The sequence below is a fragment of the Roseisolibacter agri genome, assembly GCF_030159095.1.
GTDB lineage: Bacteria > Gemmatimonadota > Gemmatimonadetes > Gemmatimonadales > Gemmatimonadaceae > Roseisolibacter > Roseisolibacter agri.
Genome location: NZ_BRXS01000005.1, coordinates 570,788 through 628,458, shown reverse-complemented (window position 1 = coordinate 628,458; position 57,671 = coordinate 570,788). Strand labels below are relative to the sequence as shown.

Annotated in this window: 46 protein-coding genes (2 of these 46 running past the window's edge); 29 read left to right on the top strand and 17 right to left on the bottom strand. The window is 73.6% G+C overall.

Going from position 1 to position 57,671, the window contains the following annotated elements:
- A protein-coding gene (locus tag rosag_RS18220) for an OmpP1/FadL family transporter (protein WP_284351600.1) crosses the window boundary here: on the bottom strand, positions 1–457 show its beginning. Its footprint begins 1,052 nt before the window's first position; only the first 457 of its 1,509 coding nucleotides appear in the window; the start codon lies at positions 455–457; its stop codon lies beyond the left edge, outside the window.
- A gap of 310 nt (positions 458–767) precedes the next feature.
- On the opposite strand from rosag_RS18220, the gene rosag_RS18215 reads away from it, so the two are divergent.
- The 3 genes from rosag_RS18215 to rosag_RS18205 all read left to right on the top strand — a co-directional run bounded on the left by rosag_RS18215 (position 768) and on the right by rosag_RS18205 (position 4,532).
- Positions 768–2,453, top strand: coding sequence for an amidohydrolase (locus rosag_RS18215; protein WP_284351599.1), 1,686 nt, complete (start codon positions 768–770; stop codon positions 2,451–2,453).
- An 8-nt stretch (positions 2,454–2,461) separates the two neighbouring features.
- Positions 2,462–3,388 carry an EamA family transporter gene (locus rosag_RS18210; RefSeq protein ID WP_284351598.1) on the top strand — a complete coding sequence of 309 codons (927 nt, stop codon included), beginning with the start codon at positions 2,462–2,464 and terminating at the stop codon, positions 3,386–3,388.
- A 304-nt stretch (positions 3,389–3,692) separates the two neighbouring features.
- Positions 3,693–4,532 carry an ABC transporter substrate-binding protein gene (locus rosag_RS18205; protein ID WP_284351597.1) on the top strand — a complete coding sequence of 280 codons (840 nt, stop codon included), beginning with the start codon at positions 3,693–3,695 and terminating at the stop codon, positions 4,530–4,532.
- Between the two features lie 34 nt (positions 4,533–4,566).
- Here the strand turns inward: rosag_RS18205 and rosag_RS18200 are convergent, their stop codons facing one another.
- Complete coding sequence (locus rosag_RS18200; RefSeq protein ID WP_284351596.1) at positions 4,567–4,932, bottom strand: sulfite exporter TauE/SafE family protein; 366 nt, start codon at positions 4,930–4,932, stop codon at positions 4,567–4,569.
- Positions 4,933–5,051: 119 nt separating this feature from the next.
- Between rosag_RS18200 and rosag_RS18195 the strand changes: the two genes are divergently transcribed.
- Entirely contained in the window at positions 5,052–6,119 is a 1,068-nt protein-coding gene (locus rosag_RS18195; protein WP_284351595.1) for a M42 family metallopeptidase, read from the top strand.
- 168 nt (positions 6,120–6,287) lie between these two features.
- On the opposite strand, the gene rosag_RS18190 is transcribed toward rosag_RS18195, so the two are convergent.
- A complete protein-coding gene (locus rosag_RS18190; RefSeq protein ID WP_284351594.1) occupies positions 6,288–7,697 on the bottom strand; it encodes a HEAT repeat domain-containing protein in 1,410 nt (469 codons plus the stop codon).
- 179 nt (positions 7,698–7,876) lie between these two features.
- Here rosag_RS18190 and rosag_RS18185 point away from each other — a divergent pair, with 179 nt between their 5' ends.
- The 4 genes from rosag_RS18185 (at position 7,877) to rosag_RS18170 (ending at position 12,653) form a co-directional block, all read left to right on the top strand.
- Positions 7,877–9,337 (top strand): M20/M25/M40 family metallo-hydrolase, encoded by a 1,461-nt coding sequence (locus rosag_RS18185; protein ID WP_284351593.1) that lies wholly within the window; start codon positions 7,877–7,879, stop codon positions 9,335–9,337.
- On the top strand, positions 9,334–10,290 hold the full coding sequence (locus tag rosag_RS18180) for a CPBP family intramembrane glutamic endopeptidase (RefSeq protein WP_284351592.1): 957 nt from the start codon (positions 9,334–9,336) through the stop codon (positions 10,288–10,290). The genes rosag_RS18185 and rosag_RS18180 overlap by 4 nt, the downstream gene beginning before the upstream one ends.
- Before the next feature lie 52 nt (positions 10,291–10,342).
- On the top strand, positions 10,343–11,650 hold the full coding sequence (locus tag rosag_RS18175; RefSeq protein WP_284351591.1) for a metal-dependent hydrolase family protein: 1,308 nt from the start codon (positions 10,343–10,345) through the stop codon (positions 11,648–11,650).
- A gap of 100 nt (positions 11,651–11,750) precedes the next feature.
- Positions 11,751–12,653 carry a histone deacetylase family protein gene (locus tag rosag_RS18170; RefSeq protein WP_284351590.1) on the top strand — a complete coding sequence of 301 codons (903 nt, stop codon included), beginning with the start codon at positions 11,751–11,753 and terminating at the stop codon, positions 12,651–12,653.
- Positions 12,654–12,680: 27 nt separating this feature from the next.
- On the opposite strand, the gene rosag_RS18165 is transcribed toward rosag_RS18170, so the two are convergent.
- The 3 genes from rosag_RS18165 to rosag_RS18155 form a co-directional block, all read right to left on the bottom strand.
- Complete coding sequence (locus tag rosag_RS18165; RefSeq protein WP_284351589.1) at positions 12,681–15,329, bottom strand: TonB-dependent receptor; 2,649 nt, start codon at positions 15,327–15,329, stop codon at positions 12,681–12,683.
- Positions 15,330–15,352: 23 nt separating this feature from the next.
- Positions 15,353–16,372 (bottom strand): FecR family protein, encoded by a 1,020-nt coding sequence (locus rosag_RS18160; RefSeq protein WP_284351588.1) that lies wholly within the window; start codon positions 16,370–16,372, stop codon positions 15,353–15,355.
- Positions 16,373–16,438: 66 nt separating this feature from the next.
- Positions 16,439–17,029, bottom strand: a complete 591-nt coding sequence (locus tag rosag_RS18155; protein WP_284351587.1) for an RNA polymerase sigma-70 factor — start codon at positions 17,027–17,029, stop codon at positions 16,439–16,441.
- Positions 17,030–17,212: 183 nt separating this feature from the next.
- On the opposite strand from rosag_RS18155, the gene rosag_RS18150 reads away from it, so the two are divergent.
- The 13 genes from rosag_RS18150 to rosag_RS18090 all read left to right on the top strand — a co-directional run bounded on the left by rosag_RS18150 (position 17,213) and on the right by rosag_RS18090 (position 29,439).
- Positions 17,213–17,476: a hypothetical protein gene (locus rosag_RS18150; protein WP_284351586.1), complete on the top strand. Its 264-nt coding sequence runs from the start codon at positions 17,213–17,215 to the stop codon at positions 17,474–17,476.
- A gap of 58 nt (positions 17,477–17,534) precedes the next feature.
- Entirely contained in the window at positions 17,535–18,464 is a 930-nt protein-coding gene (locus rosag_RS18145; RefSeq protein ID WP_284351585.1) for an alpha/beta fold hydrolase, read from the top strand.
- 452 nt (positions 18,465–18,916) lie between these two features.
- The gene (gene polX / locus rosag_RS18140) at positions 18,917–20,671 is read left to right on the top strand and encodes a DNA polymerase/3'-5' exonuclease PolX (protein ID WP_284351584.1); all 1,755 of its coding nucleotides are present in this window, start codon (positions 18,917–18,919) and stop codon (positions 20,669–20,671) included.
- 34 nt (positions 20,672–20,705) lie between these two features.
- The gene (nth, locus tag rosag_RS18135; protein ID WP_345784853.1) at positions 20,706–21,350 is read left to right on the top strand and encodes an endonuclease III; all 645 of its coding nucleotides are present in this window, start codon (positions 20,706–20,708) and stop codon (positions 21,348–21,350) included.
- 14 nt (positions 21,351–21,364) lie between these two features.
- Positions 21,365–22,222 carry a glycosyltransferase family 2 protein gene (locus rosag_RS18130; RefSeq protein WP_284351582.1) on the top strand — a complete coding sequence of 286 codons (858 nt, stop codon included), beginning with the start codon at positions 21,365–21,367 and terminating at the stop codon, positions 22,220–22,222.
- A gap of 7 nt (positions 22,223–22,229) precedes the next feature.
- Positions 22,230–23,051 carry a glycosyltransferase family 2 protein gene (locus rosag_RS18125; RefSeq protein WP_284351581.1) on the top strand — a complete coding sequence of 274 codons (822 nt, stop codon included), beginning with the start codon at positions 22,230–22,232 and terminating at the stop codon, positions 23,049–23,051.
- A 25-nt stretch (positions 23,052–23,076) separates the two neighbouring features.
- Positions 23,077–23,538 carry a peptidylprolyl isomerase gene (locus rosag_RS18120; RefSeq protein WP_284351580.1) on the top strand — a complete coding sequence of 154 codons (462 nt, stop codon included), beginning with the start codon at positions 23,077–23,079 and terminating at the stop codon, positions 23,536–23,538.
- Between the two features lie 37 nt (positions 23,539–23,575).
- Positions 23,576–23,749, top strand: a complete 174-nt coding sequence (locus rosag_RS18115) for a hypothetical protein (RefSeq protein ID WP_284351579.1) — start codon at positions 23,576–23,578, stop codon at positions 23,747–23,749.
- Between the two features lie 223 nt (positions 23,750–23,972).
- A complete protein-coding gene (locus tag rosag_RS18110; RefSeq protein WP_284351578.1) occupies positions 23,973–24,635 on the top strand; it encodes a TetR/AcrR family transcriptional regulator in 663 nt (220 codons plus the stop codon).
- Positions 24,632–26,008 (top strand): TolC family protein, encoded by a 1,377-nt coding sequence (locus tag rosag_RS18105; RefSeq protein WP_284351577.1) that lies wholly within the window; start codon positions 24,632–24,634, stop codon positions 26,006–26,008. Before rosag_RS18110 ends, rosag_RS18105 begins: the two co-directional genes overlap by 4 nt.
- Positions 26,009–26,100: 92 nt before the next feature.
- Entirely contained in the window at positions 26,101–27,243 is a 1,143-nt protein-coding gene (locus rosag_RS18100) for an HlyD family secretion protein (protein WP_284351576.1), read from the top strand.
- A gap of 25 nt (positions 27,244–27,268) precedes the next feature.
- The gene (locus rosag_RS18095) at positions 27,269–28,867 is read left to right on the top strand and encodes a DHA2 family efflux MFS transporter permease subunit (RefSeq protein ID WP_284351575.1); all 1,599 of its coding nucleotides are present in this window, start codon (positions 27,269–27,271) and stop codon (positions 28,865–28,867) included.
- A 119-nt stretch (positions 28,868–28,986) separates the two neighbouring features.
- Entirely contained in the window at positions 28,987–29,439 is a 453-nt protein-coding gene (locus tag rosag_RS18090) for a hypothetical protein (RefSeq protein ID WP_284351574.1), read from the top strand.
- A gap of 90 nt (positions 29,440–29,529) precedes the next feature.
- On the opposite strand, the gene rosag_RS18085 is transcribed toward rosag_RS18090, so the two are convergent.
- A complete protein-coding gene (locus tag rosag_RS18085; protein ID WP_284351573.1) occupies positions 29,530–31,113 on the bottom strand; it encodes a RagB/SusD family nutrient uptake outer membrane protein in 1,584 nt (527 codons plus the stop codon).
- A 4-nt stretch (positions 31,114–31,117) separates the two neighbouring features.
- The gene (locus rosag_RS18080; RefSeq protein WP_284351572.1) at positions 31,118–34,246 is read right to left on the bottom strand and encodes a SusC/RagA family TonB-linked outer membrane protein; all 3,129 of its coding nucleotides are present in this window, start codon (positions 34,244–34,246) and stop codon (positions 31,118–31,120) included.
- Positions 34,247–34,681: 435 nt separating this feature from the next.
- Here rosag_RS18080 and rosag_RS18075 point away from each other — a divergent pair, with 435 nt between their 5' ends.
- From rosag_RS18075 to rosag_RS18055, 5 genes are all read left to right on the top strand, one after another.
- Positions 34,682–35,254: an HD domain-containing protein gene (locus tag rosag_RS18075; protein WP_284351571.1), complete on the top strand. Its 573-nt coding sequence runs from the start codon at positions 34,682–34,684 to the stop codon at positions 35,252–35,254.
- A 195-nt stretch (positions 35,255–35,449) separates the two neighbouring features.
- A complete protein-coding gene (locus rosag_RS18070; RefSeq protein ID WP_284351570.1) occupies positions 35,450–36,061 on the top strand; it encodes an RNA polymerase sigma factor in 612 nt (203 codons plus the stop codon).
- Positions 36,061–36,669, top strand: a complete 609-nt coding sequence (locus tag rosag_RS18065) for a hypothetical protein (RefSeq protein WP_284351569.1) — start codon at positions 36,061–36,063, stop codon at positions 36,667–36,669. Before rosag_RS18070 ends, rosag_RS18065 begins: the two co-directional genes overlap by 1 nt.
- 13 nt (positions 36,670–36,682) lie before the next feature.
- On the top strand, positions 36,683–37,063 hold the full coding sequence (locus rosag_RS18060; RefSeq protein WP_284351568.1) for a Spy/CpxP family protein refolding chaperone: 381 nt from the start codon (positions 36,683–36,685) through the stop codon (positions 37,061–37,063).
- A gap of 152 nt (positions 37,064–37,215) precedes the next feature.
- Positions 37,216–39,264, top strand: coding sequence for a potassium transporter Kup (locus rosag_RS18055; protein ID WP_425607516.1), 2,049 nt, complete (start codon positions 37,216–37,218; stop codon positions 39,262–39,264).
- Between the two features lie 370 nt (positions 39,265–39,634).
- Here the strand turns inward: rosag_RS18055 and rosag_RS18050 are convergent, their stop codons facing one another.
- The gene (locus rosag_RS18050; RefSeq protein WP_284351566.1) at positions 39,635–41,902 is read right to left on the bottom strand and encodes a TonB-dependent receptor; all 2,268 of its coding nucleotides are present in this window, start codon (positions 41,900–41,902) and stop codon (positions 39,635–39,637) included.
- A gap of 171 nt (positions 41,903–42,073) precedes the next feature.
- A complete protein-coding gene (locus rosag_RS18045; RefSeq protein ID WP_284351565.1) occupies positions 42,074–42,481 on the bottom strand; it encodes a hypothetical protein in 408 nt (135 codons plus the stop codon).
- Between the two features lie 209 nt (positions 42,482–42,690).
- On the opposite strand from rosag_RS18045, the gene rosag_RS18040 reads away from it, so the two are divergent.
- On the top strand, positions 42,691–45,627 hold the full coding sequence (locus tag rosag_RS18040; RefSeq protein ID WP_284351564.1) for a M14 family metallopeptidase: 2,937 nt from the start codon (positions 42,691–42,693) through the stop codon (positions 45,625–45,627).
- Positions 45,628–45,810: 183 nt separating this feature from the next.
- Here rosag_RS18040 and rfbB read toward each other — a convergent pair whose 3' ends face one another.
- The 6 genes from rfbB to coxB all read right to left on the bottom strand — a co-directional run bounded on the left by rfbB (position 45,811) and on the right by coxB (position 52,422).
- Complete coding sequence (gene rfbB / locus rosag_RS18035) at positions 45,811–46,872, bottom strand: dTDP-glucose 4,6-dehydratase (protein ID WP_284351563.1); 1,062 nt, start codon at positions 46,870–46,872, stop codon at positions 45,811–45,813.
- A gap of 27 nt (positions 46,873–46,899) precedes the next feature.
- Positions 46,900–47,778: a cytochrome c oxidase assembly protein gene (locus rosag_RS18030; RefSeq protein WP_284351562.1), complete on the bottom strand. Its 879-nt coding sequence runs from the start codon at positions 47,776–47,778 to the stop codon at positions 46,900–46,902.
- Positions 47,779–47,891: 113 nt separating this feature from the next.
- Positions 47,892–48,266, bottom strand: coding sequence for a cytochrome C oxidase subunit IV family protein (locus tag rosag_RS18025; protein WP_284351561.1), 375 nt, complete (start codon positions 48,264–48,266; stop codon positions 47,892–47,894).
- Positions 48,267–48,279: 13 nt separating this feature from the next.
- The gene (locus tag rosag_RS18020) at positions 48,280–48,960 is read right to left on the bottom strand and encodes a cytochrome c oxidase subunit 3 (protein ID WP_284351560.1); all 681 of its coding nucleotides are present in this window, start codon (positions 48,958–48,960) and stop codon (positions 48,280–48,282) included.
- A 1-nt stretch (position 48,961) separates the two neighbouring features.
- The gene (ctaD, locus tag rosag_RS18015; protein ID WP_284351559.1) at positions 48,962–50,971 is read right to left on the bottom strand and encodes a cytochrome c oxidase subunit I; all 2,010 of its coding nucleotides are present in this window, start codon (positions 50,969–50,971) and stop codon (positions 48,962–48,964) included.
- Between the two features lie 17 nt (positions 50,972–50,988).
- Positions 50,989–52,422 (bottom strand): cytochrome c oxidase subunit II, encoded by a 1,434-nt coding sequence (gene coxB / locus rosag_RS18010; protein ID WP_284351558.1) that lies wholly within the window; start codon positions 52,420–52,422, stop codon positions 50,989–50,991.
- Between the two features lie 451 nt (positions 52,423–52,873).
- Here coxB and rosag_RS18005 point away from each other — a divergent pair, with 451 nt between their 5' ends.
- Complete coding sequence (locus rosag_RS18005; RefSeq protein ID WP_284351557.1) at positions 52,874–54,154, top strand: ABC transporter substrate-binding protein; 1,281 nt, start codon at positions 52,874–52,876, stop codon at positions 54,152–54,154.
- Positions 54,151–56,100, top strand: coding sequence for a methyl-accepting chemotaxis protein (locus rosag_RS18000; RefSeq protein WP_284351556.1), 1,950 nt, complete (start codon positions 54,151–54,153; stop codon positions 56,098–56,100). Before rosag_RS18005 ends, rosag_RS18000 begins: the two co-directional genes overlap by 4 nt.
- Before the next feature lie 233 nt (positions 56,101–56,333).
- Here the strand turns inward: rosag_RS18000 and rosag_RS17995 are convergent, their stop codons facing one another.
- Positions 56,334–57,671: the 3' portion of an aspartate ammonia-lyase gene (locus tag rosag_RS17995; protein WP_284351555.1), read on the bottom strand. The gene runs 528 nt beyond the window's last position; the window shows 1,338 of its 1,866 coding nt (coding positions 529–1,866); its start codon lies beyond the right edge, outside the window — the gene reads right to left on this strand; the stop codon is at positions 56,334–56,336.

Sequence of the window (57,671 nt, the reverse complement as noted above, 5' to 3'; positions counted from 1 at the left end):
CGAAGCGCCCGCTGAAGTCGTCCGCCCACTGCGACGTGAGGCCGTAGGGCACGTACGCCGCGACGCCGAGCGCGAGCCGGCTGCTCGTCGGGCCGCTGCCCTTCCACGTGGCGCCGAGGAACGGCGGGAACTCGACCGGGACGTCGCCCTCCTCGCGACGCGCGGTGACGTCGTGCGTGAAGCTGCCCTTCACCTGGATGGCGGTCACGCCGCCGTAGAGCGAGAGCCCGCGCGGGACGCTGGCCGTGGCGCCGGGGTTCCAGTACAGCACCGAGGCGTCCTCGCAGGGCGCGCCGGTGACGGCGAAGCCGCGCGCGATCGCGCAGCTGCCGATCTCGTTCAGGCCGAACCCCTGCGCATGTGCGGGGGACGCCGCCGCCGACAGCACGGTCGCGAGCACCAGCGCGGGAGCACCGCCGGCTCGCACCGCCCGGCGGGCGTGCGCACGAAACTGCATCGTGTCGATCTCCTTGTTCTGCGGAAGAGGAGACCGGGCCCGTCCACGACGTGGCGAGCCCGGTCGAGGCGCGCGGCGTCGGACCATGTCGCGAGGCGCAAACGCCGCGTCGCACGTGCCGGACGCTCACATGATGCCGTCGTCAGGGCAAGGCCCGTGCAGCGACGGCGCGCGCGCACACGGAATCGGCGTGATTTCCACGCGCGCGCATGACACGCACCTCATCATCGTGACGCGGACGCATGCCGCCGCGCGCGGCCGCGGCGTATTTTCGTGCAGCCCCTCCTCCATTCCCTCCCCCACCGCACCCGTGCTCAGACTTCTCTCCCGGCTCGCGCCGCTCCTTCTCGCGGCCACCGCGCGCGCGCAGGCGCCCGCCGCCGCGGCCGCCGCGCCCGCGGACCTGGTCGTCACCAACGCGCGCATCTACACGGTGGACGGCAGCCGGCCGCTCGCCGCGGCGATGGCGATCCGCGGCGGGCGCGTGCAGTTCGTCGGCGACGCGCGCGGCGCGCTCGCGCTCAAGGGGAACGCGACGCGCGTGCTCGATCTCGGCGGCCGCGCGGTGATCCCGGGCATGGTGGATGCGCACGGCCACCTGTCGGGGCTCGGCCTCGGGCTCCGCAACGTGGACCTCGTGGGCACGACGTCGTACGACAGCGTGATCGCCCGCGTGGCGGCGCGCGCGCGCACGACGCCCAAGGGACAGTGGATCGTCGGGCGCGGCTGGGACCAGAACGACTGGGGCGACACGCGCTTCCCGACGCACGAGGCGCTCTCGCGCGCGGTGCCCGACCACCCGGTGTACCTGGAGCGCGTCGACGGCCACGCGGGGCTCGTGAACGCCGCCGGCATGCGCGCCGCGAACATCACGCGCGAGACGAAGGACCCGGAGGGCGGGCGCCTGGAGCGCACGAGCGACGGCACGCCGACGGGCGTGTTCGTCGACCGTGCCCAGGGCCTCGTCGAGCGCGCGATCCCCAACGCCACGCGCGAGCAGTTGCGCGACGCGCTGCGCGCCGCCACGCGCGAGCTGCACCGCTACGGCCTGGTGGGCGTGCACAGCGCCGGCGAGAGCCGCTCGACGATCGAGCTGATGGAGGAGATGGCGCAGAAGGGGGAGCTGGACCTGCGCGCGAACGTCATGATCTCCGACGACAGCGCCGCGCTCGTGCACTACTTCGCGCGCGGGCCGCGCCGCGCGCTGCACGACGGCCGCCTCTGGGTGAGCAGCGTGAAGCTCTACGCCGACGGCGCGCTCGGCTCGCGCGGCGCGGCGCTGCTGGAGCCGTACGCGGACGATCCGAACAACAACGGCCTGCTCGTCTCCGCGCCGGCGCACATCCAGGAGGTCGCCGTGCGCGCGCTGCGCGCGGGCTTCCAGGTCAACACACACGCCATCGGCGACCGCGGCAACCGCCTGGTGCTCGACGCGTACGAGACGGCGCTGCGGCAGGTGCCCGTGGCCGACCACCGGTTCCGCGTCGAGCACGCGCAGATCCTCCACCACGAGGACGTGCCGCGCTTCGCGGCGCTGGGCGTGATCCCGAGCATGCAGGCCAGCCACCAGACGAGCGACATGTACTGGGCCGGCAACCGCCTCGGCACCGGCCGGCTGCTCGGCGCCTACGCGTGGCGCGCGCTCCTCGACGCGGGCTCGATCGTGCCGAACGGCAGCGACTTCCCGGTCGAGCTGGTGAACCCGCTCATCTCGTTCCACGCGTCGGTGTCGCGGCAGGACGCGCGCAACTGGCCGATCGGCGGCTGGTACCCGGAGCAGCGCATGACGCGCGACGAGGCGCTGAAGTCGATGACGCTGTGGCCCGCGTTCGCGGCGTTCCAGGAGCAGGAGCTCGGGTCGCTGGCGCCGGGCAAGCGCGCCGACTTCGTGGTGCTCGACCGCGACATCATGCGCGTGCCGGCCGAGGAGATCCTGGGGACGCGCGTGCTGGCGACGTACTTCGGCGGCAAGGCCGTGTACGAGGCGACGCCCTGACGAACGCCGTGCACGCCGCCCGCGTGGATGCGCGTGTGGACGCGCGCGGGCTGGCGGCCGCCGTGACGACGGCGCTCACCTGGGGCCTGGTGGGCACGATGGTGCGACTGCTCCCCGCGCTCACGCCGATCGAGGTGGTGGCCGGCCGGCTCGCGTTCGCGCTCGCGGCGGCGGTGCCCGCGCTGGCGGTGCCGCACGCGCGTGCGCAGGTGCGCGATGCCGCGCGGCGCGGGCCGGCGTGGGCGCTCGCGGCGCTCATGGGCGGCTACTACCTGCTGGCCGTGATCGCCTTCCGGCTGGCGCCCGTCGCCGACGTCGCGCTGCTGCTGGCGACCGCGCCACTGTGCGCGCTGGGCCTGCGCCGCCTGGGCGGCGCGGCCGTCACCGCGGCGGAGCGCGACGGCGCGCTGCTGGCCCTCGCGGGCGTCGCGCTGACGCTCGTGCCGTCGCTGCAGACCGCGCTCGCCGGCGCGGGCGACGCGGCGCGCCTGCGGCTCCTCGGCGACGCGCTGGCGCTCGCCGCGGCGACGGCGTCGGCGGCGTACGCGATGCGCTTCCGCGCCGCGCAGGCCGCGCGCACCGCGCCCACGCCGCTCGGCGTCGCGCTGCTGACCTTCGCGCTCGGGACCGCGGCGCTGGCCGCGCGCGCGCTCGTCGCCGGCGCGCCGCTCGTGCCGGTGTCGCGCCTCGACGTCCGCGCGCTCGGCGTGCTCGCGGCGCTCGGCGTCGTGTCGACGCTCGTGCCGACGCTGGCGTTCGCGACGGCCGCGCGGCGGCTGCCGCCGGTGCTCACGAGCGCGACGCAGCTGCTGGTGCCGGTGGTCTCCGCGCTCGCCGCCGCCGCAACGCTCGGCGAGCGGCCGTCCGCGTGGCTGCTGCCGGGCGGCGCGCTCGTCGCGATCGGGCTGCTGCGGCTGGTGCGCGGCACGCGTTGAGAAGCATCGGCGTCCCTTTGCCTTTGGGGGGATTCGGATCATCCGGATCATGCGGATACTTCGGATCGGTCCGTGTGCGCGCGACGTCCCGTGCGCCACACGGAGCGATCCGTCTGATCCGACGCATCCGGAGTATCCGTATCCTCTCCAAGAGGCCAACAGGTCCGGCGCAACGGTGCAGGCCACGCAGCGCGCAACACTCTTGTTAGCTTCGCCGCATGCGCGTCGTCTCCCTCCTCCCCGCCGCCACCGAGATCGTCGCCGCCCTGGGCGCCGCCGACCGCCTGGTCGGCATCACGCACGAGTGCGACTTCCCGCCGACGCGGTGGCGGGCCGCCCGTGCGTCACGCGCGCCGCGATCCCCGCGCACACCGACGGCGCGTCGGCCGGCGCGATCGACGCCGCGGTGCGCGCGCTGGCCGCGACGGGCGCGCCGCTCTTCGCGCTGGACGAAGCCGCCATCGTCGCCCTGCGCCCCGACCTCCTGCTGACGCAGGCGCTGTGCGACGTCTGCGCGGTGTCGGAGGGCGACGTGCGGGCGCTGGCCGCGCGCATGGGCGACGCCACCGGCGCCGCGCCGCGCATCGCGACCCTCGGCGGCACCACGCTGGAGGGCGTCCTGGGCGACGTGCGCGCCGTCGCGGCGGCGCTGGGCCTGGACGCGGTGGGCGAGGCGCTGATCGAGGCCGCATGGGCGCGCGTGCGCCACGTGCACGAGACGCTCAAGGCGGCGCGGGCGCCGCGCCCGCGCGTGGCGGTCGTCGAGTGGACCGATCCCGTCTTCCTCGCGGGCCACTGGGGCCCGGACCTCGTGCGGCGCGCGGGCGGCATCGACGTGCTGGGCACCGTGGGCGCGCACTCGACGACCGTCGCGATCGACGCGCTGGCCGCCGCCGATCCGGACGTCGTGCTTGTCGCGCCGTGCGGCTACGACCTCGCGCACGCGGCGGCCGAGGGCCGCGCGCTGCTGGCGGACGCGCGCTGGGCGTGGCTGCGCGGGCGCGCGGTGTGGGCGCTCGACGCCAACGCCTTCCTCAGCCGCCCCGCGCCGCGCCTCGTGGACGGCGTGGAGCTGGTCGCGCGGCTGCTGCACCCCGCGCTCTTCGGCGCGCCCGACCCGGCGCGCGCGACCCGCCTGGCCTGAGCCGGCCGGCCGTCCGCGGCCGCTCAGCGGCCGCTCAGCGCGGCTTCGCGGTCATCCAGAGCCGGACGGCGACGAGCACCAGGAAGACCGCGAAGGCGCGCTTCGCGTGCACCGGCGACAGCAGCTGGTTGAGCTTCGCCCCGCCGTAGGCGCCGAAGAAGAGCCCCGCGGCGAGCAGCAGCGACGACCGCACGTCGAGGTTCCCGTTGCGGTAGTACTCCCACGCCCCCAGCGCGCCGACCGGCAGCAGGAGGGCGCCGAGCGAGGTGCCGGTGGCGGCGGCGGGCGTCATCCGCGCGAAGAAGAGGAGCGCCGGCACGATCACGACGCCCCCTCCGATGCCGAACAGTCCCGACAGGACGCCGGCCGCCAGCCCGATGCCGAAGAGGAGGAGGAGCATGGCCGGAAGTCTCCGGCGCCGTGACGCCACGGGCAAGCGGTCGTCGGAGAGACGCGCCTCCTGATGGCGCCGAAGTCATCAGGGTTGACAGCCGTCCTCCCCTCCGCGTTCGTCCCCGGATGCTCTCCGAGACCTCCTACGCCTTCCTGAAGCGTCTGCTCGAGACCCCCGGCCCCTCCGGCTTCGAGCGGGCGCCCGCGCGCGTCTGGCGCGACGAGGCCCGCGGCTTCGCCGAGGTGCACGGCGACGTCATGGGCAACAGCTTCGCCGTCGTGAACCCCGGCGGCTCCCCCACCATCCTGCTGGCGGGCCACATCGACGAGATCGGCCTGATCGTCACCTGGATCGACGACTCGGGCTACGTCTACTTCGCCCCGATCGGCGGCTGGGACCCGCAGGTGCTGGTCGGCCAGCGCGTCCGGCTGCAGGGCCGCGACGGCGAGGTGCTGGGCGTGGTCGGCAAGAAGCCGATCCACCTCATGAAGCCCGACGAGCGCGAGAAGGCGTCGAAGATCACGGACCTCTGGATCGACATCGGAGCCACGAGCAAGGCCGAGGCGCAGGCGCGCGTGCACGTCGGCGACGCGGGCGTGATCGACGCCCGGATGATCGAGATGCCGAACGGCCGCATCGTCTCGCGCGCGATCGACGACCGCGTGGGCGCGTTCATCGTGCTCGAGGCGGCGCGGCGCTATGCGGAGAAGCCGGGCGCGGCGCGCGTGGTCGCGGTGGCGACGACGCAGGAGGAGATCGCGTGGCGCGGCGGCGGGGCGATCGTGGGCGCGGTGCACGTCTCGCCGGCGATGTCGGTGGTGGTGGACGTGACCTTCGCCAGCGACCACCCCGGCATCGAGAAGAAGGAGCACGGCGAGGCGTCGCTCGGCGGCGGCCCGGTGCTGACGCGCGGCTCGATCGTGTCGCCGGTCGCGTTCGGCCTGCTGCGCGACGCGGCGGAGACGCTGAAGCTCCCGTACACGGTGCACGCGGCCGGCCGCGAGTCGTTCACGGACGCGGACGCGATCCACAACGCGCGCGAGGGGATCGCGACGGCGCTGCTGTCGATCCCGAACCGCTACATGCACTCGCCGAACGAGATGGTCGCGCTGGAGGACCTGGAGCGGGCGGCGGACGTGATCGCGGAAGCGTGCCGGCGTGTAGACTCCAATACGGACTTCACCGATCGTTGAACTGCGGAGGACGGAACGGCGGACGACGGTACGGCGGAGGACGGAACAGCGTGAAACGGTGAGGCGGACCTTCCAGGCTTGAAGCTTCAAGCCACGAGGGTCCGCCTTTTCGTTTCACGCCCTATCGTCCTCCGCCCTATCGTCCTCCGCCGTTCCGTCCTCCGCCGTTCAGACGGCGACGAGCCGCTGCGCCGCCTCCCGCACCGCCGGATCGTCATCCTCCAGCACCGACCGCAGCGTCCCGTTCGCGCCCGGGCCGCGCGCCACCACCAGCGCCTCCAGGGCGGCGATGCGGAAGCTCGCGGGGCGCGGGCGCATGCCGGCCGGCAGCGCGGCGCGCACCAGCTTCTCCACCGCGTCGGGCGTGCCGAGTCGCCCCAGCCCCGCCAGGAGGCCGAGCTGCACGTCGTCGTCCTCCTCGGCGTCCAGCGCGAGCGAGAGCGGCGTGGCGACGCGCGCGTCGCGATTGCGGGCGAACGCCTCCACCGCGTGCAGCCGCACGCGCGGCGAGCGGTCGTGCAGCATCTGCTGCAGCGCGAGGCGCGCGGTGCGCGTGTCGAGCTTCGCCAGCGCGCCCGTCGCCGCCTCGCGCACGCGCTCGTCCGGATGGTCGAGCAGCCGCGCCAGCGCCGCGTCGGCGCGCTCGGCCTCCATCTCGCCCAGCAGGCAGGCCGCGTTGCGCACGATGTACCACTGCGAGTGCCCGAGCGCGCCGATCAGGATCGGGATCCCCGCGCGGAGCTGCACGATCGCGTCGAAGTAGACGCGCCGCTCCTCCATCGCGTCGGCCGCCATCAGGAACGCGATCAGCGTCGCGCCGCCCGTCGGGCCGCAGCGGTCGATCGCCTCCAGGTGCGCGCGGTACGTGGCCGGGTCGCCGACGGTCGTCGGCAGCAGGCGCGTCACCAGTCGCAGCACCGCCGGCGTCGAGAGCGCGTCGATCACGCGCCCGATGCTCGCGCGCACGACGTCGGCCTCGGCCTCGCGCTCCGCGCGCACCAGCCCCACCAGCACCGCCGTGAGCGGGAGCGCCTCGCCCGCCGCCTCGTGGGCGTCGGCGAGCGACTTCAGCACCTCGAGCGCCTGGTGGGCCTCGTGCACCGCCACCGGCGTCACCGCGCCGCGCAGGCGGAAGAGCTGCCGGGTGATCGGCGCCTGCTGCGCGGCGGGCACGGCCAGGCCCGAGCCCTCCGCCTCGGCCTCCGCGACGCGCGAGATCGTCACGCGCCAGAGCCGCAGCGACCCGACGCGCCGCTCGAACGCGGCCTCGTCGGGCGCGGGCGCCTCGGCCAGCAGGCGCGCGCACTGCAGCAGCTCGACCGCGGTCGCGTGCTGGCGCACCTCCAGCCGCCGGATCCCGTGGGCCTCCATCCGCTCGCGCAGCGGGTCCGCGCCATCGCGGGCCGCCATGCCGTCGATGAGGAGGCGATCGCCCTCCCGCTGCCAGAGCACCGTGCCCTCGCGCGCCGCCGCCGCCAGGCGCCGCAGCGTCGCGCGCACGTCGTCGGGCCGGCTGCCGGGGGTGCGCAGCTGCCGGACGAGCCGGGTCAGGTGGTCGGTGGCGTCCTGCTTTCGCATGCTCTCCAGTGTCGGCCGCTTTCATGACGACTTTAGCACGATCCGTCACACTTGCCGCGCCCTGCCCCGCGGACCGGAGCCGCGCGCCGGCCCGGCGTTAACATTCGAGCGCGCGGCGGCCGGCGGCCCGGCTCGCGGCGCCGACTCCCGCACCCCGTGCCGCCCCGTCCCGCCCCGCCATGTCGCCCGTCGCTGCCCGCCCGCTCGCCCTCGCCGTGCTGCTCGCCGCGCCGCTCGCGGCCCTCCCCACGGCGCTGGCGGCGCAGGCGCGGCCCGTGTCCGCCTCGGCGGCCCAGGAGCGGCTGCGCCGCGACATCGCCTACCTGGCGTCGGACCGGCTCGAGGGGCGGTTCACCGGCTCCCCCGGCAACGACTCCGCGGCCGCGTACATCGCGCGCCGTTTCGCCGCGCTCAAGCTGACGCGCGTCGTCGAGAGCGAGGCGTGCGCCGGCCAGCGCGTCACGCTCCGCATCGACGGCGCGCGGCCCGTGCCCGCGCGCCTCGCCGTCGACGGCCGCGTGCAGGCCGAGAGCGCGGGCGAGGTCGCGTCCGGCGTGGCGCCGGCGTGCGCGTCGTACCTGCAGCGCTTCGAGGCGCGGCCGGCGGCGCTCGCGCACGCGGGACGCGCCGGCGGGCTGGCGACCCAGAACGTCGTCGCCACGATCCCCGGCACCGACCCCGCGCTGCGCGGCCAGGTCGTCGTGCTCGGCGCGCACTACGACCACCTCGGGCGCGAGAAGATGTTCTCCACCGACCCGAAGGCGGAGGACGCGATCCGCAACGGCGCCGACGACAACGCGTCCGGCACCGCCGCGGTGATGGAGCTCGCGCGCCGCTTCGCCGCGAAGCCGGGACGGCGCACCGTCCTGGTCGTCGCCTTCAGCGGCGAGGAGCTCGGGCTCCTCGGCTCGCAGTGGTTCGTCGAGCACTCGCCCGTGCCCGTCGACAGCATCGCCGCGATGCTGAACTTCGACATGGTCGGCCGGCTCACGAACGACAGGCTGCTGGTGTACGGCACCGCCACCGCGACCGAGCTGCCCGCGCTGCTCGACTCCGCCAACGCCGCGGGGCCGCGGCTGCAGGTGAAGGGGATCGGCGACGGCTTCGGGCCGTCGGACCACAGCTCCTTCTATACGAAGAACGTCCCGGTGCTGCACTTCTTCACCGACCAGCACGCGGACTACCACGCCGCCACGGACGACGCCGCGCGCATCAACGTGCCGGGCACCGCGCGCGTCGTGGACCTCGCGGACGCGATCGCCCGCAACCTCGCCGACCGGCCCGCGCGCCTCACCTTCCAGCGCGCGCCCACGACGCAGCGCATGGCCGGCCCGCAGAGCAGCCAGGGCCCGCGCCCGTACCTGGGCTCGATCCCCGACATGTCGAGCGACGGCGTGCAGGGGCTGCGCCTGCAGGGGATCACGCCCGGCAGCCCGGCGGACAAGGCGGGGCTCAAGTCCGGCGACGTGGTGGTCGAGATGGACAGCATGCCCATCACGGACCTCTACACCTACACGGACGCGCTGTACGCCCACAAGCCGGGCGACGTCGTGCGCGTCGTCGTGCTGCGCGCCACCACGCCCGGCGCCCCGCCGGAGCGCGTGACCGCCAGCGTCACGCTCGGCCAGCGCGGCCAGTGACGGCGCCGCGGCCGAGCGACGACACGCGCGCGGGCGGGCTCCTGGACGCCGCGCTGCTCCCCGACGTGCCGGCGGCGGGCGCCCCGCTCACCGGTGCCACGCGCCGGCGTCCGGATGGCGCGTCGCTCTGGCTGCGCCGCATCGGCGCGCTGCTGTTCTGGGCGTGCGCGCAGGTCGTCTTCCTCATCCCGCAGCTCCACATCCCGCCGGCCGTCGGCGTCCTGCTGAACGGGGCGATCGCGGCGGGCTTCGTGTGGTGGTTCGTGGCGCGCCGCGCGGCACGCGCCGACCGGCGCCGCCTCGCGACCTTCCGCATCCGGCCCGTCGCGCCCGAGGCCGCGCGCTGGATCGTGCCCGCCGCCGCGGCGATGGTCGCCGTCGTGATGGCGGCGCTCGTCGTGCTGCCGCGCTTCATTCGCATCCCGCCCGACAAGACGACCTTCCTCGACGCCTACCTCGACCAGCCGCTCGGCCCCGCGGCGGTGTTCGTGATGGTCGCGGTGATCGCGCCGCTGCTGGAGGAGTTCGTCTTCCGCGGCTGGATGCAGCGCTCGCTCGAGCGGCGCACGGCGGCGTGGACGGCGATCGCCCTCACCGCGGCGACGTTCGGCGTCGTGCACGGCGACCTGTTCGGCCTCCCGCTGCGCATCGCGTTCGGCGTGGCCTCGGGCTACCTCGCGTGGCGCACCCGCTCGATCTGGCCGAGCGTCGTGCTGCACGGCGCGTACAACGGCTCGCTGGTGATGCTGAGCGGCGCGCTGCCACAGATCGACGAGCACACGCTCGACCGCTGGGCCCACACCGACGCGGTCTTCTTCCCGGCGCTGGTGGCGCTCGCGCTCGCGTCGCTGACGCTCGCCTGGGCCGTGCGCGGGATGGGCGACGCCGCCGCGCGCGTGCGCGCCCGCCGCGCCCTCGACGCGGGTCGCACGCGCCGGCATCTTCCCGGCTGACGGGCGCCCGCGCACGGCGGGCGCCGCGCGCCCACTCGTGCCGCCGCCCGCCATGCTCCGCCGTCCGCTCGCCGCCACGCTCCTCCTCGCCGCGGCGCCACTCGCCGCCCAGACGCCGGCCGCGCCGGCCCCCGCTGCGACCGTGCTCCGCGCCGCGCGGCTGTTCGACGGCACCGGATCGACGCTCGTGCGCAACGGCGTCGTCGTCGTGCGCGGCGACCGCATCGTCGCCGCCGGCGCGGCGGACCGCGTGACCGTGCCCGCGGACGCGCGCGTGATCGACCTCGGCGACGCGACCCTGCTGCCCGGGCTGATCGACGCGCACGTGCACCTCACCGGCGAGATCGACGGCAACTTCGACCGCGCGGTGAAGGACCTGCCGGCGATGGAGGCGCTGTTCGGCGCCGCCAACGCGCAGAAGACGCTGATGGCGGGCTTCACGACGGTGCGCGACGTCGGCGCGGGCGACTTCACGAACGTCGCGCTCGACCGCGCGACCTCGCTCGGCATCATCCCGGGGCCGCGCATCATCGCCGCGGGCCACTCGATCGGCATCACCGGCGGCCATTGCGACGTCACGGGCTACGCGCCCGGCATCCTCGAGCAGGGCCCCGAGGACGGCGTCGCCGACGGGCCGGACGCCGCGCTGCGCGCGACGCGCTACCAGATCAAGCACGGCGCGAAGGTCATCAAGATCTGCGCGACGGCCGGCGTGCTGTCGTTCGAGGAGTCGGTGGGCGCGCAGCAGCTCACCGAGGCCGAGATGCGCGCGATCGTCGAGGAGGCGGGGCGGCACGGGCTCAAGGTCGCCGCGCACGCGCACGGCACCGAGGGGATCAAGGCCGCCATCCGCGCCGGGGTCGCGTCCATCGAGCACGGCTCGATCCTCGACGACGAGGCGGTGCGCATGATGAAGGAGCGCGGCACGTACCTCGTGCCGACGCTGCACCTGAGCGAGGCTATCGCGCTCGACAAGCTGCCCGCGCCCATCCGCGCGAAGGCCGAGTCGGTGCTGCCGAACATGCGCACGAGCTTCGAGCGCGCGGTGCGCGCCGGCGTGAAGATCGCCTTCGGCACCGACGCCGCCGTCATCCCGCACGGCACCAACGGCCGCGAGTTCGGGACGATGGTGAAGTTCGGCATGACGCCGGCGGACGCGCTGCGCGCCGCCACCTCCGGCGCCGCCGACCTGCTGGGCCGCCGCGACCTCGGCGCGCTCGCGGCCGGGAAGCTGGCCGACGTCGTGGCGGTGCCTGGCGATCCGCTGCAGGACGTCCGCGTGATGGAGCGCGTGTCGTTCGTGATGAAGAACGGCGTGGTCTATCGGGCGCCCGCCGGTACGCAGACGGTCAGTCGGTGACGCCGCACGTCGGCGCTCCGCGCTCGGCGCTCGCTCCGCCGCCGCGAACGGGCCGAGCGCCGAGCGCGGAGCGCCGAACGGCCCGGGGAGCCGCGTAGTCGTGCCGCTCCATCTCTGGAGCTCGGCCGCCTACGCGATCCCCCTCCCCGACGGCCACCGCTTCCCGATGGCCAAGTACGCGCTGCTGCGCGACGCGGTGCTCGCGGAGGGGCTGGTGCCGCGGGAGCGGCTGCACGATCCGCCGCGCGTCCCGCTCGACGACCTGCGGCTCGTGCACACCGCGGAGTACGTCGCGCAGGTGACGACCGGCACGCTCCCCTACATCGAGCAGCGGCGCATCGGGCTGCCGTGGAGCGAGGCGTTCGTCGAGCGCGCCTACCGCGTGGTGCGTGGCACCTGCGAGGCCACGGAGGCGGCGCTGCAGCACGGCGTCGCGATGAACCTGGCCGGCGGCACGCACCACGCCTTCCCGCACCGCGGCGAGGGCTTCTGCACGTTCAACGACGTCGCGGTCGCGATCCGGCGGCTGCAGCGCGACGGGCACGTGCGCCGCGCGGCGGTGGTGGACCTGGACGTGCACCAGGGGAACGGCACGCACGCCTGCTTCGCCGACGACCCGGACGTGTTCACGTTCAGCATGCACGGCGCGCGCAACTTCCCGTTCCACAAGGTGCCGGGCACGCTGGACGTGGAGCTGCCCGATGGGACCGGAGACGCCGCGTACCTCGCGCAGCTGGCCGAGCACCTGCCGCGCGTGCTGCACGCCGCGCGGCCGGACCTCGTGGTCTACCTGGCCGGCGCCGATCCGCACGTGGGCGACCGGCTGGGCCGCCTGGCGCTGTCGTTCGAGGGGCTGCGGCGCCGCGACTGGATGGTGCTGGAGAGCTGCCGCGAGGTGGGCCTGCCGGTGTGCGTGACGATCGCCGGCGGCTACGGGAGGAACGTGCACGACACGGTCGCGGTGCACCTGAACACGGTGCGGCTCCTCGCGCAGTTCGCGTGACGCGCGTTCGACGCGTCTGACGCCCGCTCAGAACTCCCACGCGATGCCGGCCGTCGGCAGGCGCGGGATCATGTTGTCGGACACGCGGTACAGGCGCACCTGCCGGCGCTGCCCGTCGACGTCCGCGTTCGTGTAGTAGGCGCCCACGTTCCGCGTGTTCAGGACGTTGAACACCTCGGCGAACACCGACACCCGCCCCCGCCGCGTGTCGAACCAGCGCGTCCAGCGCGCGTCCACGCGGCGGTAGTCGGGCAGCCGCTCGGAGGCCAGCGCGCCCGCGCGGCGCGTCATGAGCAGCCAGAACACCTGCGGGTCGTTCTGCACCGTGTCCACGTCGGCCAGCTGCGGCGTGAACGGCCGGCCCGTGTGCCACATGCTCGCCACGCTCAGCCGCCAGCGGTTCGACGGCGGATGATACGACCAGTCCAGCCGCGCGCCGTGGCGCTGGTCGGTGAGGCGCGGCACGTCGCGCCCGTCCACGCGATCGGTCGCCGACGCCAGCGTGTAGCCCGCCGTCCAGTCCAGCCGCCCGCGCCCGTCGCCGGCCAGCTGCAGCTCGACGCCCCGCGCGCGTCCGGCCTCGGCGGCGACGAGCACGCGGTCCCACAGCAGCTCGGGCACCAGCTCGCCCACCGAGCCGCCCACGTTGGCGAAGCGCGGCCGGCGCGGCGCGACGCGCTGGTCGTACAGCTCCGCGCGCGCGGTGATGCCGCGCGGCAGCAGCTGCGTGAGCCCCAGCACGCGCTGCGTCGACCGCTCGGCCCGCGACGGCGCGGTCTCGCCGTCCTGCACCTGGATGCCGGCCAGCGGCTGCGACTGCGAGTAGCGCCCCCACGCGGCCCGGAGCGCGGTGCCCGCGCGCGGCTGCCACGACACGTTGAGCCGCGGACTCGTGATCGCGTCGCCGGCCACCGAGGCGCGGTCGTGGCGCAGCCCGACCTCGACCGCCAGCGCGTCGACGGGACGCACGCGCTGCGCGAGGTAGACGCCCACGCGCGTGCCGGAGAGGGCGCGCTGCGCGGCCACCGTGTCGCGCCGCGTCGCGATCCGTCCCGGCGCGGCGACCGACTCGCGCAGCAGCCACCGCGCGTAGTCGTAGCTCGCCGACTCGCGCCGCGCGTCGACGCCCCACTTGAGCAGCGCGCGCGGGGACACGTCCAGCTTCCAGTCCTGCCGCACGCCCAGCACGTCGAGCACGCGGCGGTCGTCGATCGCGGCGCTCGGCCCGCGCCTGCCGAACGCGTCGAGCTCCAGCGCGTCGGCGTCGCGCCGCCACGTCAGCCGCCCGACCGACGCCACCGTGCGCTGGCGCAGCCGCGCGTCGGGGCGCCCGTCCCACGTCAGCCACGCGTAGCTGCTGGCGTAGCCGCTGAGCAGCGAGCCGTCGTCGCTGTCGCGGAACACCAGGTCGTCGCCGGCGCGCAGCACGTGCGCCGCGAGCCGCCCGCCGCCGCGCAGCGTGTAGTCGGCCTTGGCGAACGCGTCGTAGTAGCGCGGCCGCAGCGAGTCGTGCATCGACGTCAGGCGCATCGCGATGTCGAGGTAGCCCCGCCGCGCCGAGACGAGCCAGCCGCCGCGGCCGCGCGCGAAGCCGCCCTGCGACGACGCGCGCGCGTTCATGATGCTGAGCCCCAGCGCCGTGCGCGTGCGATCGCGCCGCGGCTCCACCGACCGCATCGTGAACACGCCGCCCAGGCGATCGCCGTACTCGGCGGCGAACCCACCCGTCGTCAGCTCCACCGCGCCGATGGCCGACGCATCGAGGATGGAGAGCGCGCCGCCGCCGATGTCCTTGAGGTGGAACGGCTCGATCAGCTCCAGACCGTCGAACGAGACGTACAGCTCGTCGCCGCCGAAGCCGCGCACCGAGAACGCCGCCGCGAACTCGTCGGTCGAGACGCCGGGCAGCTGCCCGACCGCGCGATAGATGTCCTCACCGAGCTGCGGCGCGGCCTCGATCTGCGCGCGGCTCATCGACGGCGCGGCGTCCGCAGCGCCGTCCATGACGCCGTAGTGGCCCGGCGTCACGACGACGGTGCCGAGCGGCGTGGGCGCGCGCTCCAGCGCGACGCGCACCGAGTCGGCGCTCTGCCCGTCGACCGTCACCGGGCCGAGCAGCGCCGGACGGTACCCCATCTGCACGACGCGCACGCGGTAGGTGCCGGTCGGCACCGTGCCGAAGGCGAAGCGGCCGTCGCTGCGCGCCGTGGTCGTGAAGCGCGTGCCCAGCAGCTCGACGCGCGCGCCCGCGAGTGCGGCGCCCGTTCCCGCGTCCCGCACGTGCCCCTGCACCGTGCTCGCGCGCGGCGCGGCGCTGGGACGCGCTACCAGCACGACGCTGCCGCTCGGGGACGCCATCGCCGCGAGTGGTGCGCCGTCCAGCAGTCGCAGGATCGCCGCGGCCGCGGAGATGCGTGCGGCGCGCAGCGTCACCGGCCGGTCCACCCCCGGCAGCGAGCGGTCGAACGCGATGCTGAGCCCCGCCTGCCGCGCGACCTCCTCCACCGCGGTGGCGAGCGGCGTGCGGACGACCTCGAGCGTCACCATCGCATCGAGCGGCGCGGGCGCGTCGGCACGGAGCGGCTGGTAGCCGGGCGCAGTCGCGGGCGCCCGCGTGGGCTGCGTACGCGCGACGGCGGGAGCGCCCAGCGCGATCAGCAGGAGCGAAGCACGCATCAGGGGGAGAGAACGTCGCGCGCTCATCGCGGCCTCGCGGCATGGAGGGTGACCGTGCGTCCACTGCGCTCCCAGCGCGCATCCAGTGCGAGCGCCAGCGCGTCGAGCACCTGCGCCAGCGGCGCGTCGTGGAAGCGCGCGACGACGCGCCGCGTGGCGAGCTGCCGGTCGGCCAGCACGACGTCCACGTCGTACCAGCGCGCCAGCCGCGGCATCGCGTCGGCGAGCGTCACGTCCTGCAGCGCGAGCGTGCCCGACGCCCACTCGGTGTACGCGCCCACGTCCGGCACCGGCTGCACCACGGCCTCGCCCGTTGCGCCGAGCCGCGCGCGCTCGCCGGGGCGCACGAGCGCGCTGTCGCGGGCGTCGCGCCGGTGCAGCGACACGAGCCCTTCCGCCACCACCACCTCGACGGTCGGCGACGCGGTGGACGCGCGCACCACGAAGCGCGTCCCCAGGTCCTGCGCCAGCGCATGGCGCGCGTGCACGCGGAACGGCCGCAGCGCGTCGTGCGTCACCTCGAAGTAGCCCTCGCCGTCCAGGAACACGTCGCGCGGGCCGCTCGCGCCGCCGAGCGTGGCGGCGTGTCGCAGCCGGCTCCCGGCGTGCAGCGTGACGCGCGAGCCGTCGGGAAGCGTGACCGAGGTGCGCCCCTCCGCCGGCGCCACGACGGTGGACATCGCGACCGGGGCATCGGCGCTGGCCGCGCGGCGTCGCGTCGTCTCGCGCCACGTCGCCACCCCCGCCGCGGCGAGCAGCATCGCGGCCGCCGCGCGCCACGGCACCCGCCGCGGTCGTCGCGCGGGCTCGCGGGCCTGGGCGCGCAGCGGCAGCACGTCGCGTCGCACGCGCGCGGTCACCCGCGTCCACGCCGCATCGGCGTCCCAGGCCGCGGCATCCGTGCCGCCCTGCCGCAGCGTGCGCAGCAGCGCGTCGTTGCCGGGCGCCGCGGACCGCCACGCGTCGATCGCGCGGAGGTCCTCGGGCGTCGCCTCGCCCGCGAGGAAGCGGTCGATCGTCTGCCAGTCGGGTCGGTCGGACATGGAGGGCTGGGGTGGGTCGCTGCATCTCGGACAGGCGAGATCGCGAAAACCCCACACGGCCCCCGGCTAGCGCTCGCCGAGCAGCCCCCGGAGCGCCCGCAGCCCGCGCGCGAGCTGGTTCTCGACGCCCTTCGTGGAGATCCCCATGACGGTGGCGATGTCCGCGTAGCTCAGCTGCTCGCGCCAGCGCAGCTGCATCACCAGCCGGCAGCGCTCGGGCAGCGACGCCATCGCGGCGTTCAGCCGCGCGTGCAGCTCGGCCTGCTCCAGCGCGGCGTCGGCGGATGGCGGCGACGGATGCAGCGTGATCTCGTCGGCCCGTCCTTCCGCATCGGCCCAGTCGCGCTCCACGGCGTGGCGCGCGCGCAGGTTCAGCGCGCGGTTGCGTACGGCGGCGAACAGGTAGGCGCGCGCCGACGCGCCGCCGCCGCGCAGGGCGAACCGCTCGCGCCGTTCCCAGAGCGCCGCGAACAGCTCCTGCACCAGCTCCTCGGCCAGCGCGCGCTCGTGGACGTAGCGCACCGCGAAGCTGCACAGCGCCGCGTAGTGCGCGTGGAAGAGCGCCGCGAACGCCGCCTCGTCGCCGGCACGTGCCCGCGCGACCGCGTCCGCGAGCGCGGGCGGCGTCGGCGGACCGTGCGGATCGGACGACGGCATCGTCGCGACGGAAGATGGGATGGCGGGGCGCGGCGGCAGCGGCGGGGCCGCTGATTTGTCCCCGCGCGCGGCGCCGCGCAACCGCCGCGCGCGACCGCGGTTCGGTTGACGCCGTACGGGATCGCGCGGCGAGGATGGCGCGCGGGTTGCGCACCCCTCGGCCTCCCACATCCGGAGTCACCGATGAATCCGATCCTTCGCACCACCCTCGCGGCCGCCGCGCTCGCGCTGGCCGCCGCCTGCGGCGGCCGCGAGTCCGCGACCGCCGATTCGGCCGCCGCGGCGACCGCCGCCGACAGCGCGGCGCTGCAGTCCACGCCGGCGCAGCCGCAGGGCCCCATGAACATGGTCGACAGCGGCACCAAGGCGCCCACGACCGGCGACTCGGCACGTCCGGACACCATGCGTACGGACAGCCTGCGCGGCGACACCGCCCGCCGCCCGTAGCGGCAGCGCGCACGACGACCGGTTGACGGCGGGGCGTGCGCGGGGTGACCCTCCGCGCATGTCCCCGACCATTCCCCCGCCGCGCGAGAGCGGCACCGTCCCCGCGAACGACGTCCCGCTCTACTGGGCCGCGTGGGGTCCGTCCGGCGCGCCGCGCATCCTCGTGCTGCACGGCGGCCCGGGCGCGCACCACGACTACCTGCTCCCTCAGCTGCTGCGGCTGGCCGAGCGGCACGACGCGGTGTTCTACGACCAGCGCGGCGGCGGACGCTCCAAGTTCGACAACCTCGCGACGGTCACCTGGCGCACGCAGGTCGAGGACCTCGCGCACGTCGCCGACGCGCTGGTGGACGGGCCGCTGCACCTCGTCGGCTACTCGTGGGGCGCGCTGCTGGCGATGCTCTACGCGCTCGAGGCGGCCGGCGTGCACCTGCCCGTCGTCGGCGCGCCGCTCGGCGAGGTGCATCGCGTCATCGCGCGCCCGCCCGCGTCGCTGACGCTCATCGACCCGGCGCCGCTGTCGCGCACGCACCGAAACGACTTCGAGACCGAGTTCGCGCGCCGCCAGCAGTCGTCGGCCGTGCAGGCGCTGCGCGCCGAGCTGACGGCCAGCGGCCTGCGCGAGCGCGATCCCGACGCCTACCGCCAGCGCGCCTTCGAGCTGAGCGTCGCCGGCTACTTCCACGACTCGGCCCGCGCGCGCGACCTGACGCCGTTCCGCGTCACCGGGCGCGTCCAGCAGTCGGTGTGGGAGAGCCTGGGCGACTTCGACCTGCTGCCGCACCTGAAGGCGATCACCTGCCCGACGCTGATCGTGCACGGGCGGCAGGATCCGATCCCCTTGGCCTCCGCCGAGGCCGCGGCGCGGGCCATCCCCGCCGCCCGGATCACCGTGCTGGAGGAGAGCGGCCACGTCCCGTACGTCGAACAGCCCGACGCGCTCTTCGCCGCCGTGCTCCCCTTCCTCGCCGAGGTCACCGGGGCGTGACGCAGCTCGCTCCGGCGCGCGGAACCCGCCTGTCCTCGAGGCGTGCGTCGCGGGAGCGGAATGTGTCGCGCGGGCGGGAGGCGAGGGGTACTCCGCCGGCTCGGAAATTGGCCGGTCGGAGCCTCGCCGCACGCGGCGCGTGCGCGAGTCTCCTCATCGGCCAATTTCAGGTCGCTCGGCTCCGCACCCCTCGCCTCCCGCGCCAGGCATCGTTGCATCGCGACCGCGCGCGGCGGTGGGTGGGTGGGGGTGGCCGCCGAGCGACGCTCCGATCGCAGCAAGGAGACTGCGGCGCGCAGCGCACGCGGGCTCCGCAGCGGCCGCGATCGGCCGGAGCCGGCGGTCACCCCCACCCACCCACCGCGGCACACCGACGGCGGGCCTGGGCAAGAACGATCGCGCGCTGAACCGCGGGGCGCGCCGACCGCGGCCGCGACGGCTAGATTGTGGCCATGGATCCGCGCACGGCCGCACATGCCCTGACCCGCATCGCCGCGCTGCTCGAGCTGCGCGGCGAGAACCGGTTCAAGACGCGCGCGTACCTGGCGGCGGCGCGCGCGGTGCTCGGCCTCGACACCGACGACCTCGGCCCCCTGCTGCGCAGCGGCGAGCTGGAGACCGTGCCGGGGATCGGGCCGGCCACCCTGTCCGTGCTGCGCGAGCTCGTCGAGGAGGGCGACTCGTCGTACCTCGAGCGGCTGGCCGACGACACGCCCGAGGGGCTGATCGAGATGCTCCGCATCCCCGGCCTCGGCACCGCGAAGATCCACGCCATCCACGCGGGGCTCGGGATCGAGACCGTGCAGGAGCTGACGCAGGCCGCGATGGACGGGCGGCTGGCGTCTCTCAAGGGCTTCGGCGAGAAGACGGCCGAGCGGATCCTGAAGGGGATCGCGTTCCTGAAGGAGAGCGGCGCGCGCGTGCTCTTCCCGCAGGGCGCCACCGAGGGCGCGCGCCTGCTCGCCGACGTGCGGCGCCATCCCGACGTGCTGGAGGCCGCGGTCGCGGGGTCGATCCGCCGCCGCCGCGAGGTCGTGTGCGACGTGGACGTCGTGGCCGCCGTGCGCGGCGCGCCCGCCGCGGTCGCGGGCGCGTTCGCGCACGCGCCGGGCGTGAAGGACGCCGTCGGCGCGGGCGGGCGCTCGGTGCGCGTGCGCTACGTGGACGGCACGCAGCTCGACCTGCACTGCGTGCGCCCCGAGCAGTACGGCGTCGCGCTCTGGCGCGCGACCGGCAGCGCGGAGCACGTCGCCGAGGTGACGCATCGCCTGCACGCACGCGGCTTCACGCTCGCGGGCGACGAGCTGCGCGACGCCGACGGCCACGTCGTCCCCGTGCCGGACGAGGCGTCGCTGTACGCGCGCGCGGGGCTCGCGTTCGTCGTGCCCGAGCTGCGCGAGGGGCGCGGCGAGGTGGACGCGGCCGCGCAGGCGGCGCTCCCCGGCCTCGTCGAGCCGGCCGACATCCGCGGCGTGCTGCACTGCCACTCGCAGTACTCCGACGGTGCGGCGACCATCGCCGAGATGGTCGAGGCGGCGCAGGCGCGCGGCTGGCGCTACCTGGGGATCACCGACCACTCGCAGAGCGCGTCGTACGCTGGCGGCCTGTCGCCCGACGCGGTGCGCCGCCAGCACGACGAGATCGACGCGCTGAACGCCGCGCTCGCGGCCGATGGGAATTCCTTTCGCGTGCTGAAGGGCATCGAGGCCGACATCCTCCCGTGCGGGAGCGTGGACTACGACGCGCGCACGCTCGACGCGTTCGACTACGTCATCGGCAGCATCCACTCGCGCTTCGGCATGGGCGAGGCGGAGATGACCGCGCGCGTGCTGAAGGCGCTCGACGATCCGCACCTCACCATCCTCGGGCATCCCACGGGGCGGCTGCTGCTGACGCGCGAGCCGTACGCGATCGACATGCAGGCGATCATCGAGAAGGCGGCGGAGGTGGGCGCCGCGATCGAGCTCAACGCCGACCCGCATCGCCTCGACCTCGACTGGCGGCTCTGCCGCGAAGCGAAGCGCCTGGGCGTGCCGATCGAGATCGGGCCCGACGCGCACTCGCCGCGCGGGCTGGACAACGTGGAGTTCGGCGTCGGCATCGCGCGCAAGGGGTGGCTGGAGCCGGGCGACATCCTGAACGCGCGGTCGGCGGACGACGTGCTGGCGTTCGCGCGCCGCCGCCGGGAGGCGTCGCGTGCCGGCTGACGCGCCCGCGCCGCGCGCGCCCCGCCGCAAGGCGATCCTCAAGCGCGACCTCCCCGCGCACGCCACCGCCGTCTACGCGGGGCTGGCGGAGCTGCACCCCGACGCGCACTGCGAGCTCGATCACCGCGACGCGTTCGAGCTGCTGTGCGCGACCATCCTCAGCGCGCAGTGCACCGACAAGCGCGTGAACCTGGTGACGCCGGCGCTGTTCGCGCGGTATCCCGATGCGCGCGCCCTGGCCGACGCGCGCCAGGAGGACGTCGAGGAGCTGGTGAAGTCCACGGGCTTCTTCCGCAACAAGGCGAAGAACCTGATCGCGATGGCGCGGGCGCTGGTGGCCGACCACGACGGGCAGGTGCCGGCGACCATGGACGCGCTGCGCGTGCTCCCCGGCGTCGGCCGCAAGACCGCGAACGTCATCCTCGGCAACGCGTACGGCATCAACGAGGGCGTGACCGTCGACACGCACGTGCAGCGGCTCAGCCAGCGCCTCGGGCTGACGAAGGAGAGCGATCCGGTGAAGGTCGAGCAGGCGCTGATGCCGCTCTTCCCGCGCGAGTCGTGGGCGATGCTCTCGCACCTGCTGATCTTCCACGGGCGCCGCGTGTGCGACGCGCGGAAGCCCCGCTGCGGCGACTGCGCGCTGGCGGCGCGCTGTCCGTCGGCGGGCACCGGCTGACCGGGAGCCCGCGCATGGTCCCCGCGACGACGCTGCTGGTCTCGACGTACAACTGGCCCGAGGCGCTGGAGCTGGTGCTCCTCTCCGCGCTCGCCCAGCAGCTGGCGCCGTCGCAGCTCGTCGTCGCCGACGACGGCTCGCGCGAGGAGACGGGCGCGATGGTGCGCGGGCTGGTGCCGGCGTTCGCCGCGCGCGGCATCGCGCTGCTGCACGTCTGGCAGGAGGACGCGGGCTTCCGCAAGGCGCGCATCCTCAACGCGGCGCTGGCGCGCGCCACCGGCGACTACGTCGTGCAGATCGACCAGGACCTGATCCTCCACCCCGCGTTCCTGGCGTCGCACGCGGCGTTCGCGCGGCGCGGCTCGTTCGTGCAGGGGAGCCGCGTGCTCGTGCGCCCCGAGCGCACGCGCGAGGCGATCGCGCGGCGCGAGACGCGCTTCCACGCGCTCGACGCGGGCCTCAAGAACCGCGTCAACGCGCTGCACCTGCCGTGGCTCTCGGCCCTCGTGCCGACGTCGCAGGAGCACCTGCGCGGCACGCGCGGCGTCAACTTCGCCTTCTGGCGCGACGACGCGCTGCGCGTGAACGGGTGGAACGAGGAGTTCGAGGGGTGGGGGCGCGAGGACAGCGAGTTCGCCGCGCGGCTGCTCAACGCGGGGCTGGTGCGCCGCAAGCTGAAGTTCGCGGGCGTCGGCTACCACCTGTGGCACCCGGAGTGCTCGCGGCACGCGGTGCCCGAGCAGGAGCGCGCGCTGCACGAGATCGTCGCGGGGCGCGTGGTGCGCTGCGCGCGCGGGCTCGACGCGCACCTCGAGGCGCACCTCGAGGCGCACCTCGACGTGCGCGCGCCCCGCGTCGATCCCACGCCGTGAGCGCGGCATGACGGCGCCGACGACGTCGCTGCTCGTCTCGACGTACAACTGGCCGGCGGCGCTCGCGCTCGTGCTGCGCTCCGCGCTCGCGCAGCGGCAGCGGCCCACCGAGGTGCTGGTGGCGGACGACGGCTCGCGCGACGACACCGCGGCGCTCGTCGCCTCGCTCGTGCCGCGCTTCGCCGACGCCGGCGTGCCGCTCGTGCACGTGTGGCATCCCGACGAGGGCTTCCGCCTCTCGGCCATCCGCAACCGCGCGCTGGCCCGCGCCACCGGCGACTACGTGCTGATGGTCGACGGCGACTGCGTGCTGCACCCGGGCTTCGTGGCGTCGCACGTCGCGTTCGCGCGGCCCGGCACCTTCGTGCAGGGGAGCCGCGTGCTCGTCGACCAGGCCCGCTCGGCGCGCGCGCTGGCGGCCGGCGACACGCGCTTCGGCGCGTTCGACCGCGGGCTGCGCAACCGCCACTACGCGCTGTCGCTGCCGCTGCTGTCGCGCCTCGTGCCGCCCAACGCCGATCCGCTGCGCGGCACGCGCGGCTGCAACATGGCGTACTGGCGCGCGGACGCGGTGCGCGTGAACGGCTTCAACGAGCAGTTCGTGGGCTGGGGCCGCGAGGACAGCGAGTTCACGGCGCGCATGCTGGCCGCGGGGCTCGCCCGCCGGCTCCTCAAGTTCGGCGGGATCGTCTTCCACCTGTGGCACGACGAGCGGGCGCGCGCCGCGCTCGACGGCAACCACCAGCTGTACGAGGCGATCGTGCGCACGGGGGCCAGCCGCGCGGCGGAGGGGCTGGACCGCTACCTGCCTGCGGGGCGGGCGGATTAGCTTTGGACGTCCTTCACCAGCCCACATGACCAAGCGCGCCACCTTCGAGACCAACAAGGGCACCATCGTCGCCGAGCTCTACGAGGCCGAGGCGCCCAAGACCGTCGCCAACTTCGAGAAGCTCGCCAACGACGGCTTCTACGACGGGGTGAAGTTCCACCGCGTGATCCCGGAGTTCGTGATCCAGGGCGGCGACCCGTACACCAAGGGCGGGGAGCACGCCAAGGGCCCCGTCGGCACGGGCGGCCCGGGCTACACGATCCCCGACGAGCTGGTGGGCAACCCGCACAAGCACGAGGAGGGCGCGCTGTCGATGGCGCACGCCGGCCCGAACACGGGCGGCAGCCAGTTCTTCATCGTGCTCAGCGAGCGCAACACGCGGCACCTGAACGGCGTCCACACCGTCTTCGGGAAGGTCGTCGAGGGGCTCGACGTGGTGAAGAAGATCGTGCAGAACGACACCATGACCTCCGTGCGCGTCGCCTGACCGCGCCGTCCCCTCTGTCTCCACCGCTTCCACCGCCATGTCCGCTTCCCACCACGACGTGAGCCAGGACAAGGGTCCGGCGTTCGTCGGCCTGTTCGTCGGCATGATCCTCCTCGGCGCCTTCATGTACGGGATGGTGCAGTTCACCAACGCCCGCTACGCCGGACACGGCGCGGCCGAGAAGGGCGCCGCCGTCGAGGCGCACAAGTAGGACGCGCGTAGGCGGACCGGTTCCCCCGTCCGTCGCGACGCCCCCGCCAGCGCTGCGCTGGCGGGGGCGTCGTCGTTCCGGGCGTGCCGGGGCCCGCTTGCATCGCGCCCCTGAGCCGCTAGCTTTACTGACCGGTCAGTCACCACACGACCGACCATGCACGTCCGGGCGCCTCGGCGCCCTTTCTCGACCCGAGATGATGACTGACCAGTCAGTTGCACATATGACCGTCCGACCGCCGCTCGACTCCGGCCGACGCCGCGCCCCCGACGAGCGCCCCGCGCAGATCGTCGAGGCGGCGCTCGCCGCCTTCGGGGAGCACGGCCTCGCCGGCGCCCGCCTGGACGACATCGCCCAGCGCGCCGGCGTCGCCAAGGGAACCATCTACCTCTACTTCCCGAACAAGGAAGAGCTGTTCCGGGAGGTCGTCCGCCGCACCATCGTGGCCCGCCTCGATCAGGCCGAGCGCGAGCTCGCCGACGCGGCCGCCACCGGGCCGGCCGAGCTGCTGCGCACCTTCATGGCCGGCTGGTGGGAGTTCGTCTGCACCCCCGAGTTCCAGACGGTCTACCGGCTGGTGGTCGGCGAGCTGCACCGCTTCCCCGACCTGGCCGACTTCTACATCCGCGAGGTCCCGGCGCGCGCCCATCGCATCGTCGGCGACGTGATCACGCGCGGCGTGGCCGAGGGCGTCTTCCGTCCGGTCGATCCGGCCGTCGCGACGCGCATGATCGCCTCGCTGCTGATCGCGCAGGCGATGTGGGCCACCAAGGCGCTCCCGCCCGAGCAGCGCGCTGGCGCCTCCGCCGCCACGACGCGCGACCAGGTCTGCCAGTTCGTCTTCCACGCCCTGCGCCCCGACGCCAAGTGCGAGGCGATCCGATGAGCGCCCGCCTTCCCGTCCTCGCCGCGCTCCTCGCGGTCGCGGCTCCCGCGCTGCCCGCGCAGACGCCCGCGCCCGTCCGTCCCGACACGCAGCTCACGCTCGGCCAGGCCGCGCGGCTGGCGGCGGTCCGCAGCGCGCCCGCGCAGGCCGCGCTGCTGCGCGCCCGCCAGGCCGACGCGCGCGTGACGCAGCGCCGCGCCGACCTGCTGCCGAACGTGACGGGCGCCGCGAGCGACAACACGCGCACCTTCAACACGGCGACGCTGGGCATCGACTTCCCCACCGGCACCAATCCGGTGACGGGGCAGCCGAACCCGCCGGTGTTCGACCCGAACGGGCAGATCATGGGCCCGATCCAGGTGCTCGACCTGCGCGCCCGCGTGGCCGCGCCGCTGCTGGACCTGAGCGCGGTGGAGCGCGTGCGCGCCGCGCGCGGGCAGGCCGACGCCACGCGCGCCGACGCCGGCGCGCAGGCCGAGCAGGCCGCCGCCGTCGCCGCCACGTCGTACCTGCGTGTGCAGCGCGCCGAGGCGCAGGTGGAGAACCGCCGCGCCGACTCGACGCTGGCGGCGGAGCTGGTGTCGATCGCCGATCAGCAGCTGCGCGCCGGCACGGGCGTCGCGCTCGACGTGACGCGCGCCCGCGCGCAGCTGGCCGGCACGCGCGCGCAGCTCATCGCCGCGCGCAACGAGCGTGACCGCACGCGCCTGGAGCTGCTGCGCGCGCTCGACCTGCCGCTCGATGCGGCGATCCGCCTGACCGACGCGCTCACGACGCTCCCGGTCGACGAGACGCTCCCCGACGACGCCACCGCGGTATCGCGCGCGCTCGCGCAGCGCCCCGACCTGCGCGCCGCCGAGCGGCAGGTGGAGGCGGCGCAGCGCCAGATCACCGCCGTGCGCGCGGAGGCGCTGCCCACGGTGGGCGCCTTCGCCGACGGCGGCGCGACCGGCCGCACGGCGAACCACCTGCTCGGCACGTACACGTGGGGGCTGCAGGTGTCGGTCCCCGTGTTCGACGGCTTCCGCCGCGGCGCGCGCGTGGAGGAGACGCGCGCGCAGGCCGACGAGGCCGAGCTGCGCCGCCGCGACCTGCAGGCGCAGGCCGCCGTCGAGGTGCGCGGCGCGCTGCTCGACCTGCGCGGCGCGCGCGAGCAGCTCGTCGCGGCGCGCGAGCGGCTGCAGCTGGCCGAGCTCGAGGTGTCGCAGGCGCGCGACCGCTTCCGCGCCGGCGTCGCCGGCAACGCGGACGTGGTCACGGCGTCGCAGAGCCTCACCGGCGCACGCACTGCGTACGTCGATGCGCTGTCGCTGTACCAGTCCGCGCGCGTCGCGCTGGCCCGCGCGCAGGGCGCCGTCACCCAGCTGCCATGAGCCGCGAGATGACGCGCCCGCATCCCGATTCGCCCTCCCCCACGTCCGGGTCGCCGTCCGCGCCCGCCGCCGCTTTCCGTCCGGAGATCCGCATGTCCGCCGCCACCGCCCAGTCGCCACGCCGCGAGGAGCCCACGCCGATCGCGCCGCTGCCACCCGCCGCCGCGCCCGCCGCCCCGGCGGCCCCTGCGAAGGGCTCGCGTCGCAACGTCGTGCTGCCCGTCGTCGCCGTGCTCGTGCTCGCGGGCGCGGCGTGGGGCGGCAAGCAGTGGATGTACGCGCAGGCGCACGAGTCCACCGACAACGCGCAGGTCGACGGCCACATCGTGCCGGTGATCGCGAAGGTCGGCGGCTACGTGAGCGCCGTCAACGTGGTCGAGAACCAGACCGTCGCCGGCGGCGCGCCGCTGGTGCAGATCGACGACGCCGAGTACCGCGTGCGCCTGTCGCAGGCGGAGGCCGACCTGGCCGCCGCGCAAGCGACGGCCGGCACCGGCGGCCAGGTCGGTCAGGCCGAGGCGCAGGTGCAGACCGCGTCCAGCCAGACCGCCGCGGGCCGCGCGCAGGTGGAGGCCGCGCGGGCGACGCTCGCGCGCGCCGAGAGCGACTTCCGCCGCTACCAGGAGCTCGCGGCGCAGCAGATCGTGTCGCAGCAGAGCCTCGACGCGGCGCGCGCCGCCGTCGCGGTCGCGCGCGCGCAGCTCGCGGCCACGCAGCGGCAGACCACGGCCACCGGCGCGGGCGTCGAGAACGCGCAGGCTGGCGTGCGGCTGGCGCGCGCGCGCCTCGCGGGCGCGCAGGCGCAGCGCGAGAACGCCGCGCTGCAGCTCTCGTACACGAAGGTCACGGCGCCCGCGTCGGGCCACGTCTCCAAGAAGACCGTCGAGGTCGGGCAGCTCGTGCAGCCGGGTCAGACGCTGATGTCGATCGTCGCCGACACGGGCGTGTGGGTGACGGCCAACTACAAGGAGACGCAGCTGCGCGGCCTGCGCGTCGGGCAGCCGGTGGAGATCGACGTCGACGCCTACGAGGGCGCGAAGGTCGAGGGCGTCGTCGAGAGCATCGGCTCGGCCACCGGCGCGCGCTTCGCGCTGCTGCCGCCCGACAACGCGACGGGCAACTTCACCAAGGTCGTGCAGCGCGTGCCGGTGCGCATCAAGGTGACGCGCGGCCTCGGCGCCGAGCGGCCGCTGCGCCCGGGCATGAGCGTCATCGCGCACGCCCGCACGCGCTGAGTCAACGGCTGACGCGCCACGCATCATGGCTACCGCCGTCCCGCCCTCCGCGCACGCGGAGGGCATCGAGAAGTACCGCTGGCTGATCCTGCTCGGCCTGATCACGGCCGCGGTGATGGAGGTGCTCGACACCACCATCATCAACGTCGCGCTGCCGCAGATGGCCGGGAACCTCGGCGCCACGTCGACCGAGATCGCCTGGGTGAGCACGTCGTACATCCTGGCGAACGTCGTCGTGCTGCCGATGACCGCGTTCTTCACCGAGACGTTCGGGCGCAAGCGCTACCTGACGTTCTCGATCGTGCTGTTCATCGTCGCGTCGTTCCTGTGCGGCACCGCCAGCAGCCTCGGCGAGCTGGTGGCGTGGCGGCTGCTGCAGGGCGCGGGCGGCGCGGCGCTGCTCTCCACCGCGCAGGCGACGCTGCGCCAGATCTTCCCGAAGGAGGAGCAGGGCATCGTCCAGGCGATCTTCCTGCTCGGCATCATCGTCGCGCCCACGATCGGCCCCACGCTCGGCGGGTGGATCACCGACAACTACGCGTGGGCGTGGTGCTTCTTCATCAACGTGCCGATCGGGATCGTCTCGGCGTTCCTGGTGACGACCTTCCTGCACGACCCGCCGGAGCACCAGCGCCGCACCGGCCCGGTGGACTGGCTCGGCATCGCGCTGCTGATCGCGGGCGTCGGCTCGCTGCAGTACGTGCTGGAGGAGGGGAACGCGCACGACTGGTTCTCCGACCAGCTCATCGTGAACCTGTCGATCGTCGCGGCGGTGTCGCTGCTCGGGCTGCTCTGGTGGCAGCTGTCGCCGCGCAACACGCACCCGGTGATCCAGCTGCGCGTGCTGAAGAACCGGAACCTCGCCGCGTCGATCCTGCTGTTCGTCATCCTCGGCTTCGGCCTGTTCGGCGGCGCGATCCTCTTCCCGCTCTTCACGCAGAGCGTGCTCGGGTTCACGCCGACGGAGACCGGGCTCGCGATGCTGCCGGGCGGCCTCGCGACGGCGGCGGTGGCGGTGGTGTGCGGCTTCCTGCTCAACGGCGCGAAGCCCAAGGCCGACGCGCGCGTGCTGATCCTGATCGGCATGGCGCTGATGCTCTGGTCGATGTGGGACCTCGGGCACCTGACGGTCGCCGCCGGAGAGGTGGACGCGCGCCACGCGCTGATCATCCGCGGCGCGGCGCTGGGGCTGCTGTTCACGCCCATCAACAACGTCGCGTTCGGGAGCCTCAAGCCGCACGAGGCGCAGCAGGCGTCGGGGCTCATCAACCTGTCGCGCCAGCTCGGCGGCTCGTTCGGCATCGCGGTGCTGGGGACGTACCTCACGCGGCACACGCAGCTGCACCGCGTGGACCTCGTGCAGAACTACTACGCCGGCAACCCCGCGTTCGAGGAGCGCTTCCGCGCGCTCGTCATGGGCTTCCAGGCGAAGGGCGCCTCGCTCATGGACGCGCAGCAGCGCGCCTACGCCGCGCTCGACGGGACGCTGCAGAAGCAGGCCGCGATGCTCGCCTACAACGACTCGTGGCTGTTCATCCTGCTGTCGTTCCTGTGCGTGATCCCGGCGGTGTTCCTGCTGCGGCGGAACCGCGGCGGCGCGGCGGCGGCGGTGGACGCGCACTGATCGGGCGCTGATCGCGCACGGCACGCGAACGGCCGGACCGCCGGCGACGCCCTCGACATCGTCGGCGCGGCCCGTATGTTGGGCCTCGAGTTCCCGTCCTCCCACCGTCCGCCACCGCCATGATCGCGTCGCCGCTCTCGCTCGCCATGCTCGCCGCCGCCGCGCTCGCGTCGGCGACGCGCCCCGCCCCGCACGCCTCTCCGCGCGCCCAGGACGTGAAGGTCGTCGCCACGCTGGTGGCATCGAGCGGCGGTCGGCTGCAGGGCACGCTGACGCTCACGAAGGGACGGAAGGACGGCGAGACGCGCGCCCGGGTGGAGATCCTCAACGGCCCGGCCAACGCGCAGCTCGGGTGGATCATCCGCAAGGGCCAGTGCGGGGAGCGCGGCGCGGAGCTCGGGCCGATCGCGGCCTACCGTCCGCTGCAGACGCGCGGCGACGGTTCGATGACGCTCGCGGTGAACCTGCCGATCGCGCTGCCCAGCGGCGACGCGTACCACGTGGACATCCTGCAGGAGCGCGGCAGCGACGTCGTCATCGCGTGCGGCGGCCTGTCCGAGGACAGCAAGTAACGGCACGCGCCGGCCGTACGACGAACGGGCCGGGCCTCCCCGCGGGGAGGCCCGGCCCGTTCGTCGTACGGCCGTGCGAACGACGCCCGGTTACGGCGCGCTCCCCGGCAGGTCCCCGCCGAACGAGTAGACCGGCAGCCCGAGCGTCTGCAGCTCGCGGCCGGTGACGGGCAGCTGCATCAGGCTCCCCTTCGGCAGCTTGCCGAACGCTCGCCAGTCGGCCCAGTGCAGGATCGCCTCGACCGCGTGCAGCTCCATGCGCTTCTCGTAGAGCATGGCGTCCAGCAGGTCGCCGCACTCGCCGTTCGTCTTGCGCGGCACGCACGTCGGGCGCGTGCCGGTGCCGGCGGCCGTGACGGGCGGCAGCTCGCCGATCGCGACGCGCGTCTTGTTGATCAGCGGCACCGCCTCCGCCGCCCGGCCGAGGCGGATGAGCGCCTCCGCGCGCAGCATGTCCATCTCGACCAGCGTCATGGTCGGGATGAAGCCGGTCTGGTAGTAGTTGGTGCCGTACCGCACGCCGCGGTAGCGCGAGTGCGGCGACGTGCCGCGCGTGGTCGACATCGTCTGGGACGTCGCCTGGGCGAAGTACTTGCCGGCCGTGGCCGGGCCGCCCGCGCCGTGGATGCGGCGGTCGAGCGTCCGGACCTGGATCTCCCCCTTCTGCTCGAACGGGAGGGCCAGCCACTGCTGGTACGCGTTCGACGTGTCGGCGATGCCGACGAAGTGGTTGTCGATGCGGGCGTCGGTCATCAGCTGCGTGTACTGCAGCCACGCGCTCGTCGTGCCCGACTTCGTCTGGTCGGCCTGCGCGCCGAAGTCCTTCGTGATGACGTTCGGCGCCGCGGTGAGGGTGAGCACCCGGTTCCAGTCGACCGCCGCGCGCTCCTGCGGCGTGCGGGCCGTGTAGACCAGCCCGCGCAGGATGTAGCCGTTCATGATGCGAACCAGCTCGTCGCGGTTGATCGTCTGCTGGTTCACCCACTCGATCGGCAGCGTGAAGTTCGTCGGCGCCGCCTTCGCCTCGGCGACCGCCTTCTCCAGCTGCGCCATGCCGGCCTTCGCGACCTCCTGGTACGGCGAGAACTCGAACTTGTAGGTGGCGGGATCGTAGGTCTCGTCCGAGACGAAGGCCTTGTCGTACATGATCCCGAGGTAGACCTGCGAGGCGCCGAGCAGGAAGCGCGAGAAGACGCGGGCGCGCGGCGTGTCGGCGCCGTTGGGCGTCGTCGCGTTCACGGCGCCCACGCGCACGCCGGCGTCGAGCGCCTTGAGCGCGTCGGTCTCGGTGGCGATGACCTCGTACAGGTCGTACCACGGCTTGCGGCCCAGCCACTGGCCGGCGTCGGTGTTGTTGTAGCGGACGCGCGGCTCCTGGATCACCTCCCAGGTGGCGGTCGCCGTGCCCGTCGTGATCTCGGCCAGGGCGCCGAGCTGCACGACGGGGTACGTCGAGTTGGTCCGCGCGCCCTGGGTCACGCCCCAGAAGTTGCGGAAGGCCAGGCCGGCGTTCTGCTCGAGGTTCGAGCCGTTCGTGAAGACGTCGTCGAGCTCCGGGGTGTCCGAGTTCGTGACGTCGAGGTTCATGCACGCGGCGGCGCCGACGAGCGTCGCGGCCCCGAGCGCGGCGCCGAGGCGACGCACGCCCCGGCGATTCGTGAGGAGGGAACGCATCGGCTCAGAAGGTCAAGTTGACGGCGGCGCTGAACACGCGGTACATGGGATAGTTGGCGTTGTCGACGCGCACCGCGGGGGAGCCCGCCTCCGGGTCGATGCCCGTGTAGTTGGTCCAGGTGAACAGGTCGCGCCCGACCAGCTCGAGCGACGCCCGGTCGACGCCAGTGCGCCCCAGCGCCCCGAGCAGCCGCTGCGGGATCGTGTACCGGACGGAGAGCTCGCCGAGCTTCATGTAGGTGCCGCTCTCCACGAAGTACGAGTTGTAGTTCGCGTTGTTGCTCGACAGGCCGTCGGCGGCCGTGTAGTACTGGATCGGCTTCTTCAGCTCCTCCGGCTTGCCCGCCTGCACCACGTCGTTGTGGTCGGTCGACTGGTAGAGCGCCTGCTTGATGTTGTTGTACACGTTCCCGCCGACCTGGCCGTGGAACGAGGCGTAGACCTGCAGGTCGCGGAACCGCACCGTGTTCTGGAAACCGTAGTTCATGCTCGGGAACGAGCGGCCGATGCGCGTGAACAGGTTGTTGCCGAGCGAGTCCTTCTGGAGGATCGGGCGGCCCCACGCGTAGCTGCGGCCGTCGACGACGACGGTGGTGCCCCACAGGTTCTTCGTCACGCCGTCGCGGTAGCTGTTGCCGCGGCCGACGGCGACCAGCACGCCGTCGTCGTTGACCTGGAAGGCGTCCTTCGAGCTCGCGTGCCACGCCGGGAGGTCGTCGGTCGAGTACATGAACTTCTCGCCCCACATCTCGTCGACGTTCGACCCGTCGCAGCGCCACCGGATGCCGTCGCCGTAGCACGAGCGGCCGAACTCGCGCAGCCGGGTGCGCGAGCGGTCGGCGACGAGGTTGACGTCCCACGAGAACCGGCCGCGCTGCAGCAGCTGCGCCTGGAGCGTCGCCTCGAGCGTGTGGCCGCTGACCTTGCCGACGTTCTGCTCCTGCGTGTTGAACCCGCTCAGCGCCGGCAGCGGCATGCTGATGATGTTGTCGCTCGTCACCTGGCGCGCATACACCAGGGAGAGCGACACGCGGTTCTTCACGATCGCGTCTATCCCGAACTCGTGCTCGCGCGCAACCTCGGGCCGCAGCTTCGCGTTGCCGAAGGACTGGCGCGTGGGCAGGCCGCCGGCCGCCAACTCGAGCGTCTCGTACTGATCGTAGAAGCTCGGCCGGTTGCCGGCGGTGCCGTACGAGTAGCGGAGCTTGAACTCGTTGACCGCCGCCAGCGGCCACCACGCCTCCTCGGCCATCCGGTAGGCGCCGCTCGCGCGGTACCAGTTGTTCCAGCGCGACTCGGGCCCGTAGAGGGAGTTGCCCTCGCGCTGGACGCTGAAGTCGCCGATCAGCTTGTCCGCGTAGTCGAGGTTGAGACTCGACAGCACGCTCGACAGGCGGCGGTCCGTGAACGACGACTCGATCGTCCGCGTCTGGCCCACGTCGAGGTCGCGCACGCCGGCGACGGAGAAGTCGGTGGCGATCGCCTCGGTGAACGGGTTCTGCTCGCGGCGCGAGAGCGCCTGCACCGAGAGGCGCGGCGTCAGCCGGCCGAACGTGTGCGTCGCGGTCAGGCCGACGGTGCCGTTGATCCCCTCGACGATGTCGTTCTCGCGCTCGAAGGTGCCCAGCGTCGGCGTCTGCCCGTCCGTGCCGAGGATGCCGCGCGGGATGTAGTTCTCGAACGACTGGTCCGACCGGTCGTAGTTGATGTTCGCGTTGCCGTTGAGCCAGCTCGTCAGCTTCAGCGTCGCGTTGGTGCTCAGCTGCGTGCGCGCGCGGCGCGTCAGCCAGTCCTGGTAGATCTGCTGCCGGTAGAGCGGGTTGACGATCGTGCTGTTCGAGTCGGGAAGCACGACGTACAACCCGTCCGGCGTCTTGCGGTTGATGTTGACGTCGGGGTCGATCGAGAAGAAGCTGTCCCACGCGATCGCCGGCTCGTCCACCGTGCCACGGGAGTGAAACGCCCCGACGTTGAGCTGCAGCCGGTCGCCGCGGCGGTGGTCGACGTTCACGCGCAGCGTCTGCTGGTGGAACCCGTCCGACTCGAACACGACGCCGCCGTCGTGCTGGCGGTTGTACGAGATCGCGAAGTTCGTCGACGGCAGGTTCTGTTGCAGGGTGACGCCGACGCGGTTGAACGTGCCGGCGTTGAAGAACTCCTTGGCCGGATTGAAGAGCGGGTCGACGTACGGGTTGTCCTTGAACGCCACCACGTCGGCCACGCGCCCGCGGCGCGTCGTGTCGCGCCCCGCGGCGTTGACGTACCCGCCGGCCGCGTTCGTCCGGTAGTGGTGATACGCGGGCTTCGTGAACTCGTTGGTGAACGAGTTCATGCCGGCCTCGGTGCGCACCGTGAACTGCGTCGTGTTGAGCGCGAGGTTGTTGCCGCGGTTCGTGGTGATCGAGATGACGCCGTTGGCGCCCATCGACCCGTAGAGCGACGCGGCGGCCGCGCCCTTGATCACCTCGACGCTCGCGATGTCGTCGGTGGCGATGTCGCGCGTGGTCACGCCCGTCTGCGTGTTCTGCACGACGCCGTCGACCACGTAGAGCGGGCTGGTGGTCTTGAACTGGCTGGTGGGCGTGCGCAGCTGGATCGTGACGCCCGAGCCGGGACCGCCACCGCCGCGGATGACCTGCACGCCGGCGACCTTCCCCTGCACGACGCTGGCGGCCGACGTGACCGGCGCCACCGGCAGGTCGGCCGCCGTCAGCGTGGCGACCGTGAACGGCGTCTTCACGTTCTGCGTCGCCTCCACCGTGCCGGAGACGACGACGCTCTGCAGGCGCAGTGGGTTGTCGACGAGGCGGAAGTTCAGCGTGACCGTGCTGTCGCGCACGAGGCGGACGTTGTCCTGCACGCTCACGCCGTAGCCGATGCGACGCGCCTCGACGTTGAACTGGCCGACGGCCGCGTTCGCGATGGTGAACCGTCCGCTGCTGTCGGTGACCGCCGCGAAGCTGGTGCCGACGATGCGGACGGTGACGCCGGCGATCGGGCGCGACGTGGTGGCGTCGGTGACGGAGCCGCTCACGCGGGCACGACCGAGCTGCTGCGCGCCGGCGGCCGTCGCCGTGACGGCCACGGTGGCCAGGCCGGCCGTGAGCGGTGCCAATGACCTTCGTACGGACACACTACCTCCTCGATGGGTGGGACGAGCGCGTCGGCACGGAGCCGGACGCGAGGGCGGCGGGAAGGGCGAGCGGGAAGGGCGAGCGGGAGGGTCCGCGCGACAGCGGGCGCGGCGGACGAGCGAACGGACGGGCAGGCGGGCGGAACGCTCGGGAGGGGAGAGGGCGAGCGGCCGGTGGGGACGGGAGGAAGGGGCAGCGGACTGTGCCGCCTCTAAGTGTCACAGCTCGCGCGATGCCGCAAGCCAAAGATTTTCGAGCGACGATAGGTGGGCTGGCGCGCGGCCCATCGACTCCCAGACCCGGCGAGGGCGGCGCGACGACACCGATCAGTGTTCGCCTGCCGCGAGGCAGCGACCGCGCGCCCTGGCACCATCAGCCCGCCTTTCGGGTTAACTTCCCCGTCCCCGCTCGTCCCCTGCCCCGCGCCGCGCCCGATGCTCCCCTCCCGCGCTGACGCCCTGGCGCTCGTCCAGGAGTACACGCAGTCCGAGTCGCTCCGGAAGCACATGCTCGCCGTCGAGGCGGCGATGCGCGCCTACGCCCGGCACTTCGGCGAGGACGAGGAGCGCTGGGGGCTGGCCGGGCTGCTCCACGACTTCGACTACGAGCGCTGGCCCAACGCCGGCCGCTCGCCGACCGAGGAGCACCCGAGCGAGGGCGTGCGGCTGCTGCGCGCCGCCGGCTATCCCGACGACGTCTGCGACGCGATCCTCGGCCACGCCGACTACACGGGCGTCCCGCGCCGGACGCGCATGGCCCGGACGCTGTTCGCGGTCGACGAGCTGACGGGGCTGATCACGGCCACGGCGCTCGTGAAGCCGTCGCGGTCGGTGCACGACGTGGACGCCGGCGGTGTACGGAAGAAGATGAAGGACAAGGCCTTCGCCCGCGGCGTGAACCGCGACGACGTGATCAACGGGGCGGCCGAGCTGGGCGTCGACCTCGACGAGCACGTGCGGTTCGTGATCGCGGCCATGCAGGCCGAATCGCAGGCGCTGGGGCTGTGATCGGTGCGGTCCTCCCCGCCGGGGCCGGCCGGCCCAACGTTCCTGGGGGCGCCCGCGTTGTCTGGGGCGACCCCACCCACCGACCGCAGCACCCAGTCGATGAGCCTTTCGTCCGCCGCGCTTCCGCTCCCCACCGGGGGGCTGGTCTCCCCGCCGCGAGCCCCGCGTGCCGCCGTGCGCGCGCCGGAGCGCGTCGTGGCTGAGCCGGTCCGCACCCCGGTCGCCGCCCCCGTGGCGGCCCCGGTGTTCGAGCCGGCCGCCGATCCGGTGCTCGCCGAGCGCGCGCTCGTGCTGGCAGCCCAGGCCGGGGACGCCCGCGCGTTCGCAGGGCTCGTCCGCCTGCACCAGCGCCGCGCCTACGCGGTCGCCCGCGCGATCGTCCTCACGCACGAGGACGCCGAGGACGCGACGCAGGAAGGCTTCCTGCACGCCTACCGCGCGCTCGACCGGTTCCGCCCGGAGCAGGCGTTCGGCGCCTGGCTGCACCGCATCGTCGCCAACGCGGCGCTCGACATCGCGCGCCGCCGCAAGGTGCGCGACGCGGACGAGCTGCCCGAGACGGTCGCGTCACCGCGGCCGATGCGCGACCCGGCGGAGTCGCTCGAGCTGCGCAGCCGCCTGCGCGAGGCGCTCGATCGGCTGAGCGCGCGCCAGCGCGCGGTGATCGTGCTGCACGACGTGGAGGGGTTCAAGCACGCGGAGATCGGCGCGATGCTCGGCATCCCGGAAGGGACGGCCCGCTCCGACCTCCATCACGCCCGCGCGGCGCTGCGGCGCCAGCTCGGCGAGCTGCGAGGAGACCTCTGATGTCGCGCTTCCGTCTGTTCTCGGGGGCGGACGACGCCTCCACCCCCCAACGGCCGGCGGACCGCCTCCGGTCGGACGACCTGCCGCCCGCGGACGACCCGGTGACGCGCGAGCTGCGCGCGCTCTACGGCGCGCCCGGCGAGCGGTACTGGGACGAGTTCGAGGGGCGGATCATGGCCGCCGTCCGGGCCGGCGCGCGCGCCCCGCGCGCCGCCGCCGACTGGTGGCAGGCGATGGCCGACTGGGCCCGTCCGGGCCTCGCGGCGGCCGCCGTGCTCGTGGTCGTGGTCGGCGCCATCAACCTGCAGTCGCGCGGCGCGCGGGCCAGCGTCGCCGCGGCGCCGGAGACCGGGCTGCAGCCGCTCGATCCGGAGCTCGCGCGCGCGGTCAACGACGCCACCAGCGACCCGGTGACCGCCGCCAACGAGCGGGCGGCGCAGGAGGCGGCGTACCTGCTGACGGGCGGCCTCAAGCGCCGCGCCCCGGTGCGGCTGGACGTCCCCGCGGCGCAGCCCGCGCCGGCGCGCGACGTCACGCCGCCGACGGACGCCGACGAGGTGCTGCGCGCCCGGCGCGAGGCGACCTTCCGCTACGTCATGCCCGACTGAGGGCGAGACGACGATGGAGCGGTCCAAACTCCTGGCGGCAGCCTTCCTCGCTGGTGCCTTCACCCTCGGTGCGACGGTCGGCTTCGGCTTCGACCGGTCGATCGGCCGGCCCGACGCCAGCCCGGCCGCCTCGGCCTACGCGGACTTCGCCGAGGAGCTGGCGCTGACGCCGGAGCAGAAGGCGGCGGTCGACTCGATCCTCGACGTGCAGCACCGGGCGATCGACTCGCTGCTGGCCCCGGTGCGCCCGCAGATGCGGGCCGTCCGCGACACGGCGCAGCGCGAGATCGCCGCCCGCCTCTCGCCCGAGCAGCGCGGGAAGTACGAGCGCTACCTCGCGCGCCGCGCGGAGGAGCAGGCACGGATGCGGGCGAGGTTGGAGCGGCCGCGCTGACGTCGGCGCTGAGGCGCGCTCGTCGGCGCGCTGGACGCTCCACCCCGGCACGGTAGATTGCCGAGCGGGTCGCGCCACCGGGCGCGACCCGCTTTTTGCATGGTCCAGCCGGCCGCCGCCCTGCGGCGCGGCCTTCCTCGACCCACCCCTGCATGTCCGCGAACTCATCGGACGCGGCGCCGCAATCGGGCCCGTCGTCCGCCGATTCCACCTCGGGCGATCCGTCAAGTCGGCCGGCGGCCCCTGCCGCCCTCCCGTCCATGTCGACGACGGCCGAGACGCCGACGACGCTCCACCCTCACGCGTCGCACCACCGCCCCGAGGAGAACCCCACCGGCCGCAAGCTGGCCGTCCTCACGCTGACGGCGCTCGGCGTCGTCTACGGCGACATCGGCACCAGCCCGCTCTACTCCATCCAGGAGTGCTTCCGCGAGGAGTTCGGGCTCGCCCCCTCGATCGCGAACGTCTACGGCGTGCTGTCGCTGATCGTCTGGTCGCTCGTGCTCGTGGTCAGCGTCAAGTACGTGATGTTCATCCTGCGCGCCGACAACAAGGGCGAGGGCGGCGTCTACGCGCTGCTCGCGCTGCTGCTGCAGCGCCAGAACCGCGAGGGCGAGGCGAAGCGGCGCGCGCTGCTGATCGCGCTCGGGCTCTTCGGCGGCGCGTTCCTCTACGGCGACGGCATCATCACGCCCGCCATCTCGGTGCTCGGCGCCGTCAACGGCATCAGCGTCGTCGCGCCCGCGCTCGGCCGCTTCGTGGTGCCGATCTCGTTCGCGATCATCGCGGCGCTCTTCTACTTCCAGTACAAGGGCACGGCCAAGGTGGGGGGCGCCTTCGGCTGGATCATGCTCACCTGGTTCCTGAGCATCGGCCTGCTCGGCATCGCGGAGATCGTGAACCATCCCGAGGTGTTCACGGCGCTCAACCCGTGGCACGCGATCACCTTCTTCACCAGCCATCCCACGCGCTCGTTCGTCGTGCTCGGTGCGGTGGTGCTGGTGATCACGGGTGGCGAGGCGCTGTACGCCGACATGGGCCACTTCGGCCGCAAGCCGATCCGGCTGGCGTGGTTCGGCTTCGTGCTCCCGTGCCTGCTGCTGAACTACTTCGGCCAGGGCGCGCTGCTCATCCGCGACCCGTCGGCGGTGGCGAACCCGTTCTACCTGCTGGCGCCCAAGGCGCTGCAGATCCCGCTGCTGGTGGTCGCGACGCTGGCGGCGATCGTGGCGTCGCAGGCGCTCATCTCGGGCGCGTTCTCGCTCACGCAGCAGGCGATCCAGCTCGGCTACGTGCCGCGCCTGCAGATCATCCACACGTCCCACGAGCAGGCGGGGCAGATCTACATCCCCGAGGTCAACAAGGCGCTGGCGATCGGCACGCTGCTGCTGGTCGTCACCTTCCGCTCGGCGGCGGCGCTGGCGGCGACGTACGGCGTGGCCGTGACGGCGACGATGGCGATCACGACGATCCTGTTCGCGCTCATCGCGCGGCAGCGCTTCGGCTGGTCGCGGGCCAAGATGCGCGTCTTCCTGTACGGGTTCCTGGCGATCGACCTGATGTTCTTCGCCTCGAACCTGCTGAAGGTGCCGCACGGCGGCTGGGTGCCGCTCGGCATCGCGGCGCTCGTGTTCCTGCTGATGACGACGTGGAAGCGGGGCCGCGAGATCCTGCAGGAGCTGCTGCAGAAGGCGACGATCCCGATGGACATGTTCCTCGCCGACGTCGCGCGCCGCCAGCCGCCGCGCGTGCCCGGGACGGCCGTCTTCATGACGTCCACCTCGGGCGGCGCACCGGTCGTGCTGCTGCACCACCTGAAGCACAACAAGGTGCTGCACGAGCAGGTGGTGCTGCTCTCCATCCGCTCGGCCGAGGTGCCGGACGTCGACGAGGAGGAGACGCTGGAGGTCGAGAAGCTCGGCCACGGCTTCTACCGCGTGGCCGCGACGTACGGCTTCATGGAGACGCCCGACGTCCCGCAGGTGATGAAGTTCCTCAACTCGCGCGGCATCCGCGCGCGGCCGAACGAGACGTCCTACTACCTCGGCCGCGAGCGCCTGCTGCCGAGCGGCAAGACGCGGATGATGCGCTGGCGGAAGAAGCTGTTCGTCTTCATGTCGCGCAACGCGCGCTCGGCGACGGAGTTCTTCAACATCCCGCCGAACCGCGTGGTGGAGCTGGGGACGCAGGTGGAGTTCTGACGGCTGCGGGCTGCGGGCCGCGCATCTGAACGACGAACTGCTGTGACGGGATGACAGGATGACCAGGAGGCTCCGCGGGGCGCGTCGTTCCAAGCGCCGGTGCGGAGCCTCTTCGTCATCCTGTCGAAGCCGTACGCCGTTCACCGGCCGGCGCGCCGGTCCCCTGTGGCCTCTGGGAGGGATGCGGATGCTCCGGATGCGAACGGATCCTTCGGATCGTCCCGCGTAGCGGCGAGGTCCCAGGCGCCACACGGAGCGATCCGCATGATCCGTTCGGATCCGGAGCATCCGCATCCCCCAACAGGCCAACAGGTCCGGCGCGCCGAGGTGTCCGGGGTTCGAGATCCGCAGCCCGCAGCCCGCAGCGCCGCTACAGCGGAGCTCCGACCCGCAGGATAGCCGCCCTTCCCGGCGCGTCCGCGAACGCCTTGTACCGGCTCATGAAGCTGCGGTATCGCACGTCGAGCGCGTTGCGGAGCGTCAGGTCCACGGTGAGCGGCCCGCGTGGCAGCATCCGCATCGCACCGGCGCCGAGGGTGGTGACCGTGTAGCCCGGCGGCGCCAGGTCGCGCGGGTCGATGCGCGACTGGCGCGCGTTCGTCTCCGCCGACGCGGTGGCGTAGAGCCCACGCAGGCCGCGCCACGCACGCTCGCGCTCCACGCGCAGCCCGTACACGAGGCGCGGCGGCGGGATGAAGGTGAGCGGCACGCCGGCCGTCACGTTCTCGCCATGCACCCAGTCGCCCGAGAGCTGCAGCGTGACGAACGACAGCGGGCGATACGCGGCCCGCCCCTCGACGCCCACCAGGCGCGCGTCGCCCTGCACCACCTGCAGCGAGTCGAACAGCCCGCGCCCCGTGCCGAACGGCCGCAGGTAGATGTAGTCCCGCACGCGGTTGACGTAGCCGGTCACCTCGGCGGTCAGCGTGGAGGCATTGATGCGCACGCCCGCCTCCGTGTTGAGCGACGTCTCGACGTCGAGGTCCGGCTGCCCGCGCTCGAACGCGCGCGTGCCCTCGTGGAAGCCGTTCGCCCACAGGTCCGGCGCGGCCGGCGCGCGGAAGCCGCGGGCGACGTTCGCCACCAGCGCGACCGGCGCGGAAAGTCGGTACAGCACGCCCGCGCTTCCCGTCAGCGCGGGGAACGCGCGCCGCTGCCCGGGCACGCCGATGGTCGCGTCGCCGTCCGTCGCCAGCGTGCGGTGGTCGAGGCGCGCGCCGAACGTCGTGCGCCAGCGCCCGAGCTCCGCCTGCTCGAACGCGTACACGGCGGCCGTGCGCGAGTCGCTCCCAGGGATCAGCGTCCTGCTGCCGCGGTTCTGGAAGCGGCTCGTCATCCCCGACACGCCGAGCGTGCCGGAGAACGGACCGACCGGCGCGTGGTGCAGGTGCGCGAACGCCGTCCAGTTGCGCACGAACAGCCCGAGGTCGGGCGAGACCGCGGCCGCACCCGCGAACTCGCGCCGCAGGTTCTGCTCGTAGCCGGCGTTGGCCTGCAGGCGCGCGCCGCCCAGCGGCAGCGTCGCCTCGACCGTCGCGCGGTACGTGCCGATGCGCTGGAAGCCCGTGTAGCCGGGGCTCGTCGCGGGATCGTCGAAGATCTCGATGCGCTCGTCGCGGCCCGCGTAGCGCGCGGTCACCGTGCCGCGCACGCCGCGCCAGCCGAGCGCGCCCTCGGTGGCGACGGCGCGGTTGTCGGTGTTGGCGAGCACGCCCGCCGGCGTGCGCATCGCGCCGCTGCTGCGCGCGGTGAGCGCCATGCGTGCCCCCAGCCCGCCGCGCGCGCCCTCGACGCTCAGGGTGCCGTCGGTGCCGCGCACGTTGTGGTTGTAGAGCGTGCTCGCGCGCCCACGCACGAAGGCGGCGCCGTCCAGCGCGTCGGGCACCGGCGGCGCGATCACGTTCACCACGCCACCCAGCGCGTCCGATCCGTACAGCACGCTCGACGGCCCCTTGATCACCTCCACCCGCTCGGCCGTCGCGGTCTCGACGTTGGGCGAGTGGTCGTGTCCCCACGCCTGCGTCTCGCTGCGCTGCCCGTTGTCGAGCGTCACGACGCGGTAGTGCGTCATGCCGCGGATGACCGGCTTGCCGATGCCGGTCGTCATCGAGAGGCTGCGGACGCCGGGCACCTGCTCCAGCGTCTCGCCGAGCGCGGCGCCCTGGCTCGTGCGCAGCTCGGCGCCCTCCATGACGGCGGTCGGCTGCGGCGAATCCTGGGCGCGCGTCGCGCCGGTCGTCGCGGTGACCTGCACCGCGGCCAGCTGCACGCGCGCGGCGCGCAGCACGACGTCCAGGTCACGCCCGTCGCCCGGCACCGCGACGCGCCGCGTCTCCGGCACGTGCCCCAGACGTGAGACGCTCAGCGTGTACGAGCCCGGCGCGACGGCCGAGAAGCGCCACTGGCCGTCCGCGCCGGTGACGCGCGTGCGGCCCAGCTCCACGAGGCGGACGCGCACGTCGGCGAGCGGGACGCCGGCCGTGTCCACGACGCGGCCCGCCACACCGCCGACGACCCGCGCGACGGCCGGCTGTGCGGTCCCCGTGCGCGAGACCGTGGACACGGCGAGCAGCGCGAGGACCACGGGCGCGGCCGCGGAGATGCGACCGCTGGAGGCGCGCAGACTGGCGGCGGGCATGGGTGGCGAGGTGACCGGACCGCGCGGCGCCGAAGAGACGAGTTCGGGCGACCGCGTCACTTAGTTAGGAGCGACTAACTTAGCCGCGCCTTGCTGGTCACGAAAGGGGGAGGAGGGCGCGCCCGGGTCCCGCCTCCGGGCGCGCCGGGGAGCCTTAGGACGTCTGAGCCATCAGAGACGCGGGCGCGGGTCGTCGCGCGCGAGCTCGGACGGCTCGTCGGGCAGCCGGCCGATGAACGGCGCGGCCACGAGCATCAGCGCGCCGAGGACCATCTGCAGCGTCGGGACGACGCCCGCCGAGCGGGCGAAGACGAACGGCGAGAGCAGCAGGAGCACGCCGCCGAGCGCGAGCGGGATGCGCGCGGTGCCGGGCGAGCGCTGGGCCATGAAGACCGCGGCGATCGCGAGCCCACCGGCGGCGAACGACGCCAGGGTGCCGCTGCCGAGCGCGACGCCCGTGGGCCCCTCGTCGGCGGCGAGGTTGGGCCACATCGCGAGGCCGATGGCCGCGACGCCGGCGACGATCGCGACCACGTCGGCCCACGTGCGCCGGCGACTGGAAGTGGAGCTCTCGGGCATGGGGTACTCCGGAAGGCTGGGGTCGGAGCGGCGCCGTGCGGCGCCGCGCATGTCACGCCGTCGCTCAACAAGCACGCCGGTTCATCGCGCGGCGCCGGAGCGTTCGCGTGCGAGTGGCAGGTGACGCGGCCCGACGTGCGCTTGTCTCGGTGCGGCCGGGCCCGCACCTTCAGCCCGCGCGACCACCCTTCCCGACCCCGGTCCTCTCGATGCCCCTGCGACGTCCCGGCCGCCCCGCGGTGGCCGCCCTGCTGGCGCTGTCCGCCGCGCTCGCATCCCGCCCCGCGGTGCTCGCCGCGCAGCCGCCCATCGGCGCCGCCGTGCGCGACTCGCTGCGCGACGACCGCGCCTTCTCGTTCGAGGCGCGCGGCCCCTATCGCCCCGCCGTCCCCCGCCCCGAGGCGCTCCTCGGCTACCGCCTGGGCGACCGCAACACGCAGTACGCCGAGCAGGAGCGCGTGCTGCTCGCCATCGCGGCCGCGGCGCCCGAGCGGGTGCGCGTGGAGGAGATCGGCGCCACGCACGAGGGGCGGCGGATGCGGCTCTTCGTCGCGTCGAGCCCCGAGAACATCGCGCGCCTCGACGAGATCCGGCGCGACCTCGATCGCATCGCCGACCCGCGCGCGGGAAGCGCCGCGGAGATCGACGCGCTGGCCGCGCGCACGCCGGCCGTGGTGTGGATCAGCGAGAGCGTGCACGGCAACGAGTCGCCCGGCTTCGAGAGCGGGATGCAGCTGCTCTACCAGCTGGCCGCGAGCGACGAGCCGGCGACGGTCGCCGCGCTGCGCAACGCGATCGTCGTGCTGAACCCGAGCTCGAACCCCGACGGCCACGAGCGCTTCAGCGTCTGGTACAACTCGGTGGCGCGCCGCGACCCGGCCAACCAGAGCTTCGAGCACGACGAGCCCTGGTCGATCCAGGGGCGCTTCAACCACTACCGGTTCGACCTGAACCGCGACGTCATCGCCAGCACGCAGCCCGAGGTGCAGGCGATCATGCGCGGCATGCTGCGCTGGCATCCGCAGGTGGCGGTGGACCAGCACGGCCAGGTGAGCACGTACTTCTTCCCGCCCGCCGCGCGCCCCGTGAACGAGCACATCGGGGCCGAGTCGGAGAAGTGGCTGACGCGCATCGGCCGCGCGAACGCCGCCGCGTTCGACCGCTACGGCTGGCAGTACTACGTGCGCTCCTACTTCGACCTGTACTACCCGGGCTACTGGGACACCTGGCCGTCGCTCACCGGCGCGACCGGGATGACGTACGAGACCGACGGCGGCGGGTGGAAGGGGCTGCTGTGGGAGCGCGAGGACGGCTCCAAGCTCTCGTTCCGCGACGGGATCGCGAAGCACTGGGTGTCGGCGATGTCGACCGTCGAGGCGACGGCGGCGGGCGCGCGCGAGCGCGTCGCCGACTACCTCGCCTTCCGCCGCCGCGCCGTCGAGGACGGGCGCGCGGGGCGCGTGCGGCGCTACGCCTTCTCGTCGGAGCGCGATCCGCTGCGCGCCGCCGAGCTGGCGGCCGCGCTGCTGCGCGCGGGGATCGAGGTGCGGCGCGCCGACGCGCCGTTCCAGAGCGCGCGCGCGCACGCCTACGGCCAGGGCACGGCGGCGGGCGACGCGGCGGCGGCGCGCCGCTTCGGTGCCGGTACGTACGTCGTGGATCTCGCGCAGCCGCAGGGGCGCCTCGCGCGCGCGATCCTCGAGCCGGCGCCGGTGCTCGATCCCGAGTTCCAGCGGCTGCAGGAGCAGCGCTTCGCACGCAACCAGCGGCGCGGGAGCGCGGGCTTCAAGGAGCAGTACGAGTTCTACGACATCACCGCGTGGTCGCTGCCGGTGGCGTTCGGCGTCGAGGCGTGGTGGACCGAGGACGCCGCGCCGGTGACGGGCGCGCTGCTCGCGCTCCCGGATGCGGGGCGCCCCGGTCCGGCGCTCGCGTCGGCGACGGCCGGCGCCGCGGCGCCGATCGCGCTCACCGGTCCCGCCGCGTCGACCTTCAGCGAGGCGTCGCCCGGCAGCGAGCTGCTGGCGGCGCCGCTGGGCGGCGGCGTGACGGGCGGCACGCGCGCGCAGAGCGCGTACGTGTTCGGCCCCGAGCGCACCAACGCGTCGCGCCTCGCGTGGCAGCTGCTCGCGCACGGCGTGCGCGTCACCGTGGTCACCGACAGCACGGAGGCCGGCGGGCGGCTGTGGCCGCGCGGGACCTTCGTCGTGCGCACGTCGCGCAACGACACCACCGTGCACGCGCTGGTCGATCGGCTGGCGCGCGAGGCGGGCGTCGAGGTGACGCCGGTGGCGAGCGCCTTCACCGAGCGCGCGAAGCTCGGCATCGGCGCGGAGCAGGTCGTGGCGCTGAAGCGGCCGCGCGTGGCGGTCGTCGGCGACGAGGGCGTGTCGCAGACGGCGTTCGGCGCGCTCTGGTGGACGCTCGACCGCCGCTACGGCGTCGACTTCACGCACCTCAACTGGCGGTCGATGCCGGGCGCGCTGTCGCGCTTCGACGTCGTGGTCCTCCCCGACGCGTACGGCGTGGGCGACTTCGTCGGCAAGGACGCCGTCGATCGCCTGAAGGCGTGGGTGCGCGCCGGCGGGACGCTGGTCGCGATGGGCAACGCCGCGGCGTGGGCGGCGCGCGAGGACGTGGGGCTCACCACGGCGCGCCGCGTCGGCGAGGACGCGAAGCCGGACACCGCCGGAAAGGCCGACTCCGCGCGCGCCGCGCGTGCGCGCGCCGACACGTCGGCCGAGGCGCGCGAGCTGCTCGCGGCCACGAGCCCCGGCGCGACGCCCGACGCGGCCGAGTGGCTGCCGGGGAGCCACTTCGACGTGGTGCTCGACCGCACGCACTGGCTCACGTACGGCTACGAGCAGCCGCGCCTCACCGCGCTGGTCACCGGCGACAGCTTCTTCCGCCTGTCGCGCGACGGGTCGAACGTCGCGGTGTTCCCCGCGCGCGGGCCGATGCACCGCGCCGGCTTCCAGTGGCCGGGCAACACCGAGCGGCTGATGCGCAACGCCGCGCTCGTGCTCGAGGAGCCGCTCGGCGGCGGCCACGTGGTGCTGTTCGGCAACGACCCGACGTTCCGCGGCTGGTGGCGGGCGTGGGACCGCATGGTGCTGAACGCGCTGCTGCTGGGACCGAGCTTCTAGAACGGCGCGGCGGGCCGCGCGCTGCGGGCTGCGGATCTGAACGACGAGGAGCTTCGGACAGGATGACAGGATGACGAGGAGGCTCCGCACCGGCGCGACGTCCCATCCGCCGAGAGGAGCCTCCTCGTCATCCTGTCATCCTGTCTGTCGTTGTCGTTGGGGTCCGGCGCGCCGAAGCGCGCGTCAGACCTCCGCGAGGCCCAGCCGCTCGCCGCGGTAGCCGCCCGAGCGCACGCGCTCCCACCACGTCCGGTTCTCGAGGTACCACGCGACCGTCTTCCGCAGCCCCGACTCGAACGTCTCGCTCGGCCGCCAGCCCAGCTCGCGCTGGATCTTGGAGGAGTCCACCGCGTAGCGCTGGTCGTGGCCCGGGCGGTCGGTGACGAAGGTGATCAGCGACGCTCGCCGCGTCCCGTCGGCCGCCGGCGCCAGCTCGTCGACGATGCCGCACACGAGCCGCACGACGTCGATGTTGCGGCGCTCCTCGCGCCCGCTCACGAGGTACGTGCCGCCCACGCGGCCGCGCTCCATCGCGGTGATGAGCGCCTCGGCGTGGTCGTCGACGTAGAGCCAGTCGCGCACGTTCTCGCCCTTGCCGTACACCGGCAGCGGCAGCCCCGCGAACGCGTTGAGGATCGTGAGCGGGATCAGCTTCTCGGGGAACTGGTACGGCCCGTAGTTGTTCGAGCAGTTGGTGACGATCACCGGCAGCCCGTACGTGCGGTGCCAGGCGCGCGCGAGGTGGTCGGACGCCGCCTTGCTGGCCGAGTAGGGCGAGCTCGGATCGTAGGGCGTGTCCTCGCGGAACGCGCCGTCCTCGCCGAGCGAGCCGAACACCTCGTCGGTGGAGACGTGGAGGAAGCGGAACGCGTCGCGCGCGCCGCCCTCGAGCGACGCCCAGTAGCGCCGCGCCTCCTGCAGCAGGTGAAACGTGCCGACGACGTTCGTCTCGATGAACGCGCCCGGCCCGTCGATGGAGCGGTCGACGTGCGACTCGGCGGCGAGGTGGAAGACGCCGTCGGGCCGGTGCTCCTCGAACACGCGCTGCATCTGCGTCGCGTCCCCGATGTCCACCTGCTCGAAGCGGTGGCGCGGGTGCTCCAGCGCGGCGCCGAGCGAGTCGAGGTTGCCGGCGTAGGTGAGCTTGTCGACCGTCACGACCGTGACGTCGGGACGCGCGAGCAGACGGCGGACGAGCGCCGAGCCGATGAAGCCGGCCCCGCCGGTGACGAGGTAGGTGGGCATGTCGAGCGTTGGGGGGGGTGCGCCGCGTCAGGCCGGGACCTGCGCGGCGTGCACGTCGTCCTGCGCGCCGCGGGTCGTCCAGCGGAAGAACACGACCGACATCACCAGCATGAAGTAGATGCCGCCCGGCACCCACATGATCAGCCCCCCGAGGCGCTGGTCCTCGAGCGGCGACATCCCCAGCACGCGCGGCGCCCACGAGTACGCGGGGTAGAGCACGCGGTCGGCGTAGGTGATGTAGACCGAGACGATCGACATCGGGATCGTCAGCAGGAAGCAGTAGAGCAGCTGCGCGGGGTACGAGAGGCGCGGCAGCTCGGGCAGCGTCCCGAGGATCGGCCACCACATCAGCGTCGAGGCGACCAGGAACATCAGGTGCTGCGTGATGTGCACCCCGTGGTACGCCAGCGCCGTGTTGTAGAGCGGCGGCAGGTGCCAGCCGGCCATGACGAGGTTGAACAGCACGAAGCACCACGCCGGGCGCGTGATGCGCGTGCCGACGGCGCGCAGCGCCGGGACGCCGAGCAGCGGGCGGAGCATCCACCCCGGCGTGCCGAGGAGGAGCAGCGGCACCACCACGAGCTGCAGCAGCAGGTGCTGCACCATGTGGGCGCTGAACAGGTAGACGTCGCTCAGGTCGTGGATCGGGCCGTTGAGCGAGACGAACAGCAGCGCGAGCCCGGTGAAGAACGCGAGGCGCTGCGCCGCGGTGGGCGTGCGCGCGCCGGCGGCCGGCGTCGCGCCCGACGCGGCGGCGGTCGGACCGACGCGGGCGCGCCAGAGATAGAGCGCCGCGAGCGCCGCGATGCCGATGGCGGTGCTCGGGTGCACGGAGAAGGTGCTGCCCAGCTGCGCCACCGGGTGCAGCAGCGCGAGGGCGGGGACGACGGGTGACGCGACGAGCATGCTTCCTCCAGCGGAGTCCTACGGACCTACAACGGCGACGCGGCCGCGCGCCGGGCGCCCGGTCGACCGGGGCGCCTCCAGCGCGCGGCCGCGTGGCCGTGCCGACCGGCTCCTCAGGTGAGGAGGCCGAGCCGGATCGAGAGGTGCCCGAACAGGAACATCAGGCCGATCAGCGTCAGCCCGGCCACGATGAACGGGCCGGTGAAGAGCGCGCGGAACAGCCGGTGGTCGTACTTCAGGTGCATGTAGACCGAGACGACGGTGAAGAACTTGACCGCCGACATGATCAGCAGCGCCGGGACGAAGTACGCCGAGGCGACGAAGCTGGGGATGTAGTAGGCGTAGACCTCGACGATCGTGATGACCGTGAGGAAGATGCCGACCTTCACGTACGTGCCGGCCGTCGGATGGTGCGCGTGGTGCGCCCCGTGGCCGGCGCCGTGGCCGTGGTCGCCCGCCCCGTGTGCGTCGTGGGAGTCGTGAGCCATCGTCGGGTCCGGTCTACTGGATGAGGTACACGAGCGTGAAGATCACGATCCACACGACGTCGACGAAGTGCCAGTACAGCGCGGCCATGTCGACGGCCAGCTCGTCGTGCGGCTTGAGCCCGCGCTTGAAGTCGATCATCAGCAGCGAGAGCAGCCAGATCACGCCGGCCGTCACGTGCGCGCCGTGGAAGCCGGTGAGCGTGAAGAACGACGAGCCGAAGAGGTTCGTGCGGATCGTCAGCCCCTCGTGCACGAACGACGTGAACTCGTAGGCCTGGAAGCCGAGGAAGACCGCCCCGAGGATGGCCGTCATGGCCAGCCAGAGCTTGGAGTTCTGGTAGGCCTTCCGGTTCGGGTTCTCCGAGTTCACCACCGCGTCGTGCGCCAGCACCATCGCCAGCGACGACATCAGCAGCACGAACGTGGAGGCCGAGGTCACCGGGATGTTGAGGATCGCCGGGAAGACCTTCCCCGTCGCCGGGTCGGTCCACGTCTCGTGCGGGTACGGCCCGACGAGCGACCGCCCCTTGTAGATCAGGTACGTCGAGATGAGCGACGTGAAGAGCATGCACTCGGACCCGATGAACGCCCAGATGGCGATCTTCCGGTTGTCGAGGCCGGTGGTCGTGTAGTGCCCGCCCGTGTGCGGGAGATCCGCCGGGGTGGCGGACGTCAGCGTCTCAGCGGTCGCCATCTCAGTGCGCGTCCTCGAGCGGGGTGGTGAGCCAGTTGTAGAGCGACGTCACCCACCACAGCGCGCCGAACGCCATGATGCTGACACCGGTCATCGTGCTCTTCCCCAGGAAGAGCAGGCCGCAGAACATCACGACCACGCCCAGGGCGCAGACGAGCGGCATGATCGACGGATTCGGCATCGGGATGCCGAGCTCCTTGGCGGTGGGCAGGCGCTGCGGCGCGTTGGCCGAGACGCGCACGCCCTGCTCGCCCTGCGCGTAGGCGGCGCCGCCGGTCGGGTTCACCTGCACCTCGGCGAACTCGTGGCCGTTGGTGATCCCCTCCGGGCCCGCGATGCCGAGGCGGCGGTCGCCGGTCTCGGTGTGCGGCACCTCGCGCGTCAGCTCGGGCGACTTCGCGTCCCACACCGGGTAGCGCGACGTCACCTTCGGCAGCTCGGCGAAGTTGTAGTCGGGCGGTGGCGACGGGATCGACCACTCCAGCGTGCCCGCGCCCCACGGATCGTTGCCCACGCGCTCCCCGTGGCTCCAGCTGCGCCACAGGTTCCAGAGCGTGATCGCGATGCCGATCATGAGGACGCCGGTGCCGGCCGTCGACAGCTGGTTGAACAGCGTGTAGCCCTGGTCCGCGTCGTACGTGTAGATGCGGCGCGGCATGCCCATCAGCCCCGAGTAGTGCATCGGGAAGAACGTCAGGTTCATGCCGACGAACATCCACCAGAAGCTCCAGCTGCCGAGCTTCTCGCTCATGATGCGGCCGCTGAACTTCGGGAAGTAGAAGTACGTCCCGGCGAACAGGCCGAACATCGAGCCGCCGAACAGCACGTAGTGGAAGTGCGCGACGATGAAGTACGTGTCGGTCTGCTGCAGGTCGGCCGGCGGCGACGAGTGCATGACGCCGGAGATGCCGCCGACCGTGAACAGGCCGACGAGCGCCACGGCGAACTTCATGGCCGTCGTGAAGCGCAGCGCGCCGCCCCACATCGTGGAGATCCAGTTGAAGATCTTCACGCCGGTCGGGATGGCGATCAGCATCGTCGTGAGGCTGAACACCGAGTCCGCGACCGGGCCCATGCCGACCGAGAACATGTGGTGCGCCCACACGCCGAAGCCGAGGAAGCCGATCAGGACCGTGGCGTACACCATCACCGGGTAGCCGAAGATCGGCTTGCGGCTGAACGCCGGGATCACCTCCGACACGAGGCCGAAGGCGGGCAGGATCAGGATGTAGACCTCGGGGTGCCCGAAGATCCAGAACAGGTGCTGCCAGAGCAGCGGGTCGGCGCCCGCGGCCGTCGTGTAGAAGTTCGTCCCGAAGAAGCGGTCGAAGATCAGGAACTGCAGCGCGATCGTGATGACCGGGAACGCCAGCAGCACCAGGAACTGCACGACGAACGAGTTCCAGGTGAACATGGGCATGCGCATCATGTTCATCCCGGGGGCCCGCATGTTCACGATCGTCGTGATGAAGTTGAACGACGCCGCGAGCGTGCTGATGCCGAGGATCTGCAGGCCGATGACCCAGAAGTCGATGTTGATGCCCGGGCTGTGGGCCTTCGTGGTCAGCGGGGTGTAGCCGAACCAGCCGCCATCGGGCGCGGCCTGGAACAGGATCGGCAGCGAGATGAAGATGCCGCCGAGCAGGTAGATCCAGTACGAGAACGCGTTGAGCCGCGGGAACGCGACGTCGCGCGCGCCGATCTGGAGCGGGATGAGCAGGTTGAAGAAGGCGGCGGACAGCGGCATGATGGCGAGGAACACCATCGTGGTGCCGTGCATCGTGAACACCTGGTTGTAGGTGTCCGCCGAGAGGACGTTGAGGTTGGGGCCGGCCAGCTGCGCGCGGATGAGCGCCGCCTCGATGCCGCCCCAGACGAAGAAGAACAGGCTGGTGAACAGGTACAGCGTGCCGATCCGCTTGTGATCGACCGTGGTCAGCCAGCTCCAGAGACCGGTCTCTTCCTGGGAGTGCGCGGGCGCGTACGCCGGCGCTGCGACGGTGGTTGCCATGCGGTGTCGGGGCTCCCTTACTTCAGGGCCAGGAGGTAGGCGACGATGTCGGCGATCTGCTGGTCGGTTAGCCCGCCCGCTTTCACCTGCATCTTCGTCACCGGATCGTACTCGTTGAGGCCGAGCGTCGGCATCACGACGCCGGGCTTCATCTTCCGAGTGTTCTTGATCCAGTAGGCGAGGTTGCGCGCGTCGTTCGGGAACAGCCCCGCGCCGATCGTGTTGCGCGAGCCGACGTGCGTGAGGTTCGGCCCGATCTTGCCGGCCGACATCGGGTTGCCGTTGATGTAGTGGCACCCGATGCACGACTGCGACGAGTAGATCTTCTGCCCGCGCGCCGCGTCGCCCGAGGCCAGCACCGCGTCGCTGATGCGCCCGATGTCCGCCGGGATCGGCGTGCTCGGACGGATGTGGCGCGGCAGCTTGTCCATCGGGTAGGTGTAGGCCGGCGTCGCGGCGCTCGGCCCCTGCACCGCGGCCAGCCCCGCGGCCGTGGTGTCACGCGCGGCGCCCGCGGCCAGCGGCTGCTGCGCGGACTGCGTCGGCGTCGACTGGCTGCGCGCGGCCGACGACGGCGGCAGCGCGGCCACGCCGGCGTCCGCCTTGGGGCCGGCCGACTGCGCGCCCGCCTGCGCGCGCGTCGCCGCGGCGGCGGCCGAGTCGCCCGGCGTCGCCGGGGACGCGCTCTGGCCGGGCGCCGGCGTGGCGCCGAACACGGCGACCGCCTGCTGCCCCTTCACCCAGCTGTCGAACTCCGCCGCCGTCACCGTGTAGGTGCGGAACTTCATGTTCGCGTGCGACGCGCCGCAGTACTCGGCGCAGTGCCCGTTCCACGCGGCCGCGCCGAGCGCGCTGTCCGGCGTGAACCAGAGGAAGTTCGTGTGGTTCGCGATCAGGTCGCGCTTGCCCGCGAGCGCCGGGATCCAGAACGAGTGCAGGACGTCCGCGGTCTTGAGCGAGAAGTTCACCGTCCGCCCGGCGGGCAGATAGAGCTCGTTCGCGGTCGAGACGTTGTACTCGGGATAGCGGAACTCCCACCACCACTGGTGGCCGATCACCTCGACCTGCAGCGCGTCGGGACGCGCCTTGGCCTGCGTGCGGAAGATCGTCCGCACCGTGGGCACGGCGATGAAGACCAGGATGACCGCGGGGATCGCGGTCCACAGGACCTCGAGCGTCGTGTTCCCGTGCACGTGCTTCGGCTCCGCCTGGCCCGGCTTCCGGCGGAACTTGATGATCACGTACAGCAGCAGCGCCTCGACGAGCACGAAGACGATCGTGCCCCAGAAGAAGAGCCGGTTGAACAGCGAGCCGACGTCGGCGTTGAACTCGGAGTTCTTGGTGAAGATCGAGTTCGGGTACTGGCCGGAGTCGCACGCGGCCAGTACGAGCAGTGCCGCACCCGCTAGCAGCGTCGCTGCCAGCCGTCGCGGGTGGTGGGTCCGTGTCATGCCTGATCCTAGGAGAGACGGCAGGAGTCGACGCGCAGCGAATCGCGGTCGAGGTTGGCGTACAGCGTGGGGAACCTAACGCCCCCGCTTCGAAACCTTCAAGCGAGCCGGAACTTCGCGACGATCCGTCGCGTGACGGACCGTCGTGAATGGGCGGGCGCGTCCGGAAGAGTCGCGCCAGCGACCGAGCACCGGCACGGACGCTCGCGCGACGCGATGGCGCCACGCGCACGCGCCCGAGCGTGCGCCCGCTCGCGCGCAATGTCGCCCGATGCCCCACGTCCGCGCGCGTCGGGCGATTCCCCCGGTCCGTGTCAGGGATTTCACCCATGCCCGGGGGCCGCGCGCCGCGCATCCCGTTTCGCGGCCCCGCGATCGGTCGTCACTCTCGCGCCCGCCATGGGCGCCCGCCGTCCCCGGGGCGCCTCCGCACGTCCCGACCGCCCCCGGCATGCCGGCCCTGCTCCGTATCGCCGCCTTCCCCGCCCCGCGCCCCCGCGCGCCGCGCGCCCATCCCCGCCTGCGCGCCGCCGCCCGCACCGCCGCGGGCGCGGCCCTGGTGGCGACCGCGCTGCTCCTGGGCGTCGCCGGCTGCCGCGGCGCCGCGCCCGGTCCCCGCGCGGCCGGCGTCCCCGCCGACACGATCGCCATCGGCATCGCGCTCAACCCCGAGCGCCCCGGCATGGAGGCGATCCACAACGGCGTCGACCTCGCCGTCGCCACCCTGAACGCCGACAGCGCCGTCCGGGCGCGCGGCCTCGTGTTCACGGCCGTCCGCACGCCGCGCGGGCTCACGAGCGCCGTCCGGGCGGCCGAGCTGCTGCGCGACCATCCGAAGGTGGCCGGGATCGTCGGCGACGCCGAGAGCGGCCGCACCCTCGACGCCCTGCCCGTCTACGAGGACGTGGACGGCGACGGCGAGCGCGCCGTGGTGGCCGTCTCCCCCACCGCCACCAGCGCGGCGCTGGCCGGCCGGAGCCCCTGGCTCTTCCGCGTCTCCCCCAACGACGAGACGGCGTCGCGCGGCGTGGCCGCCTTCGCGGCCGACTCGCTGGCCGCGCAGCAGGCGGCCATCGTCTACCGGAACGACTCGTACGGCCGCGACTGGGCCGCCACCTTCGCCAAGGCCTACAAGGGAAGCGACGGGTGGATCGTCGCCCGCGACCCGTACGTCCACGGCGTCACGGAGTGGGAGCCGTACGCGGCCTACCTGGCGACGCTGCAGCCGGACCTCATCCTCTTCCCTGGCAGCGCCGAGCACGCGGGCCCCTTCCTGCGCGCCCTCCGGAAGGCGGGACTCAAGGCGCCGGTCCTCGGCGGCGACGCGCTGGCCCCGCTGGCCGACTCGGCGGAGTTCGCGGGCGTGCACTACGCCGTGGCCTTCGTGGCCGAGCGCGCGGCGACGCCCGAGGGGCGCGCCTTCGTGCGCGCGTACGGGAAGCAGTTCGGCGCGCCGCCGGGGGTCCGCGCCGCGATGGCCTACGAGGCGGCGATGCTGCTGGGCCGCGCCGCGACGGCCGTCGGCCCCGACGCCCCGCGCCGGCGCGCCGCCGTGCGCGACTGGCTGAGCGCCCTCGGGAAGACGGCGCCGGCGTTCCGCGGCGTCGCCGGCCCCATCGCCTTCGACGCCCGGCACGACGTGGTGGGGCGCGGCGTGGTCGTCGCCCGCGTGCGGGCCGCCGCCGCTCCGACCCTCGCCGCCGCGGACGCCGCCTCGGAGGCCCGGCCGTGAGCACGACCTCGCGCCCCACCCCGGTGTCCGACCACGCGGCGCTCCGCCAGCCCACCGACGAGCTGGCGATCCCCGGCTGGACGATGGAGCACCCGCTGCCCGCCGAGGCGCCGGCCACGGCCGCTCCGCCCCCGCCTTCCACCCCGGCGCCGCGCCCCGCCGGGTCGGCGCTGGTGGCGATGCTGCGGCGCGGGCCGCGTCCGCGGACGATCCGCGCCTGGCTGCGCGCCGGCTTCGGCGCGAACCTGATCCTGCTGGCGATGGCGGGGGCGGTGGGCGTGGCCGGCCTCACCGCCGCCAACGAGCGCGCCACCGCGGCGCTCGTGGACCTGCGCGTCCACAACGACACGGTGCAGCAGGTGGGCGCGGCGGTGCTGCGCGAGATCCTGGTGGGCTCGCGCTACGCCGAGACGGGGGACCCGGCCTACCTGCGCCGCTACCAGCAGGCGATGGACGAGGCGGACCAGCTCCGCCGCCGCGCGATGGCGGTCCACGGCCTGAGCACCGCGGAGCGCGCGCAGCTGGAGGCGATCGGCGCCAAGCAGTCGGCCACCGAGGCGCGGCTCGCGATGGTGCGCGCGTACCACGCGCTGAACCGCCCGCAGCCCGCCGAGCGCGTGCTCGCCGAGGCGATGGAGGAGGTGTCGCGCATCGGGCAGGATCTGGCGCAGCTGCGCACCGCGGCCGCGGTGCGCGGGATCGAGCGCGAGTCGCTGATGGCCGACGCGCTGCGCACCGAGGAGGTCAAGCTGGCCGCGCTGCTGGCGGCGGCGCTGGCGGTCGGCGCCTTCTTCGCGGTCGCGACGTCGGCGGCGGTCACGCGGCCGCTGGCCGCGCTGGGCGAGGAGCTGGGCGCGATGGGCGCGGGCGACCTGCGCGAGGCGACGCAGCGCGCGCGCGAGCGCACGGGACGCCGCACGGGCCGCGACCTGCGCACCTGGGTGGCCGAGGACCAGCCGGCGGTCGAGTACGCGCGGCTGGGCTTCGCGGTGGACCGCGCGCGCGAGCGCCTGCGGATCCTGCTGGGCCGCGTGCAGGAGGAGACCGACCGCGTCACGGGCGCGGCGCGCGAGCTGGCACAGAACGCCGGCGCGACCGCCGTCTCCACGCAGCACGTGACGGGCGCGGTGCTGGAGATCTCGAACGGCGCGTCGGTGCAGCTGGACGCGCTGCACTCCGCCAGCGCGGCGATGGAGCAGCTGGCCGAGCAGGGCGCGGCGATCGCCGAGGCCGCGGAGGCGTCGGAGCGGGCGGGGCGCGAGATCCGCGGCACGGCGACCGGCACGCGCGCCGAGATCGCGCGGGCGGTGGACGCGCTGCTGGGTGCGCGCGAGGGCGCGGACGACTCGGCGCGCGAGATGGCGGCGCTGCGCGAGGCGACGGCGGTGGTGGACGACTTCGTGGCGGTGATCTCGGAGATCGCGTCGCAGACGCACCTGCTGGCGCTCAACGCGAGCATCGAGGCGGCGCGCGCGGGCAGCGCGGGGCGCGGCTTCGCGGTGGTCGCGCAGGAGGTGCGCGCGCTGGCCGAGCAGAGCGCGGCGGCGGCCGACGAGGTGACGGACAACGTGCGCCGCATCCGCGAGCGCGTGACGAGCGCGGTGACCGCCAGCGAGGCCGGCGCGGCGCGGCTGCGCGACGCGGAGCTGGTGGCCGGCGGCGCGTCGCGCGCGCTGGCCCGCATCGAGGACTCGGTGAAGCGCGTCGAGGAGGCGTCGGAGCGCGTGACCGCGCTGACGTTCGAGAACCGCGCCGCCATCGAGGCCGCGGAGCGCGCGCTCGTGAGCGCCCGGGACGCCGCCGCGTCGCACGCCGCCGCCGCGGAGGAGGTGGCCGCGTCCACCGAGGAGACGGCCGCCGCGGTGGAGCAGGTCTCCGCGACCGCCGAGGAGCTGTCGGGCGGCGCGAGCGCGCTGCGGGGGCTCCTGGGCGAGTTCAGGACGTGACGGTCCCTCGAACGGACTGCTGCGGGCTGCGGACTGCGGATCCTTGAACGGCGAACGGCCGCAAGGATGGAAGTCGGAGAAGATCGGATAACGAGGGATGGCTCCGTGCAGGTGCGAGGAACGTCGCGCCACACGGAGCCATCCGTCGTTATCAGACTTGATCCGATCTTATCCTTGCATTGCCGTTCGGGTCCGGTACGAAGATGCCGGCCACGCAGCACACCGCATGGTCGTCACCCGACCATCGCTTCCGGATTGAGCGCCTCGTCCAGCTGCTCGCGCGTCATCAGCCCGCGCTCCATCACGAGGTCGTACACGCCGCGCCCCGTCTCCAGCGCCTCCTTCGCGATCTCCGTCGACGCCTCGTAGCCGAGCACCGGCACGAGCGCCGTCACGATCCCGATCGAGTTCTCGACGAACCAGCGCATGCGGTCCGGGTTCGCCGTGATCCCCTGCACGCACCGCTCGCGCAGCACCACGCACGCGTTGCGCAGCGTCGCGATGTTGCCCAGCAGACGGTACGCGATCACCGGCTCGAACACGTTCAGCTGCAGCTGCCCCGCCTCGGCCGCCAGCGTCACCGTCACGTCGCCGCCGATGACGTCGAAGCAGACCTGGTTCACCACCTCGGGGATCACCGGGTTCACCTTGCCCGGCATGATCGACGACCCGGGCTGCATCGCCGGCAGGTTGATCTCGCCCAGGCCCGCGCGCGGGCCGCTGGAGAGCAGGCGCAGGTCGTTGCAGATCTTCGACAGCTTCACCGCGCAGCGCTTGAGCACCCCCGAGAGCTGCACGAACACGCCCGTGTCGGCCGTCGCCTCGACGAGGTCGGGCGCGGTGATCAGCTCCAGCCCCGTCACCGCCGACAGGTGCTTCCGCACCGCCTCGGGATAGCCGGCCGGCGCGTTGATCTTCGTGCCGATCGCCGTCGCGCCCATGTTGATCTCGCGGATCAGCCCCTGCACCTCCGCCAGGCGGTCGACGTCCTCCAGGATCGTGTGGCCGAACGCCGCGAACTCCTGGCCGAGCGTCATCGGCACCGCGTCCTGCAGCTGCGTGCGGCCCATCTTCACGAACGGCGCGAACTCCTCGCCCTTGGCCAGGAACGCGTTGGCGAGGTCGCGCTCCGCCTCGCGCAGCCCGTCGATGCTCCGGTGCAGCGCCAGCTTCACCGCCGTCGGATAGACGTCGTTGGTGGATTGCGAGAGGTTGACGTGGTTGTTCGGGTGGACCGTCTCGTACTGCCCGCGCTCGCGGCCCATCAGCTCGAGGGCGCGGTTCGCGATCACCTCGTTCGCGTTCATGTTGGTCGACGTGCCGGCGCCGCCCTGGATCATGTCGACCAGGAAGTGCTCGTGGTGCCGCCCGCCGCGCACCTCGCTCGCGGCCTGCACGATCGCCTGCGACACCGCGGGCGACAGCAGGCCGAGCTCCTGGTTCGCCATCGCGGCCGCCGTCTTCACCGCCGCCAGCGCCTCGACGAGCTGCGGGAACTCGCGCAGCGGCACGCCGGTGATCGGGAAGTTCTCCAGCGCGCGCATCGTCTGCACGCCGTACAGCGCGTCCGC

Bases quoted from the DNA above. Each gene is read 5' to 3' on its own strand.
- rosag_RS18200 (WP_284351596.1), bottom strand. From the start codon at position 4,932: ATGCTCCTCCTCCTCTTCGGCATCGGGCTGGCGGCCGGCGTCCTGTCG.
- rosag_RS18195 (WP_284351595.1), top strand. From the start codon at position 5,052: ATGCTCTCCGAGACCTCCTACGCCTTCCTGAAGCGTCTGCTCGAGACC.
- rosag_RS18190 (WP_284351594.1), bottom strand. From the start codon at position 7,697: ATGCGAAAGCAGGACGCCACCGACCACCTGACCCGGCTCGTCCGGCAG.
- rosag_RS18185 (WP_284351593.1), top strand. From the start codon at position 7,877: ATGTCGCCCGTCGCTGCCCGCCCGCTCGCCCTCGCCGTGCTGCTCGCC.
- rosag_RS18175 (WP_284351591.1), top strand. From the start codon at position 10,343: ATGCTCCGCCGTCCGCTCGCCGCCACGCTCCTCCTCGCCGCGGCGCCA.
- rosag_RS18165 (WP_284351589.1), bottom strand. From the start codon at position 15,329: ATGCGTGCTTCGCTCCTGCTGATCGCGCTGGGCGCTCCCGCCGTCGCG.
- rosag_RS18160 (WP_284351588.1), bottom strand. From the start codon at position 16,372: ATGTCCGACCGACCCGACTGGCAGACGATCGACCGCTTCCTCGCGGGC.
- rosag_RS18155 (WP_284351587.1), bottom strand. From the start codon at position 17,029: ATGCCGTCGTCCGATCCGCACGGTCCGCCGACGCCGCCCGCGCTCGCG.
- rosag_RS18150 (WP_284351586.1), top strand. From the start codon at position 17,213: ATGAATCCGATCCTTCGCACCACCCTCGCGGCCGCCGCGCTCGCGCTG.
- rosag_RS18145 (WP_284351585.1), top strand. From the start codon at position 17,535: ATGTCCCCGACCATTCCCCCGCCGCGCGAGAGCGGCACCGTCCCCGCG.
- polX (WP_284351584.1), top strand. From the start codon at position 18,917: ATGGATCCGCGCACGGCCGCACATGCCCTGACCCGCATCGCCGCGCTG.
- rosag_RS18130 (WP_284351582.1), top strand. From the start codon at position 21,365: ATGGTCCCCGCGACGACGCTGCTGGTCTCGACGTACAACTGGCCCGAG.
- rosag_RS18125 (WP_284351581.1), top strand. From the start codon at position 22,230: ATGACGGCGCCGACGACGTCGCTGCTCGTCTCGACGTACAACTGGCCG.
- rosag_RS18120 (WP_284351580.1), top strand. From the start codon at position 23,077: ATGACCAAGCGCGCCACCTTCGAGACCAACAAGGGCACCATCGTCGCC.
- rosag_RS18115 (WP_284351579.1), top strand. From the start codon at position 23,576: ATGTCCGCTTCCCACCACGACGTGAGCCAGGACAAGGGTCCGGCGTTC.
- rosag_RS18110 (WP_284351578.1), top strand. From the start codon at position 23,973: ATGACCGTCCGACCGCCGCTCGACTCCGGCCGACGCCGCGCCCCCGAC.
- rosag_RS18105 (WP_284351577.1), top strand. From the start codon at position 24,632: ATGAGCGCCCGCCTTCCCGTCCTCGCCGCGCTCCTCGCGGTCGCGGCT.
- rosag_RS18100 (WP_284351576.1), top strand. From the start codon at position 26,101: ATGTCCGCCGCCACCGCCCAGTCGCCACGCCGCGAGGAGCCCACGCCG.
- rosag_RS18095 (WP_284351575.1), top strand. From the start codon at position 27,269: ATGGCTACCGCCGTCCCGCCCTCCGCGCACGCGGAGGGCATCGAGAAG.
- rosag_RS18090 (WP_284351574.1), top strand. From the start codon at position 28,987: ATGATCGCGTCGCCGCTCTCGCTCGCCATGCTCGCCGCCGCCGCGCTC.
- rosag_RS18085 (WP_284351573.1), bottom strand. From the start codon at position 31,113: ATGCGTTCCCTCCTCACGAATCGCCGGGGCGTGCGTCGCCTCGGCGCC.
- rosag_RS18075 (WP_284351571.1), top strand. From the start codon at position 34,682: ATGCTCCCCTCCCGCGCTGACGCCCTGGCGCTCGTCCAGGAGTACACG.
- rosag_RS18065 (WP_284351569.1), top strand. From the start codon at position 36,061: ATGTCGCGCTTCCGTCTGTTCTCGGGGGCGGACGACGCCTCCACCCCC.
- rosag_RS18060 (WP_284351568.1), top strand. From the start codon at position 36,683: ATGGAGCGGTCCAAACTCCTGGCGGCAGCCTTCCTCGCTGGTGCCTTC.
- rosag_RS18055 (WP_425607516.1), top strand. From the start codon at position 37,216: ATGTCCGCGAACTCATCGGACGCGGCGCCGCAATCGGGCCCGTCGTCC.
- rosag_RS18050 (WP_284351566.1), bottom strand. From the start codon at position 41,902: ATGCCCGCCGCCAGTCTGCGCGCCTCCAGCGGTCGCATCTCCGCGGCC.
- rosag_RS18045 (WP_284351565.1), bottom strand. From the start codon at position 42,481: ATGCCCGAGAGCTCCACTTCCAGTCGCCGGCGCACGTGGGCCGACGTG.
- rosag_RS18040 (WP_284351564.1), top strand. From the start codon at position 42,691: ATGCCCCTGCGACGTCCCGGCCGCCCCGCGGTGGCCGCCCTGCTGGCG.
- rfbB (WP_284351563.1), bottom strand. From the start codon at position 46,872: ATGCCCACCTACCTCGTCACCGGCGGGGCCGGCTTCATCGGCTCGGCG.
- rosag_RS18030 (WP_284351562.1), bottom strand. From the start codon at position 47,778: ATGCTCGTCGCGTCACCCGTCGTCCCCGCCCTCGCGCTGCTGCACCCG.
- rosag_RS18025 (WP_284351561.1), bottom strand. From the start codon at position 48,266: ATGGCTCACGACTCCCACGACGCACACGGGGCGGGCGACCACGGCCAC.
- rosag_RS18020 (WP_284351560.1), bottom strand. From the start codon at position 48,960: ATGGCGACCGCTGAGACGCTGACGTCCGCCACCCCGGCGGATCTCCCG.
- ctaD (WP_284351559.1), bottom strand. From the start codon at position 50,971: ATGGCAACCACCGTCGCAGCGCCGGCGTACGCGCCCGCGCACTCCCAG.
- coxB (WP_284351558.1), bottom strand. From the start codon at position 52,422: ATGACACGGACCCACCACCCGCGACGGCTGGCAGCGACGCTGCTAGCG.
- rosag_RS18005 (WP_284351557.1), top strand. From the start codon at position 52,874: ATGCCGGCCCTGCTCCGTATCGCCGCCTTCCCCGCCCCGCGCCCCCGC.